Source organism: Hoeflea sp. CAU 1731 (genome assembly GCF_039888615.1).
Taxonomy (GTDB): domain Bacteria; phylum Pseudomonadota; class Alphaproteobacteria; order Rhizobiales; family Rhizobiaceae; genus Flavimaribacter.
This window is the reverse complement of record NZ_JBDQQS010000019.1, coordinates 1-55,688: the sequence shown is the minus strand read 5'-3', so window position 1 is coordinate 55,688 and position 55,688 is coordinate 1. Positions and strand designations below refer to the sequence as shown.

Sequence of the window (55,688 nt, the reverse complement as noted above, 5' to 3'; positions counted from 1 at the left end):
GGAATTCCAATCTTCTCTCCCACAAACGCGGAATTGATTTCCCGCCGCCGCCGGACCATCTATTGGATTAACTGTTGATTCGCCTTTGGAGCCCGCCAGATGAGCAATACGACCGATAGGAAAATTCAAAAGACGGACAATGAATGGCGTGAAATACTCACGCCTGAACAGTACCGCGTCACCCGCAAGCATGGAACGGAGCGCGCCTTCACCGGTCCGAACTGGGACAACAAGGACACCGGCGTCTACGCCTGCGTTTGCTGCGGCAAGCCGCTGTTCAGTTCGGAAACGAAATACGAGTCCGGCACCGGCTGGCCGAGCTATTATGAGCCGATCACTCCGGACGCCGTCACCGAACACAAGGACCGGTCGCTTTTCATGACGCGGACCGAAGTCCGCTGCGCCGACTGCGACGCGCATCTGGGCCACGTCTTTCCCGACGGACCGGAGCCGACGGGCCTGAGATACTGCATGAACGGCACGGCGATGACATTCGACAAGAAGGATAGCTGAGACGTCCTGCGCCGCCTCAGCGGCGCGGAGGAAGTCCTCACATCGGCGCGATATATTTCCCGTAGACCCAGCCGTTCTGCCAGTCGCCGGTATTGGTCGGATCGTGCCAGACCTCGCACCAGGTGTAGCGCACCATCTGCCGCTGTTTCCAGTGCGGCAGGCCAGTGATGTTCCTAAGGTCGACGCCGTTCATGCACTTTCCGGTCATCGACAGCGGCGCGCCGTTCGGATAGCCGGCGCGGATCGCCGATTTGTTCGAGGGCCAGGCCCTGACGTTGAGAATGTCGTCCCAGGCGACGTCGCTGACTCGCCATGCGACGAAGGCGTTGGCGTATGCCTGGCCCAGCATGGCCGGAACCGAGACAATGAGGACGACGACAGCAATTCTGAACCTGTTCATGGGAACTCCCCCTTGATTGATCGATGCGGCTGATACTACATCCGCCCCCTGAACCGACATTGAAGCCGGCGTTCATCGCCTGTTTATCTTCCGCCTCGTCCCATTTTGATTAGCCTATCGGGACGACATCAATCCAGTTGTTTCGAAAGGACAGCCCATGTTCAAGAACCTGCCAGAGGCGCCCGTGGCCGCAAAGAAGCCCGTGACCGACGAGCGGCATGGCATTTCGCGGACCGACGACTACGCCTGGCTGAGGGCCGACAACTGGCAGCAGGTCTTTCAGGATCCGTCTGTGCTCGATCCGGAAATCAGAACCTGGCTGGAGGCTGAAAACGAATACCAGAAGGCCGCCATGGCGGATACGGACGCGCTGCAGAAGACCCTCTTCGCGGAGATGAAGGGCCGCATCAAGGAAGATGATTCTTCGGTGCCGGCGCCGGACGGGCCCTACGCCTATGGCAGCCTCTTCGTCACCGGCGGCGAACAACCCCATTTCTTTCGCACGCCGCGCGATGGCGGCGATCGCGACATAATGCTCGACGGCGACGCCGAGGCAAAAGGCAGCGACTATTTCCGCCTCTCCGGCGCGTCGCATTCGCCCGACCATGCGCGCATCATCTGGGGCTATGACGACAAGGGTTCGGAATATTACACGCTCAAGGTTCGTGAACTGTCCGACAAGCGCGACCGCGAAGACCGCATCGAGAACACCGGCGGCGGCGGCGCATGGACGCCGGACAGCCAGGCCTTCTTCTACACCAGGCTCGACGACAACCACCGCCCGTCGAAGATCTTCTATCACGAACTCGGCAAGCCGCAGGCGGAAGACCGGCTGATTTTCGAGGAAAAGGACGCCGGCTTCTTCATGAGCGTCGGCGGCAGCAAGCTGGACGATTTCATCTTCATCAACATCCACGATCACGAGACGTCTGAATATCACATCATTCCGGCGGGCGATCCGATGGCCGAGCCGAAACTGGTCGCCGCCCGCGAAACCGGCGTCGAGTACGACATGCACGAGGGCGGCGACGTCTTCTACATCCTGACCAACGCCGACGGCGCGAAGGACTTCAAGATCGTCGAGGCGCCGATCGACAACCCCGGTCGCGAAAACTGGAGCGACGTCGTCCCCCATACGCCCGGATCGCTGATCCTCGGCCATGGCGTCTACAGGGATTTTCTGGTCTGGCTCGTGCGCTGCGAAGGCCTGCCGCGCATCATGATCCGCAACCGGACGACCGGCGAGGAACACGCGATCGCCTTCGACGAGGAGGCCTATTCCCTCGGTCTGCAGGGATCGATGGAATACGACACCGAAATCATCCGCTTCTCCTATTCGTCTATGACAACGCCGAGCCAACAGTACGACTACAACATGCGCACCCACGAGCGCACCCTGCTGAAGACGCAGGAAGTGCCGTCCGGCCACGACAAGGACGACTACGTGACGCGGCGCGTCATGGCGCCCTCGCATGACCGGGCGGCGGTGCCCGTCAGCCTGCTCTACCACAAGGACACGAAGCTGGACGGCTCGGCGCCCTGCCTTCTCTACGGCTACGGCTCCTACGGCATGACGATCCCGGCGAGTTTCAACACCAATTGCCTGTCGTTGGTCGATCGCGGCTTCGTCTACGCCATCGCCCATATTCGCGGCGGCAAGGACAAGGGCTTCGCCTGGTACGAGGACGGCAGGCGCCAGCACAAGAAGAACACGTTCCTCGATTTCATCGCCGTCGCGGAACATCTGGTCAGCGACGGCTTCACCTCGCCGGAGCGCATCGTCGCGGAAGGCGGTTCGGCCGGCGGCATGCTCATGGGCGCGGTCGCCAATATGGCGCCGGACCGGTTCGGCGCGATCATCGCCGCCGTTCCTTTCGTCGACGTGCTCAACACCATGCTCGACGACACGTTGCCGCTGACCCCGCCCGAGTGGCCGGAATGGGGCAATCCGATCGCATCTAAAGAGGACTACGAATACATTGCCTCCTATTCACCCTACGACAATGTGAGAGCCGCCGCCTACCCGCCAATCCTGGCGCTTGCCGGCCTCACTGATCCGCGCGTCACCTACTGGGAGCCGGCGAAATGGGTGGCCAGGCTGCGCGACATGAAACAGAGCGATGCGCCGGTGCTCCTGAAGACCAATATGGGCGCCGGCCACGGCGGCGCGTCCGGCCGGTTCCAGCGTCTTGAGGAAATCGCCTTCGAATACGCCTTCGCCCTCAAAGTGAACGGTCTATCCACCTGAAAGGTCTGGACCGCAGCCTTTTCAGGCGATAACAAGAGCGCAGTTGTCAAGTTAAGGAACAAGTGCTCATGAATACACCGGAAACTGCAAGGAAGGGTCGGCGCACGCGCATCGGCGAAGTTGCGCGCGCAACCCGCCTGACGCCGAACATGCATCGCGTCACCCTCACTGGCGCCGATCTTGAGGATTTTCCGCCCGGCCAGGAGAGCGCCCATATCAAGTTCATTCTGCCAGATACCGGACAGAGCCGCGACGATTTCGAGGCGATGCTGGACGACGGCCGAAGCAAGGAACTGCGCCGCCGCACCTACACGGTGCGCCATCACCGGCCGGACGTGAACGAACTGGACGTCGATTTCGTGGTCCATGAGGGCGGCGGACCGGCCTGCGACTGGGCGCTGGCGGCAAAACCCGGCGCCTTCATCGGCATTGGCGGGCCAGGGCCGAAAAAAGCGCCCAACGTGGTCGCCGACTGGTACGCTTTCGGCGCCGACATGTCAGCGATCCCGGCGGCCGCCGCCTGTCTGGAGGAATTGCCGGCCGACGCCGTCGGCCACGCCTTCTTCGAGTTATTGAGCGAAGACGACCGGCAGGAGGTGAACGCCCCGGCGGGAATCGAGATCCACTGGCACGTCCATTCCGACGTGCATACGCCCAGCATGAAGCAGCTTGAGTTCTTACAGTCGCTCGACTGGTCGAAAGGCAAGGCCGGCGTCTTTGTCGCCGGTGAAGGCAACTGCATCCTGGCTTTGCGCAAATATCTGCGCGAGGACCTCGGCCTCGACAAGCGCGAAATGTATCTCAGTTCCTACTGGGTCATCGGCCTCGCCGAAGACGAACACCAGATCGCCAAGCGCGCCTTCGCGGCGTAATTGTCTCAGCGCTGAGCATCGCCCCGGCAGGGCGATGCCTGAAACGCTTCTTCAATAGTCGATCGACGCTTCGAGGCCGAACACCGCCGCATCCGGAATCCCGCCGCCATTCGGTCTGAACACATACTGGAAGTCCGGCGTAATGTAGGTCGACGGCGAGACCTGGAACCGGTGATTGATTTCCAGAACGGTCTCGACGCTTTGCCCGGGCAGGTTCTCGCTGAACGCTCCGACATAAAGCGCGACGGCTGTGACATCGTTGTCGCGTCCGTCAAACAATCCGGTGTAGTAAGCCCCGCCATAGATGCTGAAGGGCAGCGTGTTGATCTGCTGGTCGGGCGCAACGACCACCGTCGCCCAGGCCGTCAGCCCCTGGTTTCCGTCGCCCCCTGCTTCGCGGTAAAGCATCTGCTCGGCGATGGCGTAGAACCCGTAATTGCCCGTCTTCGTACGCGTCGAATCCGAAAGATACGCATAGTCGCTGCTGTCATAAACGCCGCCGAGCACATAGCGGCCCGGCAGCCAGCTTGAAGAACTGTTCTGATTGGTCGAAAGGCCGATCTGGGCGAGATACAGCACACCGTCCTGCGGGTTGAACCGGAAGTCCACGCCGTGCATGTCGTCGTCCTGAACGGAAGGATCGGCGTTATAGGCGCCGGCCAGAACGGTTACAGCGTCCGTCTGCGCCAGCTTTACCCGCGCGCCCCACTGGGTGTACGGAGGCGTCGTGAAGGACAGAAAATTCGCAAGTATGCCCGTCGGATTGCCGTTCACCGCGCCGCTGACATAATAGCCGTAGCTGTCGGCTGCGGCGAAATCGTCGCCGGCGGCGAGCCGCCCTACGGCGATCTGCAGCCTGTCATGGAGCAGGGACTGTTCGAAATACAGCTGGTCGAGACGGGCGGCGGCGCCGGCGAAAACCTCCGCAACGCCGAAGATGTTGCCGATCGCGTCGCCCGACAGATCGTGTCCCTGTTGTATCGAGGCGCCTGCGTAAAGCGTCAACCCCTTGATGTCGAAGAGTTTCTCGAAGTCGAAGACGACCGATCCATACAAGCCCGATGTATAGGCGGTTTCCTGGCTCATCCCGCCGGTCGGGTTGCCAAGCAAATCGCCGGTGTAATTCAGCGACCATGTGACGCCCTGATCCTCGAGCCGCGTTCTCGCGCCGCCCCAGTCTCCGGTCGCCGTCTCCCACTCGAACCAGCCTGGCGCAGTCGGCTGGGCGTCCTGAGCGACTGCAGTATCGCAAAAACAAGCTGCAATGACGCCGACGATCAATCGCATTCCGATAGTCCCGGCCGCTGATTGCGTGAACATGTCGGCGTTCCTCGCCCTTTTATGGATTATAAAAATAGTCTGAAAAAACTCGCAATCACGGCAGACTAGTTTTTACGATTATGCTGGTCAATATTTCCGAAACTGCAGCCCGTCGCGGGCTTCGGCGGCGTTCTCCACAAAGGGATGAGCAGGGTCTGCGCGCCCATGTCGAGACGCCGCTTGATGAGAACCTTGTCGTTCCACGCCTTTGCAGCCCGATTGCGATCAGGCGCTCGCCCGACAACAGGCGATTCCTGAAGTCATTCACCGGCGCCGAAAAGCCGATTCCTCACACGAACTGGACTGCGACGGAGCCGAGCGGTCCGAAATCGGCGTGCAGCGTGTCGCCCTTGTTCGCCCAGACCGGTCGGGTAAAGGAGCCCGAAAGCATCAGGTGTCCGGGCTCGAGCGTCGTACCGAAAGGTCCAAGCTTGTTCGCGAGCCAGGCGATCGCCATCGCCGGATGTCCGAGCACGCCCGCGGCAATGCCCGTCTCCTCGATTTCCGAATTGCGGTAGAAGATGGCGCCGACCCAGCGCAGGTCCACGTCCTCCGGACGCACCGGACGGCCGCCGAGAACGATGCCGGCCGCAGCGCCGTTGTCGGCCACCGTGTCGAAGATCTTGCGCGGCTCGGTCAACCGCGCGTCGATGATCTCAATGGACGGCACGACCCACTCGGTCGCCCGCATCACGTCGACAAGGCCGACGCCCGGCCCTTGCAGCGGCTCCTTCAGAATGAAGGTCAACTCCGGTTCGACGCGAGGCACGCAAAAGGTCTCGAACGCAACCTTCGCGCCATCGTTCAAGACGAGGTCATCAAACAGATAGCCGTAATCAGGCTCGTCGATCTTGGAGGACGCCTGCATCGCCTTGGATGTGAGACCAATCTTGTGACCAACGATCTTGCGTCCCTGACGCACCCGTTCCTGAGCCACGCCGGAGGATATCGCATAGGAATCCTCGATTTCGATGTCGGGAAACATTTCCGATGGGCGTCGTCCCTGCACCTTGGTGCGATGACTTTCCAGGAGAGAGGCGATCGCCTCCGCGCGCTGTTCTTCACTTAGCATTCTGACCTCGGAATTTGATGCGGACATTTCTAAGTTTGGAATAGAACTCCACTGGAATGTCTGCAAGCCCGGTTTATGGATACGAGTTCCCGACAATCAGTTGGACGGTTGCGCGCGGCTCAGCATCACTGTCGCGAACAGGATCAGCGCTCCGCCGACAATCGCTGTCCAGCCGGGAACCACGCGGTAAAGCGCGAAATCGAACAAGGCGGCGAACACCAGCGCCGAATAAAACGCCGGAATGACCAGGCTCGCCTCGCCGCGCTTCATCGCCTGTATGAACAGAGCCTGCCCGCACACCATCACGACGCCAAGACACGCCAGCAGCGTCCACTGCCATTGCGAAGGCCAGATCCAGACGAAACTTGCGACGGTCAGCGACACGACCGCGCCAATCGAATTGTTGATGAGGAGGATGCGCAGCGGTGGTTCGCGGTCGCTCAGCCGTTTGATGAATATGGCTTCGAGCCCCAGAAAACCGGCTGCCGCCAGGGCGAAGAGCCCGGCGGACCGGAACGCCTCCGTACCCGGTCTGAGGATCAGGACCGCGCCGGCCACGGCCAGCAGCGCGGCGATGATCTTTCGTCTTCCCAGATGTTCGCCGAGAAGCAACACGGCGAGACCCATGGTCACCAGGGGATTGAGGAAACTTATGGCGGTCGCTTCGGCGACGGGCATCCGCGCCACTGCCGCGAACATCGCGGTCACGCCCAGCCATCCACAGAGCGATCGCGCCATGTGCCAGTCCCAGCGCGTGTTTTCGAAAGTCGGGCGCATCGTCGGCCTGGCCAGAAGGATCAGACATATGGCCGAGAGACCGAACAAAAAGCGTCCGGCGCTTATCTGGAAAGGATGAAGGCCCGCGTCGCCGCCGTCGATTCCAAGCGCCTTGGCGAAAAGCGACGTCGCCGCCACAAGCGCCGCCGCGCCGGTCATCAACGGGATCGCCCAGCGGATCCGCGCGGTTTGCTTCGCCAATTCCATTTCCATCTTCCGCGCCTGTCGCGCCTGACTCGGCACGGGGCGTGAATCAGTCACCGTATGGCGCGCTATCTGCTCAGCTCAATGGCGCGTTTTGTCAATAGCCGTTGGGATGCCCGGGAATGGCCTTGAGGTAGGCGGCGACCGCTTCGCGGTCGGAAGCCGGCAGTTCGGCGAAATTCTTTTGCACAGCCACCATGGAGCCGCCGACGGAATCGAAGTCCGGCGTGAACCCGCTTTCCAGATAGTAGGCTATGTCAGCGGCGCTCCACGACGAAACGCCGCCGTCCGGCGTTATGTTGGGAATGACGCCCGGACCGTCGGGGTTCGGGGCGCCGGAAAGCCAGGCGGCGCGTTTCGGTCCGCCGATCATGTTCCGCGGCGTGTGGCATTCGCCGCAATGGCCCGGCCCCTCGACGAGATACTGGCCGCGCGCAACCTGTTCGTCGGCGCCGGCCAGATCGACCGCCGGCGCATCGTTGAGATAGAGCATTTTCCACAGACCCAGGCCGCGACGGATGTTGAAGGGAAACGGAAGGTCGTGCCCGGGCGAAGCCTCGCTGCTGGCGGGCAAGGTCTGCATATAGGCGAACAGGTCGTTCAGGTCCGCCATCGTCATGCGCGTGTAGGACGTGTAGGGAAAGGACGGATAGAGGTGCTCGCCGTCCGCGCCGACGCCGGCTTTCATCGCATTCGCGAAATCGGCGAAGCTCCAGCCGCCGATCCCCGCGTTCGGATCGCTGGAAATGTTCGGCGCATGGAAAACGCCGAAATCGCTTTCGATCGCAAGCCCGCCGCTCAATATCAGCTTGTCGTCGCCTTCGGCGCCCGGCGCCGCGTGGCATGACGTGCAGCCGCCGGCGAGAAACACCTGCCGACCCCGTTCCGTGTCGGGGTCGGAAAGACCGTCGAAGGCCGATTGCGGGAGCGGTTGCGGGGCGCTCAGAAACCAGAGGATGACGGCCGCAACGACCGCCATCACGATCAGGCTTCCGATAATTCTGCGCATGCAATCTCCCGAATCAATTCAGCGCGTAATCAGCTGTTCTTCAAGCGATAGGTCTCATGGCACGAAGCACAGTTCTGGCCAACCATACCCAATTTCGCGCCAAGGTCACTGGCGTCGTCGCCAACGCTGTCTGCAGCGGCGGCTGCATCCGCCTTCAGCTTTGCAACCCGGGCGTCGAAATCATCGCGGTTGGTCCAGATGTCAGGATGCGCTTCGGTCTCGAATCCCGTTTCAGACCCTTCCGGGAATTGCTGGCCGAATGTCTCGATTGATTCGGATATTGTCGTAAAGGCCTGCCGCGCGGCGTCGGCGTCATATTCCGCCTCCCCCTTGGCCATCTTGGCGAGCGAACCCATGGCGCCCCCAATCTGTTTCATCGTCATCTGCCGTTCTTCCTGCGGTTCCGCGGCATAGGCGACCGTTGCGGCGGTCATCGATACGGCTAGGATAAGAGCAATCCCTGGCTTCATGTCGCACTCCTTCTTGGCGATTAGAATTATTACAATATCGCCAGTTATCGCCAAGGAAACTCACACTTTTTTGATGAGCCGAAATAAACATCGGGAAATCGGCTCGAAAATCGTCGACGAGCCGTCAAAAGGGCGCCTCCTGCATCTTTCGGGGACAGTATGGAAATTGATCGAAACACCGATTGAACACGACCGTCGTCATGTATAGGTAGTGAATCGTCAAAAGAAACTGGACTTCTACATGCTCGACAACAGCCGGCGCCAGCCAATTCATTCCGAAAACACCCACGCGGGAACGGACAAGCTTGAAATTGGCGAATGGTACGATGTGTACGATTGGTCGCTGAAGCTCGCGCCGCCGAAGATCGGTCCTTGGGTCACCGAATGCCACTCGATGACGAAGACGCTCGAAGCCAGCTACGAGGGCGACGTCAAGGTCGACCTGCTGTCCGAGCGCCTCGACGAGACGCTGCCGTCCGAACGAAAGATACTGGGCGAGAATGTCGAAGAAGGACGGATCAGAGAAGTCATTCTGAAAATACGGGATCTGCCGGTGCTGACCGCCCGCACCGTCATACCGGTCGAAACCTTCGACGAGATGCAGAAGACCTTCGTCGAACTCGGCACAAGGCCGCTCGGCAACGTGCTGTTCGAACTCAAGGACGTTCGCCGCCGGACGGCGGAGATCGCCGCGCTCGATTTCGACTACCCGCTGCTCGCCTCCGTCCGTGAAAGATGCAATTTCAGCGAGTCCGACATTCCGTTCTGGGGACGGCGCAACCTGTTCTCGCTGAGCGGCCTGCCGCTGCTCCTGACCGAAATCTTCCTGCCGCCGTCCTTTGCCGAAGGCGCCGACATTCCCGATCCCGTCATTAGGGAAGAATTCCGCCGCCCGATCCCTCTGCAGCGGGATTGATACAAGCGGCTCACCCCTGCCCCTGAGACGGCCTGCGAGCCGCCCTCCATTCGCCCGCGCCTCAGCGCGGGCGGGATTTTGCGTGACCGTCAATCGCCATTCGCCCACGCGACAGCGTCTGCGCCGGCCGGCAACGGGCTTGGGCAATCGGGATCGGTCGCCGCGCGCCAGATAGCTTCCGCGACATCCTGAGGTTCGGTCGCCGGACCCTCGGGCGCCGCGCGCATGCGGGTTAAAATGCCCTTGGCGAAATCCGCATAAGGTTCGGGAAAACCGCCTTCGTCCTTCATGCGCGCCTGGGCTGTTTGTGAAAAGCGCGTCGTCATGGCGCGCCCGGGCAAAACGGCGCAGGCGCGGATATTGAAAGCAGCCAGTTCGATAGCAACCGATTCCGTGAAGGCGTTGATAGCCGCCTTGCTGGCTGTGTAAATCGAAAGCAGCGGCAAGGGTCTGAGCGTCACGCTCGACGAGACGTTGACGATGACGCCTGAATTTTTTTCCCGGAACTGTGGCAGGACCGCCTGCATCATGGCCATCACACCGAAGGTATTTGTCTCGAATATCTCCCGGATGGCGGCGAGAGGCGTGCCTTCAAGCGCATTCAGCCAGCCAATCCCGGCGTTGTTGACGAGAACGTCGATCTCGCCCGCTTCAGCCACTGCGTTCGCTATGCTTTCACCGTCGGTGACATCAAGCTGGAGCAACCGCAATCCGTCCGCCGCTGGAAGGACGGCGGGATCGGGCTTGCGCATCGTGGCGACGACATTCCATCCCCGATCGAGAAAATGACACGCGGTCTCCAGGCCGAATCCCGAGGAGCAGCCCGTAATCATGACAGTATTCATTGTGTGACCCTTTCACTGGACAACGATAACACTCCGGAATATGGACACTCGTTACCGGACTTTCTATAATGAATAGTCCATGTATTATTAGAATTAATCCTGATGCCTGATCCTCTTGCCGATATCATCACAATGCTTCAACCGCATGCGCCGGCCTCCAAGCTGGTCCACGCTTCGGGACGATGGCGGGTGCGCCGCACCGAAGTAAGGCAAGTCTATTACTGCATGATGCTCGCGGGGTCGGCGCGTCTTGCCGTAGAACACAAAGCGCCGGTCATTCTGGAAGCAGGCGATTTCGCGCTGGTTCCCGCAGCGTTCAATTTCGAGATGTCGAGCATCGAACCTCCGGTTGAGGGCGAGCAGTCGGTTCGGGTCCGTCAGGCCGACGGCAGTTTCCGTGTCGGATCTTCAACGGGAGCGGCGGACACGGAGACCCTTGTCGGCCATTGCGTGTTCGGTTCTCCGGACGCGGCTCTCCTGGTCTCTCTCCTGCCGGATCTCGTTGTCGTGCGGGGCGAAGACCGGCTTGCGATGCTGACCAGGCTCGTGGCGAACGAAGTCCATTCGCAAAGGTCTGCGCGCGATGTGGTGCTTGAACATCTGCTTCAGGTGCTTTTGATCGAGGCGCTGCGGTCCTCTCCGGACACGACGGCCGCGCCCGGTCTGCTCCGGGGGCTTGCGGACGAGCGACTGGCGCCAGCGCTGAGAATGATGCACGCGACGCCGGACCGGAACTGGACCATTGCGGAACTGTCGCGGGAGGCGGGTCTCAGCCGCTCTGCGTTCTTCGCGCGTTTCAGCAAGCACGTGGGCGCGTCGCCGATGGACTATCTGCTCTCCTGGCGAATGACGATGGCCAAGCAGCTGCTTCGTAACGGCCAAAAGAGCGTTTCGGAGGTCGCCGCTCAAATCGGCTATGGCTCGGCGAGCGCCTTCAGCTTCGCCTTTTCACGTCAGGTCGGCCAACCTCCCGGTCATTACGCAAAGTCCGGGGAAGCTCCACCCGCCTCGTAATTCCCTTCACCGCCCGAAGCCGGAAGCAAACAATTACAGCATGTCTTCAATTTGCTTCGCAAGCGGTCCGGTATCCCCGTTAAAACTTCGTATCATTGCGGCCAAAAACGGGGCGGGTTGAAGCATATCTTCGTTTAGGTCATATCCAGCGTTGCGAGCCAGCAACGTCAGGAAAACAAGTTGAACGCGCCCGTTGCCCTCTCGAAAAGGATGAATGGCGTTGATTTCCGATAAGAACCATGCCGCGTTTTTGGCAAACCTGCTTTTTGCGCCAGCTTCGGCAAAGTGGTTACGCACGGCAAGATGAGCGAACAAATCATTGGCCTGCGCTTCGATGTGCTCAGGATAGCAGAACCAGTTCTGCCCTTTGCCGGTTCTTATGGTTCGGATTTCACCGGCCCAGTCAAAAACATCCTGAAAGAAGTGATGATGGATGGCTCGATAGTGTTGGAAATCAAGAACTCCATACGGCAGCTCTTCCTCAGCCCGTGAGGCGAACATCAGATTTTCAAATTGCTCGAGATCTTCCTGAACTGTGATCCCGGCCTTGTTTTTAAGCACTTGCGTGCCCGGATAACAGAGCGGATCGTCGAGTAAGTTGTATCGGACCACCGTTAGCTTTTCTTGTAAGCCATTGTAATTGCAGCGCGATAGGCGTCGCCGCTCTGTCCGCCTGAAGCGGCTTTCTTGGCAATCCTATGGGCGCTTTGGCTGGTTTCTATACCTTCCACAGCGGCAAACTTGACAGCTTTCTGCAAGCCGATTGCTTTCGTCAGAGTATTGACTTTGACAGAGGACTGATACGTTTTTTGCTTTTCAGACATGTCCCCACTCTATCATGTTTCCGGCAGAGCTACATATGTGTTTGAGCTCAAATCCCCTCACCGCCCGAAGCCGGACGCATAGGGCAGCCAGGTCGCAAGTCCCGGAATGATGATCAGCAGCGCCAGGCCGGCGAGCATCAGGAACACATACGGATAGGTTCCGCGCACGATCTCGCCGAGCGAAGCGTCGGTGATCCCCTTCAGCACGAACAGGTTCATGCCCACCGGCGGCGTGATCAGCGCCAGTTCCAGGTTGATCATCAACAGCACCCCGTACCAGATGAGGTCGATGTCGAAGGCGACCATGGTCGGCAGCAGGATCGGCGTGGTGATCAGAATGATGGCGATGGTCTCGAAAAACATGCCCATGATGAAGATCACGGCCATGACGGCGAGAATGAAGCCAAGCGGTCCGAGCCCCATATGCGTCACCGCCTCCGTCACCCCGACCGGCAGCCGGATGATGGTGATGGCGTGGCCGAACATCGCGGCGCCCGCGATGATCATGAACATCATCACCGAGGTGCGCATTGAGCGCCAGGCGCAGTCGACAAGGTCCCACATGCCGAAATTGCGGTAGGCGAACACGGCTACCAGCAGCGCATAGAGCACACCGACGGCGGCGGCTTCGGTGGCCGTGAAGATCCCGAGATAGATGCCGCCCAGCACCACCGGCGGCGTCATTACGGCCCAGAAGGAGCGGCCAAGCGCTCTCGCGACCTTCGGCCAGCCCACCCATTGCGGCGTTCCTTCGTGCTTCTGCGCACCGGCGCGCGCCAGGCAATAGAGCGAGAAGATCAGCGCCAGCAGCAGTCCGGGAATGATGCCGGCCAGGAACAGCGCCCCGATCGAAACCTCGGAGACGATGGCGTAGAGGATCATTGGGCCGGACGGCGGAATGAGAATGCCAAGCGTGCCGCCGGCCGCCACCACGCCCAGCGCATCGCGCTCGGGATAGCCGAACCGCTTCATCTGCGGAATGGCGCTCGATCCGATGGAGAGCGCCGTCGCGACGGACGAGCCTGAAATCGCAGCGAAGATGGTGCAGGAGAGCACTGTCGCAATGCCGAGACCGCCGCGGACATGGCCGATCACGGCGTTCGCCATGTCGTAGAGATCGTCGATCACCTTCGTCCGCACCATGATCTGCGCCATGAACACGAACAGCGGGATTGTCGCCAGAACCGGCTTGTCGAGCGCCGCGAACACCGTGTCGGCGACGCTCGACACGCTGCCCTCGAATATCAGCAGGATCGCCGTCGCCGCGAGGCCCAGCGCCGCGAACACCGGAATACCGGTGACGAGCAGGACGATCAGCCCTGCGAAAACCAGCGCCATCGTCATGGGGCGGTCCGCCGCAAAGCGAGGTCGCCAAGCCGCGCCAGCGCCATCAGCGCCAGCAGGACGGAGCCGACCAGCAGCGGCGTCTGCGGTATCCAGCTCGGTATCGGAAAATTGCCGGTCGTGTAGGAACCGAACGAGCGCGCGAAGGCGATCGCTTCCCAGGCGCTGACGGCGATCACCACGGCGACGGCGAATACCGCGAGATCGAACAGCGCCCGCAACAGGATCGCGCCGCGCCCCTTGACCCGCGAAGACACGATGTCCATCGCGATGTGGTCGTTTTGCCGGTAGGCTTCGGCCGCGCCGCAGAGGATCATGGCGATCAGGAGCCAGCCGGTCGTCTCGTCGCCCCACAACAGTGGCCGGCCGAAGAAATAGCGCTGCGCCACGGCGTAGATGACCACCGCGAAGACGACAAGCAACAGGGCCGCGCTCACGGCCCCGAAAATCCGCACGACGAGACTCGTCGCGCGCAGGAAGAGCGGGGCGCTGTCGTCGGCCCCGCTATCCCCCTTGCTGATCATTGATTGATCTGGCCGATGAGATCCAGCAGCTTCTGGCTGTCGGGATCGTTGGCGACAAAGGTTTCCTCGTAGGCCGGGCGCATGATCGCTTCCAGCGCGGCGATTTCCTCGTCTGACGCGATATGCACGTTGACGCCCTTCTCGCGCAGTTCTTCGGGCGCAGCCGCGCCGGCCGCCTCTGACGCCTCGATGGCCCAGAGCGCCGCCTTCTTGCCGGCTTCGTCCACCGCCGCCTTCTGGCTGTCGGTGAGACCGTCATACCAGCCCGGGTTCACGTAGCCGTGGAAGTAGACCGAGATCACCGGCAGGACGTTGAAATTGTCCTGCACCTCGTAATACTTCCGGGACACGGCGGCGGCGACGTCGGTCAGACCACCGTCGATGACACCGGTCGCCAGCGACTGGTAGACTTCCGAGCCCGGCATCGACACGGGCGCTGCGCCCAGCGCTTCCAGCGAAGCGTTGAAGGCGGGATCAAGCCCGCGGATCTTCATGCCCTCGAAATCTTCCGGCGCCACCAGCAGCTTGCCCTTGGACGTGAACACCGAGGTGTTGGTGGTGAACAGCCAGACGACGTTGCGCACGCCCTTGTCCAGAAGCTTGTCGGACAGGAAGCCGGCTGCTTCGGAATCCGGCCAGGCGCGCCACAGATCAAGATCGCCAAAGGCGAACGGCGTTGTCGTCACGCCCATGATCGGCAGGGTCTTGCCCCACTGAAAATTCACGGAGAAGGCGCAGTCGATGTCGCCCTTGGCGGTCGACACGATGTTTTCCTTGGCGCCGACAAGGCTGTTTGCGCCAAAGATCTGCACGTCGATTTCGCCGTTCGACGCGGTTTCGATTTCCTCGGCCCAGCGGTCGATCACCTTGGCGATGTGGTGGCCGGGCGGCAGCTGGTGGCTGCAGCGCATCGTCTGCTCCGCGGCGTTGCCGGCGCCGGCGATTGCAAGCGACAGGCCTGCGGTCGCAAGTGCGAGTTTGAATCCGTTCATGGTTTCCTCCCTTTTGGATCAAGAATTCCGCCAGCGAACGCCGGGTGGAACCCCGGCGCGCGCAAGGTGGCCGTACAAAGGCTCTCCGGGCATCTCGGCCTCCGCGATGGCGCGTACGCCCGAAAGCGCTTCTATGTCAATTCCGGTCGCCAGGCCTTTGGTTTCACACAGGAAAACGAGATCCTCGAAGACCACGTTTCCGGTCGCTCCAGGCGCAAAGGGACAGCCGCCGAGCCCTCCCAGAGACCCGTCCAGAATGCGCGCGCCTGCGTCGAGCGCAGCGGACGCATTGGCGATGCCCATGCCGCGCGTGTCATGCAGATGCACGCTGTAGGGTCTGTCGCCGCAAACCCGCGCCACGGCCCTGCACATCCGTTCGACTTGCAAGGGCCCGGCGAAACCGACCGTGTCCGCGACGCCCACCAGATCGGCGCCGGCCTCGAGACACCGCTCGACCAGCCGCAACACCTCGTCCGGCGCCACTTCGCCGGCAATCGAGCAGCCGAAGGCCATCGATATGCCGACATTGACGATCCTGCCTTCCATGTGCGCGCGTCCGGCGGCCAGCCGCACGAGGTCGATCGCGCTCTCGCGCGAGCGGTTCATATTCGCCCGGCTATGTTCTTCGGTGGCCGAGACGACGCACACCAGTTCGTCCACCTTGGTCGCGATCGCGTCCTCGACGCCGCGCTCGTTCATTGTCAGCGCAGCCGAACTCGCGCCCTCCAGCGCGGCGACGCAATCGATGAGGTTCCTGACATCGGCAAATTGCGGCATTCGGGCCGCCGGCAGAAACGAGCCGACCTCGAAATGGCGAACGCCGGCGCGATATTCCTCGTCGATCCAGGCCGCCTTCGCCTCCGTCGAGGGAAAATGCTTCACCAGTTGCAGCCCGTCGCGCAGGCCCACTTCACGCAGCGACACCTGGTCGGGCGGATAGATGCGCCTCGCCCCGCTCACGCCGCCGCTTCCTTCTTGCCTTGCGCTGCCGCCACTTCTTCGCTGGTCAGCCCCAGTTCGGACAGCACCGCCTCCGTGTCCCGTCCGATTCCCGGCAGATCCGGATTGTCCGGCCCCGGCAGCTTGCCGTCGACCTCATATGGCAGGGCCGGCGCGCGGAACCTCTGCCCCTCGGGCATCGTGGTGGTCAGCAGCCCGCCCGGCCGGTTGACATGCGGATCGTCAAACATTTCGGCCGGCCGGTTGATCGGCGAAAACGGCAATCCCGCCTCCTCGAAAGCCTTCACCAGGTCGTCGTAGCGGCGGCCGGCGATGGCTTCGGCGAAAATCGGCAGCGTCCACGAGCGGTTGTCGATCTGGTCCATGCGCGACTGCAGGCGCGGATCGTCCAGCAGACGTTCCAGCCCGAGGATCCGGCACAGCTTCTGCCACTGGTGTTCGGTCACCGCGCCGACGAAGAGCTGGCGTCCGTGATCGGTGTCGAAGATGTCATAGACGGGCCAGCTGAAATCGCGCTCGGGCATCGGCGGCGCCTCCCTGCCCTCGAGGTCGTACTGCACCATGTGCTGGGCGACGAGCAGCAGCGAATTCTCGAACAGCCCAATGCGGATCGCATGCCCCTCCCCGTCCTTCTGCCGCTGCATCAGCGCGCCCAGCACCGACAGCGCGCCGAACAGCCCGGCCATGATGTCGTTGGCCGACGATCCGATCCGCAGCGGCCGTCCGGTCGGGCCGGTCATGTAGGCGAGACCCGTCATCATCTGCACGACCTCGTCCAGCGCCGTGCGGTCCTGGTACGGCCCGTGCAGGAAGCCCTTGCAGGAGGCGATGATCAGCTTCGGATATTTCGCCCGCAGCATGTCGGGCGCAAAGCCCATTTTCTGAAGCGAGACGTCGCGAAAGTTCTCGACGAACACATCCGCCGTCGCCAGCAGCTTGTCGAGCGCCGCGCGTCCGGCCTCCGTCGAAAGATCGAGCGCGATCGATTTCTTTCCGCGGTTGAAGGTTGGAAAGAAGCCTCGGCCCATGCCGGTCAGGCTGCGGGTCTTGTCGCCCTCCGGCGGCTCGACCTTGATCACTTCTGCGCCGAGAAAGGCCAGGAACATGCCGCAGGACGGCCCCATGATCATGTGGCTCATCTCGACGACGCGGATGCCTTCAAGCGGTTCTTCCGATCGGTCCATTGTCCTGCTCCCGGGGCTCGGTCAACGGCGTAGCATTGATCGCCGGTTTGAAAAATTATAAAGAATTGAAGTTTGCTTTCGAAAATATAGAAATCATGAACTCGAAACAGCTCTACTACTTCGCGACCATATATGAATCGGGAACGATGTCGAAAGCCTCGATCGAGCTCAATGTCGCGGTTTCGGCGTTAAGCCATCACCTGTCCAATCTCGAAGCGGAGCTGGACACGCGCCTGTTCGATCGCAAGTCGCGCGGCCTGCGTCCAACGGCGTCCGGAGAGCGGCTTTACGATCACGCCCGCGGCATTCTGCGCGCGATCGACGCCGCTCGGGAAGACCTGCGGATCAGCGGCCGCGAAGTGGCCGGCGACGTCGCCATCGGCATGGCGCATTCGGGCGTCAAGGCGATCGGCGTGCCGTTGATCGAACGGATGCTCTCCGAACATCCGAAGTTGAGATTGTCGATCTCGGAAAGCCTGTCGGGCGCGACGCTCAACCACCTCTTGTCGACGGAGGTGGATCTGGCGCTCATTTACAATCCGCCCTCCGATACGCGGCTGCGAACCTGGCCGGTGCTGGAGGAGAGCATGGTCTGCGTCGGCAAGCGCGCGATCATCGGCGATACGGACGCCCCGATCCGCTTTCGCGAAATGCTGGAGCTGCCGGTCATCATGCTGCGGCATGGCATTTTCGCGCGGGCGCAACTCGACGACGCGGTCCTGCTGAAGCAGCTCGAGGCGCGCGCGCGTCTGCAGATGAATTCGGTCTACGCGATAGCGGGCGCCATCCGCGCCGGTCTCGGCTGCGTCATCGGCACCCGCCTCTTCATGGGCGACCTGATCGCCGAAGACGACATCCACGCCCGGCCGATCGTGGAGCCGGAGCTCAAACGCACCCTCTATGTCTGCGAACTCACCCAACGCCGCGCCAGCTTCGCCATCGAAACGGTGCGCGACACGGTCATCGAGATGATCCACGCATCGATCCGGAATGGCGTCTGGGAGGCCGAGGCGATCGGGGAGTGATGGGAATGCCCGCCTGCATCCTTGACCAAATCCACGATCCCATCAGTCGAACTGACTGAACTCGCGAAATCTGCGGTTCTCCAGTTCCTGGCTAGCTACCTTGTTCCATTTTAAATGTTGGCGGTTCTTCTTTTTCAGCCAGCCGTCGTGGAGTCGAACAGGGGTTCGAATCCCGCCCACATCATCCGCATGCCGTCGAAGGGCATCTGTGACATATCCATATCGCCCATTTCGGCTTCCATCGCTTTGGAGGCCTTGTCGCAGGTGGCGCGATCGGGCCAGGCCACCCAACTGAACACCGCCACCTCGCCCTCTTCGGCCTTGGTCGCGCGGTAGAAGTCCGTGACCTTTCCCCGTGGCACGTCTTCTCCCCAGCCTTCGACCATGCCGGCGGCGCCGTGCTTTTCAAATATTGTCCAGCCCTCGTCGGCCATTTCGGCGTAAGGCGCCTTGTTGCTTTCCGGAACAGCCAGCAGAAAACCCTGGTAGTATCCCGCAGCAGCGCGCGTTCCGCCCTCGTAGACCGGTGCAAACCCGCCAAATATTATGCGACTGCCGTCAAAAGGCATCTCCGGCAATTCTTTCATTGCCGGATCATCCTGCATCTTTTGCCAGGAGGCGTCGGCCGTCGCCTTGTCGGGCCATTCGATCCAGGAAAAAACGATCGTTTCGCCGTCTGTGGCGTCTACCGCGCGATAAAAGTCGGTAACCTTCCCTTTGGGCACATCCGCGCCCCAGGTCTCGACCATCCGGCTGGCGCCGTAAGATTCGAACAGCGGCCAGACGGCTGCGACATGCTCTGCGTATTCGCCTTTGTTGGCGGTCGGTACGGCCGCAACCGCGCCTGTGATGTAAGACATGTAATATTCCTTCCCATGGATCTCGGAGCAGGCGATTTCCGCTTGCGAATTCAGCTTGCCAGAGATAGTATGAAAAAACAACTGACAGTATGTTAATATGATTAAACACGCAAAAGACACGCGCATCCGATATGATGAAGGTTGTCTTGCGGCCCATGCGCTCAACCTGATCGGGGACCGCTGGGCGCTGCTGGTGGCGCGCGAACTGATGTTTGCGCCCAAACGCTTCCAGATGATCCGGGCCGGGCTGCCGGGCGTCACCGCGAGCGTGCTCGCCGGTCGTCTGGCGCAACTCGTGCAGGCGGGAGTAATCGATCACGATGAACGGCTCGGCATCTATGCCCTGACCGAGGCCGGGCGCGGCTTGCTTCCCGTTCTCGAAGCGCTCTGCCGCTGGGCGTTGACCGTGCCCGGTCACGATCCCACGCGTTTCATCAGTCCCTCGGCCTTGATGATTTCGATGGGGGTCAACCTCGTGCGCGACCGCGCACAGGGGCGTGAGACGCTGGCCGGGTTCGACCTCGGTGACGAGGCGTTCGAGATGCGATTGGCCGGAGACAGGCTGCAAACAGCTTCGGTCCGCACGCCCGATGCACCCTTCGTGCTTCACGGCAATGGAACAGCGCTGGCCAAGGCGGTCTATGGCGCCATTCCCCTGCCCACACTGGTCGCGCAAGGCGTGGTCGACGCCGACGGCGATATCGCCGCCGCCCAAGATTTCCTGTCGCTGTTCACTCTGCAGCCGCAGGCCTAACCACGGCAGAGCGGCTCTTTCCCGCGCCACACCTCTATCAGTTGAGATTACCCCGAGAGCGGATCCATACGTGCGAATTGAGCATCATCGAAATGATCCGGCACGGTGTCTGGGAGGCAACACCTCCAGGCTGCACCGGTCCACCTGCGCCAGCACCTCGCCGAAACCGAAGCGGGGACGCCAGCCGAGCCCTTCCCGGACGCGCGCCGACTGATAGACCCGGTCGATGGCGCACGGCAGGCTCCATCCCCTTCGACCGAATTCTGCAGCAAGGTCTGGCGCTATTCGTCTGATCACGGAAGCAGCATCCGTTGAAAGAGCTTCGCAGTCATCCATTGCAAAGGGACTCTCAGCCGACACGACGTAGCGCTGGAAGGGCTCTCCCGCATTCGACAGGGCCGCGACATGGGCATCCGCGACGTCGCGAATATCGACGCCGCGATGCAGACGGTATGCCGCCATGACGTCGCCCGGCTCGGGAAAGCTGCGCGACATGCGCAATACGCGTACATCAAGGTCCGTACCGGCCATGCGTTCCAGAATGCGTTCGGCTTCGAGCTTTGTGCGGTGGTAGATGCTCCTGGGCCGTGGGGGCGTGTCCTCGTCTATCCATGTACATGAGCCCGGAGAGACGGCGTATCCGTACAGCGCCGTCGTACTTGTGAAGACCAGCCGCTTGACGCCGGCTCCGATAGCCGTTTCGGCAACGAGGCGGGTTCCCTCCACATTGATGCGCCGAAACTCTTCGTCCGGAAGCAGCCCGACATGAGGCGCATGGAGGGCGGCGGTGTGAATGACGGCATCTGAGCTCTTGAATACAGAGCGCAACAACGAACTGTCCACAAAATCGCCGACACGGTGAGTGGTCGAAAATTGCGAGCGGTCGATTCCGATAACATCGTGCTTGCCGGCCAAAGCGCTGAAGACGGCGCGGCCAACTCGTCCGGAACTGCCGGTAAGAACGATCCGCATCAGTCTCCCTTCAAAGCGGTTGTCGCAACACCCTGTTTATCTGTTATTTGCGATTGCGCAGAATATGTCGTTTCGCGGCCGTTGCAACTGCCTGCCAGCTTTTCGCCGGAAGGGAGGGAGGATCACTGGCTGGGTGCAGACGATGCAGGGCAGGACGCCGGTCCGGGATACTCGACGAAAGCCGGACATTCCCGCCGGTGCTGCCGGTGGACCGAGGCTGAACGGTACAGCCGTCGGGATGGGAAATCGTTCGAATGTCGCATAGTATCGCGCCATGGATACACCGATTGACACGCAGGCGACCGCCCTTCGAACCGCGATCGACTCGCTGATGCGCCGCTTCAAGATCGCCGAACAGGAAGTGGTCGGAGAGATTCCGCTAAAGCAGACCTTCGATTTGTTAAGTGAGCGGACCGAGGTTGTCTGTGAAGCCAAGGGTCATTACGGTCAGAAATAGTCCCGGTTTGACCATTTCCCCTTTTGGATCGTAGCCAGCGTTGCGCGCCAGGATAACAGAATTGTGGCACGGTTTTCTCAAGATCGGAGAGGAAATTAACGCGGTTTGTAAATCGCGCGCCCGGCCGCCGTGAGATAAACACATGAAATCCCAATACCTGAAGCGATTCCTTTTCCTTCTCGACAATCGAGCAGTCCTCTTTGAGAGCTTCATCGGATAACTGGGTAGGTTCGCTTCTCATCCGGAGCACGCAGGGTCGAACCAAAGATAATGCAAGCGAAAGCCGAAGACATAGAATTTGGGTGCGGGCTGAAGCCTGAATTCAAGGTTCTTTCCCGCTGATGTTCGTTTGAACTGAATTTCGAACTTCAGCGTGCAGAGAGCGTCAAGTCGGCTCAAGCCATTTCGCCCAGACATCGCTGACATGAATGGTAGACAGTAAATAAAAAGAGCTTTATGGGTGCAATGTTAGTAGGGGAACAAAGTATAATGAGATATTCGTCAATTACAGCGCGAATCTGTGCAACGTTCTTATTTGGTTTCACCACTTTGCTAGTTGGGAGCAACATTGCTCAAGCCCGGCAATGCATCGAAATGATTGTTATTTTCCAGGGGGCACTGCCAGGCGCAAAAGCAAACGTCGATGTCGAATGGTTCAAGACGGAAGACGTTACGTTCCAGGTCGACCATGCCGCCAGGAAAGTGGATGTCACGGCCTCCAAAGCGCCGTTCAGAACGGATGCGGCTCGCGATAGCAATCTGTTCTGCAATCCAAACGCCGATAGCTCTGCGGTGGCGCTTGTAAGAGCAAGAGACTCCGGGACGGTCGATAAGATCAAGAAAGTTGCAACCGCCGGATCGATCGCGACGCTGTCGACAGTCTGCCCGCTCTGCGGGATCGCCGCGGCTTCCGTGGCGCCAATATCGCAGCCGGTAGGGAATGCCGGAACGTCGAGTGATTCTGTATTTGAAGTGCGCGCCGAGGAGGACTGGATTTATATTGGGATTCCGAGCGACGCCTATGTGACCACCGTGCTGTTGGTAGATTCCGGGATATTCGGCGTCGAAATCAACGTTCTGAAGAGCAAGGACGCCACAATACCGGCGGCTATCGCTTATTCGGGCTGTGATTTCACTGGCAGTGAAGCACATTTGCAGATTGGGCCGGTCGACGACACGAGCCTGAAGAACCTCGGTGTCTCAAACGATTCGATGTCGTCCATATCGGTGTCGCCGGGATACTCGGTTAACTTGTTCAAAGATGCTCACTTTCAAGGACAATCCAAGAAGGTGACCGGACAGCAGAATTGCTTCGACAGCCAATGGAACGATCAGGTCTCTTCGGTCATGGTATTGCCCGGTGGCTGACGCCGAAACGCCCCGGCCGATGCCGGGCCGGTAGTCTGGGCCAGTATGTGGCCAAGTCAGGGTCGCGCTTCAACCATCGACTGAATCGTGATGGATGAAGCCGACTACACGGGGAGCACGAAAGAGATGCGTCGTTTCGCCAGACTTGCCGCGTTGACATTTGGTGTTCCTGCCTTTTTACCGGCTGCCTTCTGGCCCGTTGCAACTCTGGCGACCGACAATGTCGTTGATTATGTTTGCGATGGCGGCGCACAAATGCTGGTGCGTTATCACATTGATGACGACGCGGCGTCCTTTTCACACGACGGTCTGCCCGAGGTCAGACTGGAGCAGGTGGTTTCGGGATCAGGAATTCGCTACACCAACGGCTATTTCACGCTGTCATCCAAGGCGGACCTTGCCTTGCTGGAGTGGGATGGCACACGCATTTCATGCATCTCAGTGTCCGCGCCCGACATGGCTTGGCACTCCGGGCCGGGTGAGGACGCCAACCCGCCCACAATCGGAGCAAGCGTACTGGAGACCGACAATTCGATGGTCGATGGCGCTTGCCCCGGCGGCCGACCGAACTTGACCTTTGGCGCGGCGGTGGGCGGCAAGATCGAGGGTGCGCCGCTCGACATCGAATTCTTTGCCGAAGATTTCAGGCGCAGCTACAGCGGCGTTGTTTCGGGAACTCGGCTGGAGCAAGGCGTTGGAGGAGTGGCGATCGAAGTGCCAGCGGATGATCCCCTGTGGGGAGCACTCAAGAGAAGGCGGGAGATCGCCTACCGGGCCGGCGGCCACAGAGTAACGCTGCCGCTTAAGGGCAGCGCCAGCGCTATCAGCGAATTCATCAATGAGTGCGAGGCCTTGGCCGAAGTGAGAGAGAGGGTCGGTAGTCCAGCCCCGACCGAGCCGGCAGCGGAGAGCTTCGATCCTCTATGGACGACTTGCGAGACACTGGCCGCACCGCACACGGAACTGCCCGAACGGCCGGTGGCGGTAAAGTTCGTTAACGCAACGGATGCACACAGGGGCGTGGTTGTGATCGGAGCCAACGGACAGCCGGAACAGCGGGCCAATCTCGCGTCAGGACAGAGCTTTGCGGCGGAGAGCTTCTTCAACCAATTGTGGATGTTCACCGACGGGCCCGGCAACTGCCTCGAAATGTACAGAGCTCGACCCGGGGTAGACCTGTTCAGGATTACGGCACAGAATGGCTATTTCGGCCCAGAGTGAAAGCCAGATGTATTCGTTGCCAACAACTCTGCAGCCGTGGTCTCGGAACCTGCCGGTGGAGGGGCTCCTACCGGGTCCCGGTTGCCAAGGCAGCGTCCCGGCCTTCCGCTCTCTACTCTCCGTCGCGCATCACGCCGCACCTCTCCCCCTGGAGACTGGATTCTGATCCTGGAAAAACGGAAGCGAATACGGCAGGTTGCTATCGGGGAGGAAATGCGGGCGAAAACATATCGCATGCTCCGCACGCTTCTGCTCTCGATGTGGCCCCTCGACTAACGCAATGGGCGATTGGTATGGAACGCATCCTGTTGACCTGAAGTTGTCCCATCATTCTTGCGGTGTGAATAGGCTGCAGACATGTCCGACTGCCTTCCAAAGGTCTTCATATGTTCGAGCTTTCGCCTTTCTGAGCAGTGTCTTCAGCTTTTGGAAGGCCTTCTCGATGGGGTTCTGGTCCGGCGAGTAACAAGGCACGAACAATTCCACAGCGCCGCGAGCGTGCTCGCCGGTCGTCTGGCGCAACTCGTGCAGGCGGGAGTGATCGATCACGATGAACGGCTCGGCATCTATGCCCTGACCGAGGCCGGGCGCGGCTTTCTTCCCGTTCTCGAAGCGCTCTGCCGCTGGGCGTTGACCGTGCCCGGTCACGATCCAACGCGTTTCATCAGTCCCTCGGCCTTGATGATTTCGATGGGGGTCAACCTCGTGCGCGACCGCGCACAGGGGCGTGAGACGCTGGCCGGGTTCGACCTCGGTGACGAGGCGTTCGAGATGCGATTGGCCGGAGACAGGCTGCAAACAGCTTCGGTCCGCACGCCCGATGCACCCTTCGTGCTTCACGGCAATGGAACAGCGCTGGCCAAGGCGGTCTATGGCGCCATTCCCCTGCCCACACTGGTCGCGCAAGGCGTGGTCGACGCCGACGGCGATATCGCCGCCGCCCAAGATTTCCTGTCACTGTTCACTCTGCAGCCGCAGGCTTGACCAAGGAAGAGCGGCTCTTTTCCGCGCGGCATGGTCACCGAGATGATTCGCCCATCGATCCGCCGAGGCGTCTTTGAGGCCGAGGCGATCGGGAGTGATCGACAGCCAAATGCGCTTCTTTTACGACTGCGACTTTACAGCGCGCCCAACTGCAACAGCCCGTTTCCACCGGTGGTCGGCATGGTGATCGCGAGCTTGTTGGAAAAGGCAGACGCCGCCGCCCTGAGCGCGTCCGCCATTCCGGGCAACCGGTTCGTCATCGAGTCTGATGCAAAGCAGGCTATTGTTATCGCGGCGATGGTTTCCTTGCGCGCGATTGCGACCACCGGCGCGGAAAGTTCAAGAATCGCATTGGTTTCGGCGTTGGACGCGCTCGCGTATCCGCCACCGCGGCACTGTGAAACCATGTTATCAAGCTGTGCAAGCATATCGGGGGTGGGCTGCTGCGCCAGTCTCTCCAACACGTCCCTGCGCTGTTGCGATGTTGGCAGATCGGCCAGAAAGCACGCGCCCGCGGCCGAACCGCCAAGCGCAGTACGATAGCCTACCTGGACGCTCAAACCATAGTAGTGCGGAGCATTGGCGTTGGCGATCACAAGCAGATCGCTTCCGTCCAGCACGCTCAGATGGTTGGAAAGTCCGGTTTTGCCGGCAAGCTCTTCCAGATAGGGCTTGGCTGCTTCCGACAGACGGCTGTTTATCGAACGTTCGGCGCCGAGCGTGGAGATACGATCGGTGAGAGAGTAGATGTCGCCCTCGCTTCGGCTGATGTAGCCGCGTTCCTCCAGAACGATCATCATGCGGAAGATCTCGCTCTTCGACCGGCCTATGCCGGCGGCCAGTTGCGAGAGGGTCGGACGGCTATCGGTCAACGAAAGGTATTCGAGGATGTCGAGCCCTTTTTCCAGAGCCGGAGCGGAGTATTTCTGAAGTTTCGATTTCCGATCCGACACTGTATCAATCCGATATTTCCGAGCGGCTCAAAAGTTTACAGGGGCACACCATGCCCCTGTATTCATTTTTTTCACTTCCAAAGGAATATTCAGCCTGATTATCTCAGCCCGTTTTTCTTCAGAATATCCTCGGCGTTTTCAGGGGTGATCGCCTCGGTTCCCATGACGACCTTCTTTTCCACCTCTTCACCCTGAAGGTGCTTCAACGCCTGGCGCAATCCTTCCGCGCCGGGCGTTGGATAAAGGAAGGTCGCGGCCAGTTCGCCGTTTGCAACCCAGGTCACGCCCTCATCCGGCAATCCGTCCACGCCGATGAAGATGATGTCCTTTTCGCGTCCCGCGTCCTTTGCCGCAAGATAGGCGCCATAGGCCATGGGATCATTGTGACCGTATACCATGGTGATATCTTCGTAGTTGCGCAGGGCGGTGGACATGATGTCGTAGGCCTGGTCCTGCTTCCAGTCGCCGGACTGGCGATCGAGCAGGAACTTTACGCCCTCCTCGCCGTCGAATGCGGCATGAAACGGATCGGAGCGGTCAAACGTCGCCTGAACCCCGAGTCCGCCATAGATTTCGACGATATTGCCCTTGGCGTTGCCCTTTCCGCCAAGCAATTCGAGCGCATATTTGCCGGCGGCTTCGCCGATCAGGACATTGTCGCCGCCGACCCACTGCACGAACTTGTCGGTATCGACGTTGCGATCGAGAACGAAAACCGGAATACCGGCCTCGGTCGCCTGTTCCACGACACCGGTAAGCCCGGCCGACTCCTTCGGAGAAATGAGAATTGCATCCACTTCCTGACGGATGAAATTCTCGACGTCGGCGACCTGCTTTTCGGTGCGGTCATTGGCGTCGGAGATCAGCAACTCCACATTGGGATGAAGGTCGGCTTCCGCGCGCAGATCCTTGTTGAACTGCACACGCCACGGCTCGACGGTTGTCACCTGGGAAAAGCCGATCACGTACTTGTCATCCGCGGCGTAAGCGTCCGCATTCAGGGCGCCAGCCACCAGCGCCGCAGCGCAGGCGGCAAATATACCCTTGCCAAATTGTCTTCTTTTCATCATGTCCTCCTTGTTCAAAGTGCAGCTACGCTGCGTTTGGATGGCTCTGTCCCTGGATCCTCCAAGATGTGGGGTCAGAGCCTTTTTCGCCAGAAAAGGCCCTCCTTCACTGCTGCGAAAAATTCTTCCAGCCGGCCTTCCTGAAGAAGCACGGCGGCGACGATGATTAAACCCTTGAGTATAAGCTGGGTGTTGCTGTCGATATTGTTCAACTGCAGAATATTGCTGAGGAAGCCGAAAATCAGGACGCCGACGAACGTCCCCAGGATCGCGCCCCGCCCGCCCATCAGGCTTGTGCCTCCGATCACGACCGCCGCGATCGCGTCGAGTTCCAGCCCCAGGCCTGCATCCGGCTTGCCTTGTCGGAATTGCGCCACGTAGAGAATGCCGGCAAGCGCGGAAAGCGCGCCGGCAATGGCATAGGTGGATATCTTGATGCGGGCGACGTCGATTCCCGCCAGTCGAGAGGCCTCCTCATTGCCGCCAATGGCAAGCAGATAGCTGCCGAAGGTGGTGAACCGGGTCAGAAAGAAAGCCAGGGCCAGCACGACAAGGAACACGACGCCCGGCACCGGCAGCACGCCCCAGATCAGCATGCGCAGCACCTCGAAATGCTCCGTCGCATTGCTGCCGGTATAGACCGGGTGAACGGCCGTGTCCTGCCCCGCGACAACCCGGGCAAGGCCAAGCGCCCCGACCATCATCGCCAGCGTAACGATGAAGGGCTGCAAGCGGCCATGGACGATCAGCGAACCGTTTATCGCGCCCATTACTGCGCCGACGCATGGGACCGCCAGAAGCACCGCCAGCACGCCGAACTTGCTGTCCACCTGACTTGCCAGCCACCACATGGCGACGCCGCCACAAACCAGTGCGATTAAGAGCTTCACCGATCTTTCGGAACCGCTGGCGGACATCTCCGCGCCGACGCCCTGCGCACTGCGGCGCATGAAACCGATAAAGAAAAACAGACAGACGAAGACGACCGTCCCCGTTGCGGGAACCGCAAACATGCTCGCGGCTGTCCAGCCTTCCTGAGTCAACAGCATCGCGCAAATGACCGTGCCAAGCGCCAGCACGGACCCGACGGAAAGATCGATTCCCGCCAGAAAGATCACCATTGTCATGCCGACGGCCACAATCCCGGTTACGGAAACCTGACGCAGGACATCGGTCAGGTTGCCGATCGACAAGAATATATTGTTGCCCTTGGATGTCAGCGGCGAAGTCAGGGCTCCGAATACGAGCAGGATGATCAGACCCCAGTAGAGTTTGGTACGGTTAAGTAAGGTCAGCAGCGGCGAATTGAGATCTGCCGTTGTGGCTTGGGATCGGGACATTTTGTCAGTTGTCGCCATTTTACCTCTTCCCCCGAACATCGCTGTCAAATCTGCATCGCAAGATTCTTGATTGCTTCCACGGACATCTCCTGCCTGGACAGTTCACCCGCCATGGCTCCCTCCGTAAGAACGATAACGCGATCGCAGACGGCTAGAAATTCGGGGATCTCGGAACTCGCGAAGAGGACCGACATGCCCGAATCGGCAGCTTCGCCAATCAGTCGATAGATCTCGTCTTTCGCTCCGATATCGATACCGCGGGTCGGCTCGTCCAGAAGCAGGATCCGCGGCTCGGTCGCCAGCCACTTGCCGAGAACCACTTTCTGCTGATTGCCGCCGCTCAGGCGCTCCACGACGTGTTCTGGTCCGCGCGCAATGATGCGCAGTCTGTCGATCGCCGTAACCGCCTCGGTCTGCTCCATCGAGGGCGACAGAAGTCCGAAACGCGTTTTGCTGGAGAGCAGCGGCAAGACCACATTGTCGCGAATGTTGCGTTTCAGCAGCAGGCCATTGCCCTTGCGGTCTTCGGTTATCAGCGCCAGCCCTTCACGCAGCCCGTCGGCAGGCGTGGAGGGATGAAGGCGCCTTCCGTGAATTTCAATGTCGCCTGCATAGGAACCGCCGCGCGCGCCGTACAAGGTTTCGAGCAGTTCGGTTCGCCCGGCGCCGAGCAAGCCGCCGATTCCGAGCACCTCGCCCTTGCGCAATTCAAAACCGATATTGTCGAGGACCTTGTGTCCCTTGTCTATTGCGGTCAGTCCGGAAACCCGCATGACGGTCTCGTCACCGGCTGGCTTCGCCCGGTTGACCGGATTGATTTCGACCGAACGCCCGACCATCATCTCTATGAGATCGTCCGACGTGGTTGAGGAAACCATTTTGGTCCCAATCATGTTTCCGTCACGCAAGACCGTTACGCGGTCCGAGATCTCGAATACCTCATCCATGCGATGAGAAATGTAGATGACTGCAACACCCTGGAAGGCGAGATCGCGAACGACTTCCATAAGGATGTCTGTTTCGGTTTGCGAAAGCGCCGACGTCGGCTCGTCCATTATAAGCAGCCGCGCATCCATGAGCAGCGCACGCGCGATCTCGACAAGCTGCTGCTCGCCAACGCGCAGGTTCTTGACGGGTGTATCGATATCCAGCTTGAAGCCGAACTGCAGCAGCGCCTCCCTGGCTTTCTCGCGCAGTTCCTTTCGATTGATCAGTAGCCCCCGAATCTTCGGCTCGTGACCCAGCATGACGTTTTCGGCCACAGTCATTTCCGGCACCAGGCTCAACTCCTGGTGCATGATGACGATGCCACAGTTTTCGGCTTCTCTGGGCGAATCGAAGCTGACTTCCCGTCCATCCAGAAACAGTTTGCCGATTGTGGGTTCCTGCACGCCGCTGATGATCTTGACGAGGGTGCTCTTGCCGGCGCCGTTCTCTCCCATCAGGGCATGAATTTCTCCGCCGACAATGCTGAGATCGACGCCACGCAATACAGTGTGACCGGAAAAGCTCATCTCGATATTCTGGAGACGTAACTCTACCTTGCTTTCAGCGGGGTTCGCCTCCTCGCTTGTTTTGGTCTGCGCCATGATCCCTCCCAAGATCCAAGCCGCTCAAGCACTAGGCGTTTCATATACAAAACGGTTTTGTATGTAAATATACTATTTTGCCTGGAAGCGTCGGTCGCGATGTCCGGGCAGCCGATTACCAAGGCGTTTCAGGTGCATGACTGTTGGAGTAGAAAATGCGAATTGCGCTATAAAATCATTGGCGCGTGGCTTAATACTCACTGATGGATTCAACTCAAGACAGCCGCGCGTCAGCGCTTCGAACCGCGATCGACTCGCTGATGCGCCGCTTCAAGATCGCCGAACAGGAAGCGCCGGACGGCAAACCGCTCAACCAGATCGACACTCAGGCGATGCTGTACATATCCGCCCACCCCGGATGCGGCCCCACCGATATTGCGCGCCACCTGAACGTGGCGCCAACCACGATTTCCTCCGTCACAGACCGTCTCGCCGGTCGCAATTTCCTGAAACGGGACCGACCGGACGAAAATCGCAGAGCGATCGCTCTTGGCCTGACGGATGCGGGACGGGCCTATGTGGCCGATCTCATCGCCATTCAGACGCATCATTGCAAATTGATGCTGGAGCAGCTTCCACCGGACGATCAGGACCTCTTCGTCTCCCTTATTACCAAAATCGCACAAAACGACAATTGAATAATACGATATTCGTATTATATGAATTCTCATGTCAAACGCATGAAGAGGACATATCATGTCGACAGTGCATGTCATCACTGGAGCGACCTCCGGCCTGGGGCTCGACGTCGCGCGGCGACTGGCGAAAATCACCGACGACCGGATCATCGCCGGCGCGCGCAATCCGGCGACAGCCAGAGCGTTGAGAGACGCCGTTCCGGCCGGGCGGCTGGATGTGCTGGATCTCGACACCGCATCGCCAAAGCGGGTAAGCGCTTTCGCGACCGCCGTGAAAGAGCGACTCGGCGGTCGCGGGATATCCTCGCTGTGTTGTATTGCCGGGCTGCAAATTCTCGGGACCCAAAGACACACGGCTGACGGGATCGACGAAACCTTCGCCACGAACGTGATGGGCCACCTGCAGCTTGTCGACGCGTTAAGCGACAGCCTTGCCCGAAACGCGGTCGTCGTCACCACCGGCAGCGGAACGCATGATCCGGACAACAGGCTTGCCAGCCGCGCTGGATTCGCGGGCGCGGATTACGCCTCTGCAAGCGCTGCGGCGTCTGGCGAGAACACCCGGCCGGACCGCGACTAAGCGCAATGCGCACTTGACCGCTACGCTACGTCGAAGCTCTGCGCCATCTACCATGCAGCCGCAGCTTCCACGGAGCCGGCCTTCAACGACGCCCGCATCTATTGCTTCGATCCGGGCCTGATGCCGGGAACCGCGCTCGCTCGGGAGCGCAACGCGTTCGTCCGGTTTGTCTGGAAACGGCTCATGCCGGTGTTGTCGGGCTTCATCGATGGCGTGAGTTCGCCCGAACGGTCGGCGTGCTTCCTGGTCGACGAGTTGATCCTCGGGCAAAGTGGTCATGCGTCCGGCGACTATATCGAATTCACCGGGAAGCCGGCGCCCGCAAGCCGTCAGGCGCGAGACAAGGAAGCCGCAAGGCGCTTCCTTGCTGAAACGAGAGCTTTGGTTCCGGGCTGAGTGGTGGCCTGAAACACGAACAGCGTTTCACCCGGCTCAACTGCTTCAACTGGTCGACTTCGCGCTGATTCTTGTCGAGCAGCGCCTTCTGATCCTCGTCGTTTTCAATCGCAACGACCGGAACAACATATAGTGCGCCAAGATAGCCGACGACCTGGTTCCGCGTCCGGTTTGACTTGATAATCTCTTCGGCCTTCTGGTTGCGTGCGTCCAGGTCGACTTCCCGTTTGGCGATTTGCGCACAGTTGAGAGTGCGCCGGAAAGCCGGCGAGCGTCTGTTGCGAGGCGTTGACGGAACCGTAATCGGGCGGCAGGTCCGGCGCCGAGCGCGTGCATCCGCCTGTCAGGACTGCAAGCGCGATCAGGCAAAAACTAGTTGACGAAAGGGACCGCACGACCCTTGCCCTCCAGCACGCCCCAGCTGTTCAGTCCGATGCCGACCGTGCCGTAACGCACGAGAATGACCGCGTCCGCGCCCATTTGCGCAGCTTTCTTGCGTAGCTGCTCCTGCACCTGCGCCTCGGTCGGATCCGCGTTGAGGATCGTTGTCTTCCTTACAGTCGCCGTCACGTCGCCAAGAACCTCGTACTTGCGATTGGTGATGTCGTCCTCGGCGACGATGACCGACTGAACGTCCTTCGGCTTCTATCGCACCGCGATTGCGGTTGTCTTGTCGACGGAAGAGGTGGACCAGTTGCTGCAACCGCTGAGTACAATGAACGCGGCGAGCAGAACGCCTGTCGAAATGCGCATAAAACCTCTTGTGAAAAATCGTATCGGCGGCGGTGTCTTGATCTGTGCAGTTACAGCGCCCGCGCCGAATCAACCGTCAATAGAAGTCATACATCGCGGCGTCGGCGTCTGCACAGCGTCCCGAAAAGCAAAAGAGCCCCGGCGTCGCCGCCGGGGCTCTGATCATCTCTCGTAAAAAGCGTCCCTGCCGGTCAGGCGGTCGCTTTTTCGTAGCACTCCAGCACGTAATCCCAGTTGATGAGATTGTCGATGAAGGCTTCGAGATACTTCGGACGCGCGTTGCGGTAGTCGATGTAGTAGGAGTGCTCCCACACGTCGACGCCCAGGATCGGGGTCGCGCCGTGAACCAGCGGGTTTTCACCGTTTGGCGTCTTCATGATTTCGAGCTTGCCGTTCTTCACGGCAATCCAGGCCCAGCCGGATCCGAACTGCGTGGCGCCGGCGCTGGCGAAATCAGCCTTGAACTTGTCGTAGCCGCCGAGGTCGGAATCGACCGCCGAGGCGAGTTTGCCCGGCAGGGAGGATCCGCCGCCGCCCTTCTTCATCCATTTCCAGAAATGAATGTGGTTGTAGTGCTGCGCCGCATTGTTGAAGAGGCCCTGGTTGGAGCCGTAGGATTTCTTGACAATCTCCTCGACCGAGAGGTCGCTCATTCCGGCTTCATCGGCAAGCTTGTTGCCATTGTCGACATAGGCCTTGTGGTGCTTGTCGTGATGATACTCCAGCGTTTCGCGCGACATGAACGGGGCGAGCGCCTCGTAGTCGTAGGGAAGGTCCGGAAGTTCAAAAGCCATTTTGCTCTCCTTTGCGGGCTGTTTCGTATGATTTGGTCTGGAACATATGCGCGAGGCGATCAGACGGCAAGCGCTCCCGGAGGATTAATCGATCGCCCGCCGAATAGTTCCGGCCGGTTTCAGATTTTCTCGCCGCTGTGGGCCCAGTCCCAGTAGAGTTCGCGCGCCTTGCGAGCCACGGGTCCGGCCTGCATTTCGCGGTCCTCAAGCTTGATCACGGGCACGACCTTGGAATGGTTGCCGGTTGAAAACACCTCGTCCGCGTCCATGAAATCGCTGACCTTCAGGGATTTCTCCACCACCTTCAGGCCGGCGTCGGCAAGCAGCGCGATGGTCCGCGCCCGGGTGATGCCCGAAAGAAACGTGCCGTTCGGCACAGGCGTCATGACGACGCCGTCCTTGACCATGAATACGTTGGAGCTGGCGGTCTCAGCCACGTTGCCGAGCATGTCCATCACCAGCGCATTGTCGTAGCCGCGCCGTCGCGCATCCATGATCGCGCGTCCGTTGTTGGGGTAAAGGCAACCGCTCTTTGCGTTGGTCGGCATGGTCTCCAGCGACGGCCGCCGGAAGGGCGACACAGTCAGAGAGAAGCCTTGAGATGGAATCATCGGCGATTCATAAAGGCACAGGCAGAAGCGCGTCGAGTCCGGATCGGCCGGCACCGACATATAGGCGCCGTGCTCGGCCCAGTACATCGGCCTGACGTAGACGGCGGTCTCTCCGTCGAACTTCTTCAGGCCGTCGCGGGCCAAGCCCAGGATCGCCTCTGCGCTCATCGTCGGCTTCAGGCCCAAGGCCTCGGCGGACGCGTTCACCCGGGCGCAATGCAAGTCGAGATCGGGCGCGACGTGCTCGAACCAGCGCGCGCCGTCAAACACCGAACTGCCCAGCCACATGGCGTGCGAGCGCGGCCCGATCAGCGGCACGTTGCCCTCGTGCCAGTCTCCGTCGACATAGGTCCAGGTTTGCGATTGCGCCTCGGTCAACACGGTCATCAGTTGTTTCCTCCAATTGCCCGTCTTTTTCTTCTCTTTGCACCAGATTGAAGCAGCGGGGCAAGGTTTATCCGCCGCGGCCTTCCTGCGCCGACCCTTGACCTTGACCGCGCAACGGCACAATGTGCCGCCGAAAAAGGTAACGACTGTCATGCCTGCAACGCAACCCTACGCGGCCTATGTCTTCGACGCCTACGGCACCCTGTTCGACGTGCACGCCGCGGTGCGCCGACACGCATCCGATATCGGGCCGGACGGCCCGCGCCTGTCGGAAATCTGGCGCAACAAGCAGCTTGAATATTCCTGGGTGCGCTCGCTCATGGGCGCCTACCAGGATTTCTGGGCGCTGACAGAACAGGCGCTCGACTATGCGCTCGCGGCCACGCCGTCCGTCGACAAGGCGCATCGGCAAGACCTGCTCGACGCCTACTGGAAGCTCGATTGCTACGCCGAGGTGCCGCAGGTTCTCAAAGGCCTGAAGGCGCGCGGCGCAAAGCTCGCAATCCTGTCCAACGGCTCGAAGGCGATGCTTGAATCGGCGGTGAAGAACGCCCTTCTGGACGATATCCTCGACGACGTCTTCTCGGTCGAGGACGTTAAGGTCTTCAAGACAGCGCCCTCCGTCTACGAACTCGTCGCCACCGGCTATCGCCTCTATCCGGACGCGATCTCCTTCCAGTCGTCGAACCGCTGGGACATCGCCGGCGCCCGCAAGTTCGGATTCCGCACGGTCTGGATCAACCGCGCCGGCAATCCGGACGAATATCTCGACTTTACGCCGAACGCCGTGCTGCCGGACCTCACCAGACTTTAGGCGGGAATTGGCCATGGACAGATCGGACATCGAACGCGCCGTCGCCTCTCACTACGGCCGCAGCGGGCTCGCCGGCAAAATCCTCAAGACGCTTGGCCTGCAAGACGCAGCTCCCGGCTCGGTTCCGATCGAAGCGCTGTTTCCGGTCGATCAGCTCCATCATGGCGGCGTCGACCTGACCGAGAAAATGGCCAGCGCCGCCGGCGTCCGCGCCGGCATGAAGGTGCTCGACGCCGGCAGCGGAATCGGCGGCTCGGCGCGCTTTCTGGCTGGCCGTTTCGACTGCGACGTGGACGCCCTGGACTTGAGCCCGGACTATGTCCGGACGGCGGAAGAGCTCGACCGGATCGTCGGTCTGCCGCAGAAGATCCGCAATCGCGCCGGCTCGGTGCTCGATCTGCCGTTCGAAGCCAACTCGTTCGACATGGTCTGGAGCCAGAACGTTACGATGAACGTGGCCGACAAGCAGAAGATGTTCTCCGAAGCGTTTCGGGTTCTGCGGTCGAAAGGAGTCTACGTTCTCACACATATCGGGGGAAAATCGGACGGCGCGATCGACTATCCCCTTCCCTGGGCCACAACCGACGCGACCAGCTTCATCACCTCCCCGTCCGAGTTTGTCCAGACGCTGTCAGACGCCGGTTTCCAGGACGTCCAGGATCACGCGAAAGACGCGCCGCCCCCAGCCCCGCCGTCGCCGGCCGCGGAAGGCGAACCGGACGACTCGCTTGCGATGGGCGATCAGATGTCGCTGAGGCGCGCCAATTTGCGCCGCGCGGCCTCGGCCAGGCTCCTTGTCCCCATGCTGGTGACGGCCGTCAAACCCTGAGCCTCAAGCAAGGCTACCCCGGACCGGGCTAATCGAACGTCACGGAAACCTCCGGATTCCCCGTCAGCCCCTCATAGGTCACGGTCGCCGTCAATCCGGCCTTCGGAACCAGCAGCGGACCGATGGAGCCGACGCTGATCAGGTCTCCCTTCTCGAAGATCGCCCCGCTCTTGCGCAGCCAGAGCACGGCGTTGAGCGGATGGCCGAGCACCGCGGCGCCCGGCGCCCGCGACAGCTCCTCTCCATCCTGATTTTCGACCGACACCGTCATGTCGGCAAGCGATGCAAAGAATTCCTGCGTTTGCTCGACATCGATCGGATCGCCCAGCACGCCCAGACGCGCGCCGACATTGATCGCGGTGATCACCGCGCCGTTCAGCGATTTCGGATTGTCGACCACGAGGTCCGGCAGTTCGATGAAGGGATAGACAGCGGCGAGATGCTTCATCACATCTTCGGGGGTTGCGGCCTTGTTGATCTCGTCATCGGCGACCGAGACGATCAGATCGGCCTCGAAACGCGGCAGCGCGCCGAAATCGGCGGACACAGTCACGCCGTTTTCCAGCATCATGTCCTTCATAAGCGTGCCGCGCACCGGCTCGTCGACATTGAACGCCTCCTGCGCCGGCTTGCTCGTCAGGCCAGCCTTGTAACCAACCGGTTTGCCCCAGCTTTCCGATAATATGGCGACCAGCTTCTCCTGGGTGCAGATCGCGTCATTGACAGTGGCGACGTCCGGCGCCGGCGCCGGTTCTTTCGCCAGAATTTTTGCCGCGAGCGCTTCAACAGCCTCATCCGTCGCGCAGGCCGCATACGCCTGGGGCGACGCAAGCGCCGCAACGATCACCGCAGCGCTGAACCACATCCGTCTCGTGTTCCTCACCATGCTCTTTTTCCTCCTCAGGCGCTGGAAAATTTCCGCTCAACCACGCCTGGCTGCAATCGCCCGTTTTGGCGCAATCGCACGCCAGCGCCGCTCGATCAGACCGGCGATATCATCGACGCCGGCGTTGTCGAGACGCGCCAGCACAATAGCATAATCCTGGTAATGCGGTTCCCAAAAGAAGATGTCGGGCGCAGATTCCGACAGCATCTCACGCTCTTCCGAGTGAACGCCCGGCAGCACGATGCTGTTGTCCTTCCAGCGCAGCCGCGCCAGCATTTTTTTGCCGACTTTCAAAGACAGCTCGCCGTAGGAGGTCGATTGCACGACCTCGGGAAGCGTCAAAGCAAATGCGACGACGTCGTCCCAGGTCATCGACGTTCCCTTCCCTGCGGGCTCTACCGGCCCTTCTTCAAACTCCCGAGAATGCCGCGCGCCAGAGCCCGGCCGAGGCTTGTGGCCGCCGACCGCGCCACCGACTTGATAATGGCTTCGGTCGTCGACTGGCGCTGGTAGCGTGAACGTGTCGAACGGCTGCGCGTCGAGGTCTGCTTGCGGCCGCGATCGTCGTAATCGTCCTCGTCGCCGAAGCCAGGCAGCGTCCAGCGCCGGCTTTCCTCTATTCTGCGGCTCTCTTCCTCCTCGCGGCGGCGCTGCTCGTCTTCCTTGCGGGCCGCGCTTTCGGCGCGTTTCGCAAGGATCTCGAAGGCCGAATCCCGGTCGACGTCCTTGTCGTACTGGCCGGCGACGGGGCTCACGGCCATCACGTCGCGGCGTTCGGCCTCGGTGATCGGTCCGAGCCTGGAGGACGGCGGCCGGATCAGCGTGCGCTCGACCATGGAGGGAATACCCTTCTCGGCGAGCGTCGAGACCAGCGCCTCGCCGACGCCAAGCTGCGTGATCGCCTCGAAGCAGTCGAAGTCCGGATTGGGTCGGAAGGTTTCGGCCGCCACCTTCACGGCCTTCTGCTCGCGCGGCGTATAGGCGCGCAGCGCGTGCTGAATGCGATTGCCAAGCTGGGAAAGCACGGTTTCCGGCACGTCCAGCGGGTTTTGCGTCACGAAATAAACACCCACGCCCTTGGAACGGATCAACCGCACCACCTGTTCAACACGATTGACCAGCACTTTCGGCGCCTCGTCGAAGAGCAGATGCGCCTCGTCGAAGAAGAAGACCAGCCGGGGCTTGTCCGGATCGCCCACCTCGGGCAGTTCCTCGAACAGTTCCGACAGCAGCCAGAGCAGGAAGGTCGCGTAGAGGCGAGGATTCATCATCAGCCGGTCGGCGGCCAGCACGCTTATCGCGCCGCGGCCGTCCGGAGTCGTGCGCATGATATCGCTGATCGCCAGCGCCGGTTCGCCGAAGAAATGCTCCGCCCCCTGCTGCTCCAGCACCAGCAGATCGCGCTGGATCGCGCCGATCGACTGCTTCGACACGTTGCCGAACATGCCGCTGAGCTCGGAGGCGTTCTCCGACATGTAGGTGAGCAGCGCCTGCAGGTCCTTCAGGTCGAGCAGCGCCATGCCGTTCTCGTCGGCGATCTTGAAGGCGATGTTGAGCACGCCCTCCTGCGCGTCGGTCGAATCCATCAGCCGCGCAAGCAGCAGCGGCCCCATTTCGGCGAGCGTCGTGCGGACGCGATGGCCCTTTTCGCCGAACAGGTCCCAGAAGATCACCGGGAACTCCTGGAACTCGTAAGGGTCGAGACCGATCGTCTCGGCGCGTTTAGCCAGGAAATCCTTCGGCTCGCCCGCGGCCGCGATGCCCGACAGGTCGCCCTTCACGTCGGCGCAAAACACCGGCACCCCGGCGCTTGAAAAGCTTTCGGCCAGGATCTGCAGCGTCACCGTCTTGCCGGTTCCGGTCGCCCCGGTCACCAGCCCGTGCCGGTTGGCGTATCCGAGATCGAGATACTCGCCCTTGTTGATGGAATCGTCCGGCTTTCTGCTCGTGCCGATGAAAAGCTTTCCGTCCTGAAGCATTGCGCGCTCGCACCCCCGTATTGTTCGTCCGTTTTCTTATAGGGATACTGGCGGCGCGGAACAATCGCGGAGTGGACGCATGGACGGCGACTGTATGGCTTCTATGTCACAGCCTGTTCCGGACAACAGCGAGACAGCTTGATGTCGGACAGAGCGGACAGGCCCGCGATGCTTGCGACTACTGAAAGAAAGACATACAGACCGATTGGCCCGAAATGCACAATCGAAATGCCGGCAAGCACAGGACCGGCGAACGCGCCGAAATTGTATGCGATAAGCCCGGCGCTTGTCGCCTGAATTGTCCGGGCTTCATCGGACACGTCCACGATGCGGCTTAGGCCGAACGCATACATTGGAACCATCGCCCCTCCAACAGTCGCGCCGCCGACGCACACAAGCCACATTGGAGGCGCATCCACCGCTATCAATGCAGAGCAGGCAGCCAACGCGGCAAGGGCGCAACACAAGGCCACCGGCATCCGCGTGAAGCGATCAGCAAGCGCGCCGAGTGGAATTTCGCTGACCGCAGGCGCGATGAGGACGAAACTGACGAAAAATGCGACAGCGTCCAGAGGCAACCCGATCCCGGTCGCGTAGATCGCACTCAACCCGTAGAAGCTGGCGTTTGCAATCCCGCCGCACGCCGCAACCAGGATTGCCGCCGGAAAACACCGGGTGATCTCGAAAAGACCGCTGAATCGATAGATTGTCCGCCGGCCGCCCGCCGGTTCTGTGGTCAACAGGGCAGGCGCCACTGATGCGACATAGGCCAGCGCAATGATGACAAGGCTTGCATTGGTCGAAGCCAAAACCAGGAGGAACGGGCCAAGAGCCGTCGCCGCCAACCTGACCGTCTCATAGACGGCGAACAGCTTTCCACGTGAACGCCGGTCGGCGAGCGCCTGAAACCAGCCATCGACAACCACGTAATACGCGCCGAGAGAGAAGCCCCCGACAAATCGGAGCACCAACCAGAAAAACTGGTTATCGGTTAAAGTCAGCGCATAGGTGGCGACCGCCGCAAGAAAAGCGCTTGCCGCAAAGCCCGCGCGAAAACCGACCCTGCTGAGCACTTTGCCGAAGGTCAGCGCCGCAATGAGTGACCCGCTATAGTAAAGGGTTGTGATCAGGCCAACAAAGGCGGCTTCGCTTCCCATGTCCTGCAGGCGAAGCGCGATGATCGGAAACAGAGCGCCAGTCGCCAGCCCGAACATCGGCACGGCGCACAGAAGCGACTTCGATTGGCCAAGCGCAATTCCAAAACTCACGGTGCGTACTCCCTGCTGCGGCGTCCGTTTCTATTTCTTTCGCGTAACGGCAGCACGACACCCGCCAGCAATGTTGTTATCTGAGGCGGACATTCGAATTCTTGTGACCTGCTTCTGCTCCGTCTGAATAGCGACTATCCCTGGTTCCAGGAATGCAGTTCCCAAGCAAGGCATGGTTCAACCAGACGGGAGCCCTTGCCCATGTCCTCTACAGCGCCAGTGACGGTACCTTTCAATTCCGGCGCGCCAGTGTCGGGTTCGATTGACGACGGCGCGATCGAAAGACTGGAAGAACCGTTTTCTTTGAAAATCCACCGTGTCTGCAGGAATTGTGGGGCGGAGCTGGTGCTTCGTCCGATTTCTCATGCCGATACGGTCTTTCACACTCTCATTGCGGAACCGGCGCGCATCTCCGGAGTTCACCAAGGCCCGAGATCGCGGCTTGAATTCTGCTATCGCCCGGCTTTGTCCACGATTACAAACACAGGTTCGAATGAATGTACGGCAATGACGCAGCCCTGAAATTGACTGACGCATGGAGCCGCCTGACCACTGCTTATATGAGCTTGGCGCTCGCTTCTCAGGAAGTCGTCTGGCGAAGAAGCATCAAACTGGCGAACGGCTCACTGACGCCGGTGGAATTTACCAGAATGTTCTTTGAAAAACCCTCGGCGTTCGCAAAGGCGGCGGAGCGGGTGGCGACAGCCGCTGCAGCCCGAAAAGGCCCTGTGTATGTCGCGGAGGCGCTGGTCGGGCCAATCGGCGCCGAGGCAAAAAGGAACGCAAGACGGCTCAGGCGCAACTAACCGGGGTGTCAAATCCGCGTCTGCCCCACCAGCGCATGTGGCGACTGGCGCCTCGGCAACTTATTTTTTTCCGCTCGAAGGCGTTCATTCAGGAAATCAACCTCGGAACGGCTACCGCAAGAACCTCAGTATCCGGAACAGATTGAGGATCTGCATCAAGGATGCGGCGACGTAAGTAAAGGCCGCCGCTTTCAGCACCGACCGCGCCGCCGGTATGTCATGCTTGCCCAGATAGCCGCCCTGTTCGAGGATCGGCAGGGCGCGTTTGAAGCTGGCGTCGAGTTCGACAGGCAGCGTCACCAGGTGCGCCAACACCCTGACCAGCCCCATCAGGACAACCGCGGCCGCGCCAAACAACAGGAGCCGGGGCGTGGCGACAGCGCTGCCCAGCACGGAAAGCGCCACCATGCCCAGCGAACCGAGCTGATCCGTGAACGCTGCAGTCCTGACGGTGGATTCGCGCCATTTCAGCGGACCATATCCGTCGCGATCCTGAATGGCGTGGCCAACCTCGTGCGCCGCGACAGCCACCGCCGTGATGGAGCGCCCGTCGAAATTCTGCTGCGTCAGCCGAACCGTTTTCGCAGCCGGATCGTAGTGATCCCCGGCGTCCGTGTATTCGACCGGGACCTCCTTGAGATCGTGAAAATCGAGCAGATGCCGGGCAAGCTCCCCGCCGGTTCCCGGGAAATCGTCGCGATCGCCACGGTGCCGGGCCATCACGACGTGAACCCACAAAACCGGCCCGAAAATCAGCAACAGGATTGCGGCGACGCCGATCAGAATCATGCTGTGCTCTCTCCCGGTTGATCTTCCTGCAATATATAGGTCCTTTTTTCGCCGAATCAGCCTCCGCCTTCGTGAAACAACCCATTGTCACGTCTGGCAAAGTTCGGCTTCAGAGATAGCCGTTCCGTCCATGCAGCATTTTTGATCCAATCCGCCATCTATTCCGGCGCGTCGAATGACGCAGCAAGCCCAAAGCGGGCACATCGGACGTTTTGTGACATGAGCTGCTTCTGGAATCCATGATAGTGGGACAATCATGCATGCATATTCGAGCAGGGATCGAAAATTCCTGCAGATTGAAAGATTGCAATTTCAATGATGATTAAAAAATCCACGGTTACGATCCGGCTTCGAAGCAAAATTTCTTAAATATTACAATCAGGTATAAACACATGAAAACCCTGACGAGAATAATTGTCGCATATCTTTTTTCTTCTATCATTGCAGGCGGACTATTTTTTCATTGTCTGCAAATTCATTCAAAATCCATATGAATCTGCCAATTTTCGAGCGAATTTATACGGTATTGTCGGTCAGCATAATGATCGGAGCAATTGCTGCTTTTTATGCTGCGATACCTTCATTTATAGTCATATTTGTTGCCGAGCGCAGGCGCTGGAACGGCATTGCCGAACACCTGGCCATCGGCTCCCTCATCGGCATGACTTGCGTCGGCGTCGTCTCGGGATTCGATGCGGATTTCTTCGGACGCGGGGGGCTCCTGTCCGCTTTCAGCGGATGCGTTGGCGGAGCTGTCTACTGGCTTCTGTCAGGTCGGAAGGCCGGGACTTTTCAGACATGAAAAGGTTCGCGCTAGCCTGAAAATTCGATCTGACGCGTGGAGCGTCGCATTTACCGATGCTGGTCGATCAGGATCTGGTTTCCGTCGGGATCCGTGAGCATCAGACTTGCTGGCCCTGTGGAATCTTCGTCCGCCTCGCTCGACAACGCGACGCCCTGCCGCTTCAGTTCACGCTGAATGTCACGCACATCGTCAAATGGGTCGATTTCGGCGCCGTCCTGGTCCCATCCCGGATTGAACGTGAGAATATTGCGCTCGAACATGCCTTGAAACAAACCGATGACATGTGGTCCATTCCTCAAAATCAGCCAGTTTTCCTGCTCGACGCCACCAGCGACTTCAAAGCCAAGGTTCCCATAGAATGCTTTGGATTTGGCAAGGTCTTTCACCGCAAGGCTTACCGAAAATGATCCGAGATTCATTCTTCACCACACCTTTGCCGTTAAACTTGCTCCGGACGCAGCCTATGATAAACGTCAGGCTATTACAAACGGCTGCGTTCCGCGCATGTCTCCATCCAAACCAACGACCAACCGTCTGCGTCAATATTCGCCTGTCACCCATGCGGCAATTTAGATCGTTTCGAAAAGCGCGCCTTTCATAGTACAGTGCAGCCCCGCATAAAATCCTTTTCGCGCCTACCGGCGTCACGTCGTCCAATCGAGCCCATGTCCCAATCCGCAGAATCGCAATCGCGCCGTCCCATATTACAGCCTAAAATCCTGACCACGATCAGAGAGTACAGTTGGCCGCTCTTTTGGAGCGATCTGCTCGCCGGCGCCACCGTCGCCATGGTGGCGCTGCCTCTCAGCCTCGCGATCGCGATCGCCTCCGGCGCCGATCCCGTGAAGGGTCTGGTAACGGCCGTCGTCGGCGGCTTCTTCATCTCGGCTCTCGGCGGCAGCCGCGTTCAGATCGGCGGACCGACGGGCGCCTTCATCGTCGTCGTTTTTGGCGTGATCGCCGAGCATGGCTATGACGGGCTGGTGATCGCCACCGCCATGGCCGGCGCGCTGCTGGTGATCGCGGGTTATCTGAGGATCGGCAACCTTATCGCCTTCGTCCCCGATGCGGTGGTCAACGGTTTCACCATCGGCATCGCTCTCATCATAGCGACCAGCCAGCTCCAGGATTTCTTGGGCCTTTCGGTGGAAAACGTTCCGGCTGACTTCCTGGAGAAACTTCCCGTTCTGTGGGAAGCGCGCGCCACAGTCACGCTGTCGGCGATCCTGATCGCCGTTCTCACCATGGCGCTGATCGTCATCCTCAGGAAACGCTATCCGCGGTTTCCGGGCATCCTGCTGGCCGTCGCCGTCGGTTCGGGGCTGGCGGCCGCCCTGTCGCTGCCCGTCGATACGATCGCATCGCGCTTCGGCGCATTGCCAAGCGAATTTCCGATGCCGCGCCTGCCCGACCTGTCGCCCGAAAGGCTCATCGAACTATTTCCATCAGCCGTCGTCATCGCCTTTCTCGCGGGTGTCGAGTCGCTTCTTTCAGCCATGGTCGCCGACCGCATGATTGATGGAAAGCACAGGCCAAATGCAGAAATCGTGGGCCAGGGCATCGCCAATCTCGCCTCGTCGCTTTTCGGGGGAATGCCGGCGACGGGCGCCATCGCCCGCACCGCCACCAATGTGAAGGCGGGCGGCAAGACACCGGTGGCCGGCCTTTCGCACGCTGTCATCATCCTGCTGTTTATGCTGTTTGCGGCGCCGCTTGCCGGATATCTGGCGCTGCCGGCGCTCGCCGCTCTGCTGATGCTCACAGCCTGGAACATGAGCGAACCGCACAACTGGCCGACTTACGCGAAACTGCGACTGTCGGATCGTGTTCTTCTGATCCTTACTCTGGTATTGACCGTCGTGGTCGACCTGACCGTCGCCATCGGCGTCGGCGTGTCCATCGGCCTGGCGCTCAGGCTCGCCAGACGCAGGCCACCGCAGGACTGGCACTTGCCGGACAGGTGATCAGTCGCAGGCAAACGTTGCATCAGGCGTTCCGCGTTTTTATGATCGGCCCGAGGGAGAGTCGAGACGCGCCCATTCTGGCGCGTCGGCAGTCGGTGAGGATGTATGGACTATCGGGAAATAGAAAACACCGCGTTTGCGCCAGCCGATGAGGCAACCTGGCGCAAGCTTGCCGAAAAGGCCCTGAAAGGCGCGGACTTCGAGGCCACGCTCGTCTCCCGCAGCGATGACGGCGTCGCCTATGGCCCGATCTACACGCAATCCGCCTCGCCGGCGTTCCTGCATCGGATCGACGCCGACAATCCCTGGTCGGTCTGCCAGCGCGTCGACGATCCGGACGCCGCGCGCGCCGCCGGCCAGCTCGCCGAAGATCTGCAAAACGGCGCCGACAGCCTGACAGTCTGCCTGGAAGGCGCCCCCTCGGCGCATGGCTTCGGCGCATCCGCCGATATTGCCGATCGACTTTCCTATCACAAGCCCCGCGCGATCTGGCTCGATCCCGGCGCCGATTTCGACGCCGCAGCGACGTTTTCCAATATCGAAGGCGCCACGCTTTGCGGAGGGCTGGATCCTTGGAGCGTCGCCGCGCGTTTCGGCGTCGATCAGGCCGATCCTTCGGCTCTCGCTCCCGCGGCCCGCAGCCTCGGCGGCGTTGCGCTGAAAGCGGACGGCCGCGTCGTGCACAACGCCGGCGGCGCGGAAGGCCAGGAACTCGCCTTCATTCTCGCGAGCATGGCCGAAAATCTCCGCCTGCTCGAAAAGGCCGACGTCGCCCCGAAAGACGTCTTCGCCATGACCGCGCTCTACGCATCGGTAGATCAGGACCAGTTCCTGTCGACCGCCAAGCTGCGGGCGCTGCGCCAGCTCGCCGCCGCCATGCAGAAGGCCTGCGCCGTCGCGCCGGTCTCCATGCCGATCCATGCGGAAACCTCGTTGCGCATGCTCACCCGCCAGGACGCCGAAACGGGCATCCTTCGCAACACGATCGCGGCCTTCGCAGCCGGCATCGGCGGCGCCGACGCGGTCACCGTCCTGCCGCACAGCTGGTCGGCCGGCCTGCCGGACGCGGCCGCGCGACGGCTTGCCCGCAACACCCAGACAGTGCTGATCGAGGAAAGCCGCCTCGACCACGTGCTGGACCCGATGGCGGGCGCCGGCGGCGTCGAATATCTGACCGCCGAACTCGCCGCACTCGCCTGGCGCCTGTTTCAGGAGATCGAGGCCGAAGGCGGCCTGCTGGCGAGCCTGACGAGCGGCGCCTTCCAGAGCCGCGTGCATGCAGCGCGCGCCGCCCGGTTCCAGCGGATCGAGAAAGGCGAGCGCCCGATCATCGGCACGACGCTCTATCCGCCGACGACGGAGCGTCCGCTCGACGTATACGAAAAGGCCCCCGCCCACGCATTGCCGGCCATGGATGCGAAGACGCTTGCGCCCGCGCCGCTTTACCTCGCCGCAGAAGGAGAAGCCGCATGAGCACGCTTCCCGAATTCAGCACTATCGACTGGGCGCCGGAAGCCGGCCAGCCCGCGCCCGCCGGCAACGGCGCCAAGTGGGAGACGCCGGAAGGCATCGACGTCAAGCAGCATTACACAGCCAGTGACCTCTCAGGCCTCAGGCACCTCGACACCTGGCCGGGTCTCGCGCCCTATATCCGCGGCCCCTATCCGACCATGTACGTCCAGAAACCCTGGACGATCCGCCAATATGCAGGCTTTTCGACAGCCGAGGAATCCAACGCCTTCTACCGCCGCAATCTTGCGGCCGGCCAGAAGGGCCTCTCCGTCGCCTTCGACCTCGCCACCCATCGCGGCTACGATTCCGATCATCCGCGCGTCGCCGGCGACGTCGGCATGGCGGGCGTGGCGATCGACTCCATCCTCGACATGCGCCAGCTGTTCGACGGCATTCCGCTCGACGAGATGAGCGTGTCGATGACCATGAACGGCGCCGTTTTGCCGGTGCTTGCGCTCTATATCGTGGCGGCCGAGGAACAGGGCGTTCCCCAGGAAAAGCTGTCCGGGACCATCCAGAACGACATCCTCAAGGAGTTCATGGTCCGCAATACCTATATCTATCCGCCGCGCCCCTCGATGCGCATCATTTCGGACATCTTCGCCTACACGTCGAAGCATATGCCGAAATACAATTCGATCTCGATTTCCGGCTATCATATCCAGGAAGCCGGCGCGACGGCCGATCTGGAGCTCGCCTACACCATCGCCGACGGTATCGAATACGCCCGCGCGGGCGTCGCCGCCGGCCTCGACATCGACACCTTCGCGCCGCGGCTTTCCTTCTTCTGGGCCAACGGCATGAACTTCTTCATGGAAGTCGCCAAGATGCGTGCCGGCCGGTTGATCTGGGCGGCGCTCATGAAGAAGAACTTCGATCCGAAGGACGTCCGCTCGCTGTCGCTGCGCACCCATTGCCAGACGTCCGGCTGGTCGCTGACGGCGCAGGATCCGATGAACAACGTCATGCGCACCATGATCGAGGCGATGGCGGCGACGCAGGGCCACACCCAGTCGCTCCACACCAACGCCTTCGACGAGGCGCTGGCGCTGCCGACGGACCATTCCGCCCGCATCGCCCGCAACACCCAGCTTGTCCTGCAGCACGAATCCGGGACCACCCGCATCATCGACCCCTGGGGCGGATCGCACTATGTCGAGCGCCTGACCCATGATCTGGCGGCGCGCGCGCTGTCCCACATCGAGGAAGTAGAAGCGCTCGGCGGCATGGCCCGCGCCATCGAGGAAGGCATTCCGAAGCTGCGCATCGAGGAAGCCGCCGCCCGCACCCAGGCGCGCATTGACAGCGGCCAGCAGACCGTCGTCGGCGTCAACCGGTTCCGTCCGGAGGAAGACGGCGAGGTCGACGTGCTCAAGGTCGACAACGCCCAGGTGCGCGCAAGGCAGCTCTCCAAGCTGCAGGAGCTGAAAGGCACGCGCGACGTCGGAGCCGTGGAATCCGCGCTCGCCAGCCTGACGAAGGCCGCCGAAAGCGGCGAAGGCAACTTGCTCGCCTTCGCGATCGAAGCCGCCCGCCACAAGGCGACCGTCGGCGAGATCTCGCTGGCCCTGGAAAAATCCTATGGCCGCCACACCGCCGATATCCGCACGATTTCCGGCGTCTACCGCACCGAGATCGGCAATTCCGACGCCGCCTTCAACCGCGCCGTCGCCAAGGTCGAGCACTTTACCAAAATTCGCGGCCGCAAGCCGCGCATTCTCGTCGCCAAGATGGGCCAGGACGGCCATGACCGCGGCCAGAAGGTCATCGCCACCGCATTCGCAGATCTCGGCTTCGACGTCATCGTCGGCGCCATGTTCCAGACGCCGGAAGAGGTCGCCAGACTGGCGGTCGACGAGGACGCGGACATCGTCGGCGCCTCCTCTCTCGCCGCCGGCCACCTGACCCTGGTTCCGGAACTACGCGAAGCGCTGGACCGCGGCGGCGTCAAAACGCTGATTGCAGTCGGCGGCGTCATCCCGCCGCAGGATTTCGACGCCCTGCGCCGCGCGGGCGCCGACGCCATCTTCCCGCCCGGCACGGTGATCGCCGAAGCAGCGGTAGAACTGATCGACAGCCTGGAGGCCGAAGACAAGGCGGCGTAATCCGATTACGGCGCGCCAAAGACCCAAGGAAATTCAGCAAAGCATCTGTCACCGCGCAGACGCGCGGTGGCTGGATGCCGGCTCGTTGGCCGGCATGAGGGAGGTATAAAAGGTCGACAAAAAAGCAACATCTGCACAATGCACTGCATTGGAGATGCGCCTCACCACCTCCCCCCCCTCTCCTCATCCCGGGCTTTGACCCGGGATCCAGCAGCCCCGCGTCGGCGGCGCGAAATATGGATGACGCGGCAAAACAGCCAGTACGGATAATTGCGACGGGAACCGTTTCCTGTAAGGTCCCGCCATGATTGATTCCGCCGCCGCCCCTGCAAGCAGACGCACGCCGGTCATCGCCGGCGCCGTCGGAAGCATCGTGGAATGGTACGATTTCGCCATTTACGGTTTCTTCGCGGCGTCGATCGGCAAGCTGTTCTTCCCGTCCGATGTTCCGCTCGCCTCGCTTCTCAGCGCTTTTGCCGTGTTTGCCGTCGGATACGCGGCGCGCCCGGTCGGCAGCCTGCTCTTTGGCTATCTCGGCGACAGGATCGGCCGGCGCCGGGCGCTGATGATTTCGATCGTCGCCATGGGCGCGAGCACCACCGCCGTCGCTGTGGTGCCGACCTACGCCCAGATCGGCGTCGCGGCGCCTGTGATCCTGATTGCACTCAGAATTTTGCAGGGACTGTCGGTTGGCGGCGAATTTACCGGCGCCAGCGTCTATGTCGCCGAGCACGCTCCGCCGGAGCGTCGCGGCTTCCTTGCCTCCTTCGTCGAATTCGGCGTTGTCGGCGGTTTCATGCTGGGTTCGGCCGTCGGCGCCATGACCGCCGCGGTTCTGGGCGAAGCCGGCGTTTCCACCTGGGGATGGCGCATTCCGTTCCTCTTCGGCGGCGTGCTCACACTGATCGTGCTGGCGCTGCGGCGGAACATGCCGGAAAGTTTCGCCGGCTCGACCGCCGAGGAACTCTCCGTCTCGCCGCTCATCGAGGTTTTCCGCAATCACTGGCGTGAGATGCTGCACATCACGGCGCTCGTCGCCTATAGCGGGCCGATGTTCTATATCGTGTGGGTCTATGCCGCATCCTATCTCGAGCAGACGCTGCATTTCTCCACCGTCGTGACACTGGACATCTATCTCGTCTCGCTGGCGATGATCGGCGTGACGGTGCCGATCTCCGGCCATCTGAGCGACCGGTACGGTCGTCGACCCTTCTTCCTGGCCGTCGGAATCGCCGGCCTCGTGCTGACATGGCCACTGTTCTATTTGCTCCACCAGCCCTCGGTGACCCAGGTGCTCGTCGCCCAGTTGGGTTTCGCGATCCTGTTCGGCACCATTTACGGAATGGTGCCCGCGACCATTGCCGAACTCCTGCCGACCCGGGTCCGCTGCTCCGGCGCCGCGATCGGCTACAATGCCTGCCTTGGCCTCATTGCCGGAACCGCGCCGCTACTTTCGACCTGGCTGGTCGCGAGCACCGGCGATGTCCTTGCGCCGGCCTGGTATCTGATCTTTCTTGCCGGCGTCCATCTGATCGGCTGGGCGTTCCTGAAGGAAAAGGCCGGCCAGCCGCTGTCCTGACGGCAGCGCCGGACCAGGCCGGGTTTGACCTGAGGCAGCGGGACATTTTCGGTATTTTCGGCGGGCCTGATCCGGTTACAGCCCATCTACAGCCCAAGGAAATTCAGCAAAGCATCTCTCACCGCGCAGACGCGCGGTGGCTGGATGCCGGCTCGTTGGCCGGCATGAGGGAGGTATAAAAGGTCGAGATAAGACAGCGACGGCACAATGCGCTGCCTTGGAGATGCGCCACCGCCTCCCCCCAGTTCCTCATCCCGGGCTCCGACCCGGGATCCAGCAGCGCCGCGTCGGCGGCGCGAGAAATGGGCGGAGTTGAAAATGAATCCAGAGAACATGCTTCGGCGAACCCTTTGAAGCCTGTCCGGCAAGATGACAAACCTCTGCCGTGAAGAACCGCGTAGCCGCCGGCAGATTTCCATTTCGTCCATCTCCGAATCAACGCCAAATAACTATATGATTTCATTTTTCTTTTCTCGCCGTTTCGGCGAGTTTTGAACTTTCCAAAGAGACAAGGCCAATCGTCCCGGGCGTCAGGAAACGGGCAACCGATAGCCGCGCCCGTACACCTCTCATCTCATCCCGGCGTTGTTCACGATCCGGTTCATACACACCCTCCAAAGCACAGCAGGCTTGACAAGCCGGTTTCTTGTGCAAGTCTTGCGCTACCTTCGATGGCGGCTTCGGCTTCGGTCGGGAGCGACGGCCTGATGAAGGTTCTTTGGGAGGAGAGACTCTTTGGGAGGAGAGACTTATGCGAACTTCGCTTAAACTCGGCGCCGCCACTGCGCTGACGCTGTTGATTACTGCATCCGCAGCCTATGCGGAAAACGTCAAGATCGCCTATATAGATCCGCTTTCCGGACCGTTCGCGGCAACCGGAACCAATGGCCTGCATCAATACGAATTCGCCGCCGAGAAACTTGTCAACGAAGAGGGCGGAGTACTCGGAGGAATGAACTTCGAGATCGTCGCCTTCGACAACAAGATCAGTCCGAAGGAGTCGCTGATTCAACTGCAGGTCGCCATCGACCAGGGCATCCGCTACATCGTCCAGGGCAATTCGTCCGGCGTCGCCAACGCGCTGACCGACGCCATCGACAAGCACAACAAACGCAATCCGGACAACCGGGTGCTTTTTCTGAATTACTCGGCCGTCGATCCGGCGCTGACCAATGACAAGTGCAATTTCTGGCACTTCCGTTTCGACGCCCACGCCGACATCAAGATGGATGCGCTGACCGATGTGATCGCGGAAAACGAGGACATCAAGAAGGTCTATATCATCGGTCAGGACTATTCGTTCGGCAAGGCGGTCGCCGCCGCCGCAGTGTCGTATATCGGTGAAAAACGCCCCGACATCGAAATCGTCGGCAACGAGTTGCATCCGATCGGCAAGGTGAAGGACTTCACCCCCTACGCCCGCAAGATCATGTCGTCGGAAGCCGACGCGGTGATCACCGGCAACTGGGGCGCCGACATGCTCGGACTCGGAAAGTCGATCATCGAAAACGGTTTCGACGGCCCGATCTACACCTACTACGCAGCAGCCGACGGCATAACCGCAGCCTTCGGTGAAAGCGGCAAGGGCACGCTCAAGCTGGTCGCCGAGGGCGGCGACAATCCGCCGGACAAGGACAAGGCGGAGGAATACATCCGCGCCTTCAAGGAGAAATATCCGGACGGAAACCTGAGCCAGTCCCGGATCACCAATGTGGTCGAGATGCTCGCACAGGCGATCAACGAGGCAGGAACGGCCGATGACGTCGTGGCCGTCGCAAACAAGCTCGAGGGCATGAAGTTCTCCGACGGTCTGTGGAGCGGCGAACTTTACATGCGTCCGCAGGATCACCAGCTGATCCAGGACGTCCATATTTACGAACACACGGACGTGGAAGCTCCCTTCGATTTTGACAATTCGGGTTTCGGCCTGAAAATCGAGGACACCATCACCAACGCGTCCGCCGACATCGATACGACCTGCGAGATGGAGCGTCCGTAGCAATTCCGGCAAAAGGTGGTTGACCGGGCAGGCCCTGCGCCGCGCCCGGCCAATCTGAAGACTTGCCGTCCGGAATCCCTTGCGAGACCGGGCGGCGTCTGAAGACCCCACCGGATGGGAGGCCTCGTGGAACTCATCTTCGTCAACCTCATCGACGGGTTGGTGACAGGGCTGCTGCTGTTCATGCTGTCGGCCGGCCTGACATTGATCTTTTCGATGATGGGCGTCCTCAACTTCGCCCATGCGAGCTTTTACATGCTGGGCGCCTATTTCGGTTACCAGATAAGCCAGTACACCGGTTTCTGGATCGGCCTGGTGCTTGCGCCCCTCATCGTCGGCGTCGCGGGCGCAGGCGTGGAGCGCTACGGCCTCAGGCGCGTTCACCAGTACGGCCATGTGCCCGAACTGATCTTTACCTTCGGGCTCGCCCTGCTGATCGAGGAGATCGTCCAGTTCATCTGGGGCAAGAACCAGATGTCTTACGGGATACCGGAGGCACTCCAATTCACGGCATTCTCGATCGCCGGCAATTCCATCCCCGCCTACAAGGTCTTCATGATCTTCATTTCCATCGCGATCTTTCTCGGCCTTTTGTATGTGCTGACGCGGACGCGGATCGGGATGATCATCCAGGCAGCGCTCAGCTATCCAAAAACCGTCGAGGCGCTCGGCCACAACGTGCCGCTGGTCTTCATGGGCGTCTTCGGCGCGGGAACCGCGCTTGCCGGCGTCGCCGGCGTGATCGCAGGTCCTGTTCTCGGCACCTTTCCCGGCATGGCGTTCGTGCTCGGATCGATCATTTTCGTGACGATCGTCATCGGCGGCCTCGGCAGCCTGTGGGGCGCGCTCATCGCATCGCTCCTGATCGGCTGGATAACCACGTTCGCGAAATCCTACAATCTCGAGATGGCCGACCTTCTCACAGCTCTCGGCTTCGAAAAGCCTGAACCGATCTGGGACAGCGCCTGGCGCGACCTTTGGACGGTGACGTCGCCGCAGATCGCCGACATCCTTCCCTATATGCTGATGGTCCTGATCCTGATTTTCAGACCGCGCGGCCTGTTCGGAAAGCGTGACGTATGACGGACGATATTACAACGGATCCTTCCCGGCCCAGCGAGCGCATGCGCGCGGGAAGCATGGTGATCGGCAAGCTGCCCTGGATCCTGGCGGCGCTGTTTCTCATCATCCTGCCGGTGATCTTTCCCGCGAACTCCGCCATCACCATCATGAACCAGATGTCGATCACGATGGTGTTTGCGCTGGCCTACAACATGCTTCTGGGGCAAGGCGGAATGCTCAGCTTCGGACATGCGGTCTATATGGGCGTCGGCGGGTTCGCATGCGTGCACCTGATGAATGTCGCGGGTTTCTTCGACTATCTGCCGCTGCCGTTCCTGCCGCTGTTCGGCGGTCTTGGCGGAATGGCGCTGGCCATCGCCGTGGGCAGCTTCTCGACCCGCCGCGCCGGCACGATCTTCGCCATGATCTCGCTCGGCATCGGCGAGCTTGTCGCGGCCTGTTCGGTGATCATCGTCGTCTTCTTCGGCGGCGAGGAAGGCGTGTCGGCGGACCGCACGGTGGGCATGCCGTTCTTCGGCGTCGAGTTTCTCTACCAGCGGGAAGTCTACTACCTGATCGCCTTCTGGCTGCTGCTCTCCGCCATCCTGATGTACCTTTTCTCGCGCACGCCGATGGGGCGCATGGCCAACGCCGTGCGCGACAATCCCGAGCGGGCAGAGTTCCTGGGCTATTCGTCGCGCTGGGTGCGCTTTTACAGCTTCGTGGTGTCCGGCTTTTTCGCCGGAGTCGCAGGCGGACTGTTCGCGATCAACTACGAGATCCTGACGGAGGAGAACCTCAATCTCACCACGTCGGGAACCATCCTGCTGGTCACCTTCCTTGGCGGCGTCGGACATTTCTTCGGACCGGTCATCGGCACCGTGGTCTTCACCCTCGTCCAGACTGTGCTCAGTCTCGAAACCGAATTGTGGGGTTTCTACGCCGGACTGCTGTTCCTGGCGACCGTGATGTTCTTCCCAGGCGGCATCGCCGGCCTGATCATGATGCACGAACCGGCGATACGGCTCGGCAGGGCAAGCCGCCTGATTGCACCCTATCTCAGATGCTTTGTCCCCGCTTTCTTTGCCGTGCTGGGTGTTGCAGCCCTCATCGAGATGGTCTTCCACGTGCGCCACGCATCCGTGGGCGACGAGGAAATGAGTCTCTACTGGATGACGTTCGACAGTCACGCCCTGGCGCCCTGGGTCGTCGTGATCGCGGTCACGGCTGTGGCGCTGGCGTTGACCAAACGGACTGCGCCGGCATTGCGGGTTGCCTGGCACGACGCCAACACACCGGAAGGAGGTGCGGCATGACGGCGCCTGCGCTCGAACTGGAAGGCGTGACGAAGAGTTTCGGCAAGATCGAAATCATTCGTGGCGTCGACCTCAGCATCGCGGAGGGCGAGCGTCACGCCATCATCGGACCGAACGGCGCCGGCAAGTCCACCCTGTTCAATCTGATCACCGGCCGCTTCGCCATCACCTCCGGCCGCATCCGGCTGCACGGCGCGGATCTGAGAGGCAAGGCGCCCTACCAGATCAATCGCATGGGTCTCAGCCGGTCGTTCCAGATCACCAACATTTTCGCGAAGATGACGGTGTTCGAGAATATCCGCTGCGCGCTCCTGTGGCCGCAGGGCTACGGATACTCGTTCTGGAACCTCGTGCACAACCAGCCTTCGCTGACCGAGGGGGCCGAGGAGATCCTCGAACAGATCAACCTGACCGGCCGTCGCGACACCATGGCCGGCCTTTTGTCCTATGCTGAACAGCGCGCGCTCGAAATCGGCATCACGATCGCCGGCGGCGCGGACGTGATCATGCTTGACGAGCCGACGGCGGGGATGAGCCATTCGGAAACCGACTACATCGTCGAACTGATCCGCAAGGTGACCGAGGGCCGCACGCTGGTCGTGGTCGAACACGACATGGGCGTCGTCTTCGGCCTGGCCGACAGGATCAGCGTGCTCGTTTACGGCGAGATCATCGCGACCGACGTTCCGGAAGAGGTCCGCGGCAGTCCGAAGGTCCAGGAAGCCTATCTCGGAACCGCCCTGGAGGCCGAACACTGATGTTGAGCGTCACAGACATGCACGCCTATTACGGCAAGTCGCACATCCTGCAGGGCATCAACATGGAGATCGCGCAAGGCGAGATCGTCGCCCTGCTCGGGCGCAACGGCGTTGGTCGCTCCACGACCTGCAAGGCGATCATGGGCGAGGTCGAGCCGCACGGCTCGGTCAGGTTCAAGGGCGTCGAGATCGCCGGCTCCAAGGCCTATGAAGTAGCGAATATGGGCATCGGCTACGTGCCGGAAAACCGGGATATCTTTCCGGGACTCACCACGCGGCAGAACCTCAGCCTGGGGCTGAAGTTTCGCCAGAAGGACGGCGCCGGACGCTGGTCCATGGAAAACCTGTTCGACATGTTCGAGAACCTGAAAACCCGGGCGGACGTCGAGGCAAGCGTGCTGTCGGGCGGCGAGCAGCAGATGCTCACGATCTGCCGCACCCTGATGGGCGATCCCGATCTGATCATGATCGACGAACCGACCGAAGGTTTGTCGCCGCAGATGGTCCAGCGCGTCGCCGAACTCATCAAGGAGATCGCACGGCGGGACGTGGCGATCCTCCTCGTCGAGCAGAAACTCGCCATCGCGCTCGACATCGCCCACCGGGTCTACGTCATGGGCCACGGCGAAGTGGTGTTCGAAGGCACCCCCGCCGACCTCCGCCAGCGCGAGGACATCCGCAACGAATGGCTCGCCGTCTGAGGCGCGTTTTCGGGAGTGTGAATTCCGACGGCGTGTGGAGCTTCAGTGTCTGCTGTGGTTCCCGGGAGGGTGATCTGGGCTGCGGGGGCAGCCGACCGCATTGAGCCGATTTTGATGAAAAAGGCTTAGTTGATTTAGCTTCTGGTGGCTTGCCGCACAGCATCGGGTTCGGTTGTCACGCTGGCTGCGGGATCAGCTTTGCGAGCTTGCGAAGATTTTGGGCTGTTGCGGCGAGGTGGAATTCGTCTTTCGCTCCGTTGGGTCCCCGAAGACGCAAGC

At 60.8% G+C, this 55,688-nt stretch carries 56 protein-coding genes; 26 read left to right on the top strand and 30 right to left on the bottom strand.

Annotation, left to right across the window (positions count from 1 at the left end; translation table 11 throughout):
• Positions 1 to 99: 99 nt before the first annotated feature.
• A complete protein-coding gene (msrB, locus tag AAFN47_RS23640; protein ID WP_499811735.1) occupies positions 100 to 513 on the top strand; it encodes a peptide-methionine (R)-S-oxide reductase MsrB in 414 nt (137 codons plus the stop codon).
• A gap of 37 nt (positions 514 to 550) precedes the next feature.
• Here msrB and AAFN47_RS23635 read toward each other — a convergent pair whose 3' ends face one another.
• Entirely contained in the window at positions 551 to 913 is a 363-nt protein-coding gene (locus tag AAFN47_RS23635; protein ID WP_499811734.1) for an SH3 domain-containing protein, read from the bottom strand.
• A gap of 157 nt (positions 914 to 1,070) precedes the next feature.
• On the opposite strand from AAFN47_RS23635, the gene AAFN47_RS23630 reads away from it, so the two are divergent.
• Together AAFN47_RS23630 and AAFN47_RS23625 are read left to right on the top strand one after the other, a co-directional pair.
• Positions 1,071 to 3,161, top strand: coding sequence for a S9 family peptidase (locus tag AAFN47_RS23630; protein ID WP_499811733.1), 2,091 nt, complete (start codon positions 1,071 to 1,073; stop codon positions 3,159 to 3,161).
• A gap of 68 nt (positions 3,162 to 3,229) precedes the next feature.
• Positions 3,230 to 4,033 carry a siderophore-interacting protein gene (locus AAFN47_RS23625; protein ID WP_499811732.1) on the top strand — a complete coding sequence of 268 codons (804 nt, stop codon included), beginning with the start codon at positions 3,230 to 3,232 and terminating at the stop codon, positions 4,031 to 4,033.
• A gap of 51 nt (positions 4,034 to 4,084) precedes the next feature.
• Here AAFN47_RS23625 and AAFN47_RS23620 read toward each other — a convergent pair whose 3' ends face one another.
• From AAFN47_RS23620 to AAFN47_RS23600, 5 genes are all read right to left on the bottom strand, one after another.
• Complete coding sequence (locus tag AAFN47_RS23620; protein WP_499811731.1) at positions 4,085 to 5,353, bottom strand: carbohydrate porin; 1,269 nt, start codon at positions 5,351 to 5,353, stop codon at positions 4,085 to 4,087.
• 289 nt (positions 5,354 to 5,642) lie between these two features.
• A complete protein-coding gene (locus AAFN47_RS23615; RefSeq protein ID WP_499811730.1) occupies positions 5,643 to 6,425 on the bottom strand; it encodes a fumarylacetoacetate hydrolase family protein in 783 nt (260 codons plus the stop codon).
• A 96-nt stretch (positions 6,426 to 6,521) separates the two neighbouring features.
• Positions 6,522 to 7,403 (bottom strand): DMT family transporter, encoded by an 882-nt coding sequence (locus tag AAFN47_RS23610; RefSeq protein WP_499811729.1) that lies wholly within the window; start codon positions 7,401 to 7,403, stop codon positions 6,522 to 6,524.
• A 100-nt stretch (positions 7,404 to 7,503) separates the two neighbouring features.
• On the bottom strand, positions 7,504 to 8,415 hold the full coding sequence (locus tag AAFN47_RS23605; RefSeq protein WP_499811728.1) for a cytochrome c: 912 nt from the start codon (positions 8,413 to 8,415) through the stop codon (positions 7,504 to 7,506).
• 29 nt (positions 8,416 to 8,444) lie between these two features.
• A complete protein-coding gene (locus tag AAFN47_RS23600; RefSeq protein WP_499811727.1) occupies positions 8,445 to 8,885 on the bottom strand; it encodes a c-type cytochrome in 441 nt (146 codons plus the stop codon).
• A gap of 241 nt (positions 8,886 to 9,126) precedes the next feature.
• Here AAFN47_RS23600 and AAFN47_RS23595 point away from each other — a divergent pair, with 241 nt between their 5' ends.
• On the top strand, positions 9,127 to 9,801 hold the full coding sequence (locus tag AAFN47_RS23595) for a chorismate--pyruvate lyase family protein (RefSeq protein ID WP_499811726.1): 675 nt from the start codon (positions 9,127 to 9,129) through the stop codon (positions 9,799 to 9,801).
• Between the two features lie 89 nt (positions 9,802 to 9,890).
• Here AAFN47_RS23595 and AAFN47_RS23590 read toward each other — a convergent pair whose 3' ends face one another.
• Positions 9,891 to 10,646 (bottom strand): SDR family oxidoreductase, encoded by a 756-nt coding sequence (locus AAFN47_RS23590; protein WP_499811725.1) that lies wholly within the window; start codon positions 10,644 to 10,646, stop codon positions 9,891 to 9,893.
• Between the two features lie 102 nt (positions 10,647 to 10,748).
• On the opposite strand from AAFN47_RS23590, the gene AAFN47_RS23585 reads away from it, so the two are divergent.
• Positions 10,749 to 11,660 (top strand): AraC family transcriptional regulator, encoded by a 912-nt coding sequence (locus tag AAFN47_RS23585; protein ID WP_499811724.1) that lies wholly within the window; start codon positions 10,749 to 10,751, stop codon positions 11,658 to 11,660.
• A gap of 33 nt (positions 11,661 to 11,693) precedes the next feature.
• Here AAFN47_RS23585 and AAFN47_RS23580 read toward each other — a convergent pair whose 3' ends face one another.
• Genes AAFN47_RS23580 through AAFN47_RS23550 form a run of 7 tightly spaced genes read right to left on the bottom strand, consistent with a single transcriptional unit; the run spans position 11,694 to position 17,488 of the window.
• Complete coding sequence (locus AAFN47_RS23580; RefSeq protein WP_499811723.1) at positions 11,694 to 12,272, bottom strand: Fic/DOC family protein; 579 nt, start codon at positions 12,270 to 12,272, stop codon at positions 11,694 to 11,696.
• 2 nt (positions 12,273 to 12,274) lie between these two features.
• Positions 12,275 to 12,484: a hypothetical protein gene (locus AAFN47_RS23575; RefSeq protein WP_499811722.1), complete on the bottom strand. Its 210-nt coding sequence runs from the start codon at positions 12,482 to 12,484 to the stop codon at positions 12,275 to 12,277.
• 57 nt (positions 12,485 to 12,541) lie between these two features.
• On the bottom strand, positions 12,542 to 13,828 hold the full coding sequence (locus tag AAFN47_RS23570; RefSeq protein WP_499811721.1) for a TRAP transporter large permease: 1,287 nt from the start codon (positions 13,826 to 13,828) through the stop codon (positions 12,542 to 12,544).
• Complete coding sequence (locus AAFN47_RS23565; protein ID WP_499811720.1) at positions 13,825 to 14,352, bottom strand: TRAP transporter small permease; 528 nt, start codon at positions 14,350 to 14,352, stop codon at positions 13,825 to 13,827. The genes AAFN47_RS23570 and AAFN47_RS23565 overlap by 4 nt, the downstream gene beginning before the upstream one ends.
• Entirely contained in the window at positions 14,349 to 15,344 is a 996-nt protein-coding gene (dctP, locus tag AAFN47_RS23560) for a TRAP transporter substrate-binding protein DctP (RefSeq protein WP_499811719.1), read from the bottom strand. The genes AAFN47_RS23565 and dctP overlap by 4 nt, the downstream gene beginning before the upstream one ends.
• 18 nt (positions 15,345 to 15,362) lie before the next feature.
• On the bottom strand, positions 15,363 to 16,304 hold the full coding sequence (locus AAFN47_RS23555; RefSeq protein ID WP_499811718.1) for a hydroxymethylglutaryl-CoA lyase: 942 nt from the start codon (positions 16,302 to 16,304) through the stop codon (positions 15,363 to 15,365).
• Positions 16,301 to 17,488, bottom strand: a complete 1,188-nt coding sequence (locus AAFN47_RS23550) for a CaiB/BaiF CoA transferase family protein (RefSeq protein WP_499811717.1) — start codon at positions 17,486 to 17,488, stop codon at positions 16,301 to 16,303. Before AAFN47_RS23550 ends, AAFN47_RS23555 begins: the two co-directional genes overlap by 4 nt.
• Positions 17,489 to 17,583: 95 nt before the next feature.
• On the opposite strand from AAFN47_RS23550, the gene AAFN47_RS23545 reads away from it, so the two are divergent.
• Positions 17,584 to 18,513: a LysR family transcriptional regulator gene (locus AAFN47_RS23545; protein WP_499811716.1), complete on the top strand. Its 930-nt coding sequence runs from the start codon at positions 17,584 to 17,586 to the stop codon at positions 18,511 to 18,513.
• Between the two features lie 134 nt (positions 18,514 to 18,647).
• Here the strand turns inward: AAFN47_RS23545 and AAFN47_RS23540 are convergent, their stop codons facing one another.
• Positions 18,648 to 19,373: a DUF1428 domain-containing protein gene (locus AAFN47_RS23540; RefSeq protein WP_499811715.1), complete on the bottom strand. Its 726-nt coding sequence runs from the start codon at positions 19,371 to 19,373 to the stop codon at positions 18,648 to 18,650.
• A gap of 97 nt (positions 19,374 to 19,470) precedes the next feature.
• Between AAFN47_RS23540 and AAFN47_RS23535 the strand changes: the two genes are divergently transcribed.
• Complete coding sequence (locus AAFN47_RS23535; RefSeq protein WP_499811714.1) at positions 19,471 to 20,127, top strand: winged helix-turn-helix transcriptional regulator; 657 nt, start codon at positions 19,471 to 19,473, stop codon at positions 20,125 to 20,127.
• An 84-nt stretch (positions 20,128 to 20,211) separates the two neighbouring features.
• On the opposite strand, the gene AAFN47_RS23530 is transcribed toward AAFN47_RS23535, so the two are convergent.
• Positions 20,212 to 21,099 (bottom strand): NAD-dependent epimerase/dehydratase family protein, encoded by an 888-nt coding sequence (locus AAFN47_RS23530; protein WP_499811713.1) that lies wholly within the window; start codon positions 21,097 to 21,099, stop codon positions 20,212 to 20,214.
• Between the two features lie 274 nt (positions 21,100 to 21,373).
• On the opposite strand from AAFN47_RS23530, the gene AAFN47_RS23525 reads away from it, so the two are divergent.
• The 3 genes from AAFN47_RS23525 to AAFN47_RS23515 all read left to right on the top strand — a co-directional run bounded on the left by AAFN47_RS23525 (position 21,374) and on the right by AAFN47_RS23515 (position 24,145).
• Positions 21,374 to 21,556 (top strand): hypothetical protein, encoded by a 183-nt coding sequence (locus AAFN47_RS23525; protein ID WP_499811712.1) that lies wholly within the window; start codon positions 21,374 to 21,376, stop codon positions 21,554 to 21,556.
• Between the two features lie 489 nt (positions 21,557 to 22,045).
• Positions 22,046 to 22,924 carry a hypothetical protein gene (locus tag AAFN47_RS23520; protein WP_499811711.1) on the top strand — a complete coding sequence of 293 codons (879 nt, stop codon included), beginning with the start codon at positions 22,046 to 22,048 and terminating at the stop codon, positions 22,922 to 22,924.
• A 90-nt stretch (positions 22,925 to 23,014) separates the two neighbouring features.
• Positions 23,015 to 24,145 (top strand): MliC family protein, encoded by a 1,131-nt coding sequence (locus AAFN47_RS23515; RefSeq protein WP_499811710.1) that lies wholly within the window; start codon positions 23,015 to 23,017, stop codon positions 24,143 to 24,145.
• A 327-nt stretch (positions 24,146 to 24,472) separates the two neighbouring features.
• On the opposite strand, the gene AAFN47_RS23510 is transcribed toward AAFN47_RS23515, so the two are convergent.
• Positions 24,473 to 24,694, bottom strand: coding sequence for a transposase (locus AAFN47_RS23510; RefSeq protein ID WP_499811709.1), 222 nt, complete (start codon positions 24,692 to 24,694; stop codon positions 24,473 to 24,475).
• Here AAFN47_RS23510 and AAFN47_RS23505 point away from each other — a divergent pair.
• Positions 24,683 to 25,129, top strand: coding sequence for a hypothetical protein (locus tag AAFN47_RS23505; protein WP_499811708.1), 447 nt, complete (start codon positions 24,683 to 24,685; stop codon positions 25,127 to 25,129). The genes AAFN47_RS23510 and AAFN47_RS23505 overlap by 12 nt on opposite strands.
• 134 nt (positions 25,130 to 25,263) lie before the next feature.
• Here the strand turns inward: AAFN47_RS23505 and AAFN47_RS23500 are convergent, their stop codons facing one another.
• The 4 genes from AAFN47_RS23500 to AAFN47_RS23485 form a co-directional block, all read right to left on the bottom strand.
• A complete protein-coding gene (locus AAFN47_RS23500) occupies positions 25,264 to 26,082 on the bottom strand; it encodes an IclR family transcriptional regulator (RefSeq protein WP_499811707.1) in 819 nt (272 codons plus the stop codon).
• 98 nt (positions 26,083 to 26,180) lie between these two features.
• Complete coding sequence (locus AAFN47_RS23495) at positions 26,181 to 27,149, bottom strand: substrate-binding domain-containing protein (protein WP_499811706.1); 969 nt, start codon at positions 27,147 to 27,149, stop codon at positions 26,181 to 26,183.
• 74 nt (positions 27,150 to 27,223) lie between these two features.
• Entirely contained in the window at positions 27,224 to 28,507 is a 1,284-nt protein-coding gene (locus AAFN47_RS23490; protein WP_499811705.1) for an ABC transporter permease, read from the bottom strand.
• A 26-nt stretch (positions 28,508 to 28,533) separates the two neighbouring features.
• Complete coding sequence (locus tag AAFN47_RS23485; protein ID WP_499811704.1) at positions 28,534 to 30,078, bottom strand: sugar ABC transporter ATP-binding protein; 1,545 nt, start codon at positions 30,076 to 30,078, stop codon at positions 28,534 to 28,536.
• Positions 30,079 to 30,281: 203 nt separating this feature from the next.
• On the opposite strand from AAFN47_RS23485, the gene AAFN47_RS23480 reads away from it, so the two are divergent.
• The 3 genes from AAFN47_RS23480 (at position 30,282) to AAFN47_RS23470 (ending at position 31,692) form a co-directional block, all read left to right on the top strand.
• Positions 30,282 to 30,716, top strand: a complete 435-nt coding sequence (locus AAFN47_RS23480; RefSeq protein WP_499811703.1) for a MarR family winged helix-turn-helix transcriptional regulator — start codon at positions 30,282 to 30,284, stop codon at positions 30,714 to 30,716.
• A gap of 58 nt (positions 30,717 to 30,774) precedes the next feature.
• Positions 30,775 to 31,296 carry an SDR family NAD(P)-dependent oxidoreductase gene (locus AAFN47_RS23475; RefSeq protein ID WP_499811702.1) on the top strand — a complete coding sequence of 174 codons (522 nt, stop codon included), beginning with the start codon at positions 30,775 to 30,777 and terminating at the stop codon, positions 31,294 to 31,296.
• A gap of 120 nt (positions 31,297 to 31,416) precedes the next feature.
• Positions 31,417 to 31,692: a hypothetical protein gene (locus tag AAFN47_RS23470; RefSeq protein WP_499811701.1), complete on the top strand. Its 276-nt coding sequence runs from the start codon at positions 31,417 to 31,419 to the stop codon at positions 31,690 to 31,692.
• Positions 31,693 to 32,064: 372 nt separating this feature from the next.
• Here the strand turns inward: AAFN47_RS23470 and AAFN47_RS23465 are convergent, their stop codons facing one another.
• The 3 genes from AAFN47_RS23465 to AAFN47_RS23455 form a co-directional block, all read right to left on the bottom strand.
• Positions 32,065 to 32,262, bottom strand: coding sequence for a hypothetical protein (locus tag AAFN47_RS23465; RefSeq protein ID WP_499811700.1), 198 nt, complete (start codon positions 32,260 to 32,262; stop codon positions 32,065 to 32,067).
• 374 nt (positions 32,263 to 32,636) lie between these two features.
• Positions 32,637 to 33,239 (bottom strand): superoxide dismutase, encoded by a 603-nt coding sequence (locus AAFN47_RS23460; protein ID WP_499811699.1) that lies wholly within the window; start codon positions 33,237 to 33,239, stop codon positions 32,637 to 32,639.
• Between the two features lie 119 nt (positions 33,240 to 33,358).
• Positions 33,359 to 34,237, bottom strand: coding sequence for a branched-chain amino acid aminotransferase (locus AAFN47_RS23455; RefSeq protein ID WP_499811698.1), 879 nt, complete (start codon positions 34,235 to 34,237; stop codon positions 33,359 to 33,361).
• Between the two features lie 151 nt (positions 34,238 to 34,388).
• Between AAFN47_RS23455 and AAFN47_RS23450 the strand changes: the two genes are divergently transcribed.
• Both AAFN47_RS23450 and AAFN47_RS23445 read left to right on the top strand, forming a co-directional pair.
• Positions 34,389 to 35,051 (top strand): haloacid dehalogenase type II, encoded by a 663-nt coding sequence (locus AAFN47_RS23450; RefSeq protein WP_499811697.1) that lies wholly within the window; start codon positions 34,389 to 34,391, stop codon positions 35,049 to 35,051.
• A gap of 13 nt (positions 35,052 to 35,064) precedes the next feature.
• Positions 35,065 to 35,880: a class I SAM-dependent methyltransferase gene (locus AAFN47_RS23445; RefSeq protein ID WP_499811696.1), complete on the top strand. Its 816-nt coding sequence runs from the start codon at positions 35,065 to 35,067 to the stop codon at positions 35,878 to 35,880.
• Between the two features lie 28 nt (positions 35,881 to 35,908).
• On the opposite strand, the gene AAFN47_RS23440 is transcribed toward AAFN47_RS23445, so the two are convergent.
• The 4 genes from AAFN47_RS23440 to AAFN47_RS23425 form a co-directional block, all read right to left on the bottom strand.
• Positions 35,909 to 36,766 (bottom strand): 2-keto-4-pentenoate hydratase, encoded by an 858-nt coding sequence (locus tag AAFN47_RS23440; RefSeq protein WP_499811695.1) that lies wholly within the window; start codon positions 36,764 to 36,766, stop codon positions 35,909 to 35,911.
• A 36-nt stretch (positions 36,767 to 36,802) separates the two neighbouring features.
• A complete protein-coding gene (locus AAFN47_RS23435; protein ID WP_499811694.1) occupies positions 36,803 to 37,138 on the bottom strand; it encodes an MmcQ/YjbR family DNA-binding protein in 336 nt (111 codons plus the stop codon).
• 23 nt (positions 37,139 to 37,161) lie between these two features.
• Entirely contained in the window at positions 37,162 to 38,745 is a 1,584-nt protein-coding gene (locus tag AAFN47_RS23430; RefSeq protein ID WP_499811693.1) for a helicase HerA-like C-terminal domain-containing protein, read from the bottom strand.
• Positions 38,746 to 38,846: 101 nt separating this feature from the next.
• The gene (locus tag AAFN47_RS23425) at positions 38,847 to 40,013 is read right to left on the bottom strand and encodes an MFS transporter (protein ID WP_499811692.1); all 1,167 of its coding nucleotides are present in this window, start codon (positions 40,011 to 40,013) and stop codon (positions 38,847 to 38,849) included.
• Between the two features lie 497 nt (positions 40,014 to 40,510).
• Here AAFN47_RS23425 and AAFN47_RS23420 point away from each other — a divergent pair, with 497 nt between their 5' ends.
• Positions 40,511 to 40,819: a hypothetical protein gene (locus tag AAFN47_RS23420; protein ID WP_499811691.1), complete on the top strand. Its 309-nt coding sequence runs from the start codon at positions 40,511 to 40,513 to the stop codon at positions 40,817 to 40,819.
• A 111-nt stretch (positions 40,820 to 40,930) separates the two neighbouring features.
• Here the strand turns inward: AAFN47_RS23420 and AAFN47_RS23415 are convergent, their stop codons facing one another.
• Together AAFN47_RS23415 and AAFN47_RS23410 are read right to left on the bottom strand one after the other, a co-directional pair.
• The gene (locus tag AAFN47_RS23415; RefSeq protein WP_499811690.1) at positions 40,931 to 41,608 is read right to left on the bottom strand and encodes a zinc metallopeptidase; all 678 of its coding nucleotides are present in this window, start codon (positions 41,606 to 41,608) and stop codon (positions 40,931 to 40,933) included.
• Between the two features lie 852 nt (positions 41,609 to 42,460).
• Positions 42,461 to 42,832, bottom strand: a complete 372-nt coding sequence (locus AAFN47_RS23410) for a VOC family protein (RefSeq protein WP_499811689.1) — start codon at positions 42,830 to 42,832, stop codon at positions 42,461 to 42,463.
• A 246-nt stretch (positions 42,833 to 43,078) separates the two neighbouring features.
• Between AAFN47_RS23410 and AAFN47_RS23405 the strand changes: the two genes are divergently transcribed.
• The 9 genes from AAFN47_RS23405 (at position 43,079) to AAFN47_RS23365 (ending at position 55,409) form a co-directional block, all read left to right on the top strand.
• Positions 43,079 to 44,377 (top strand): SulP family inorganic anion transporter, encoded by a 1,299-nt coding sequence (locus tag AAFN47_RS23405; RefSeq protein ID WP_499811688.1) that lies wholly within the window; start codon positions 43,079 to 43,081, stop codon positions 44,375 to 44,377.
• 105 nt (positions 44,378 to 44,482) lie between these two features.
• Positions 44,483 to 45,850, top strand: coding sequence for a methylmalonyl-CoA mutase family protein (locus AAFN47_RS23400; protein WP_499811687.1), 1,368 nt, complete (start codon positions 44,483 to 44,485; stop codon positions 45,848 to 45,850).
• Positions 45,847 to 47,994, top strand: a complete 2,148-nt coding sequence (gene scpA, locus AAFN47_RS23395) for a methylmalonyl-CoA mutase (protein ID WP_499811686.1) — start codon at positions 45,847 to 45,849, stop codon at positions 47,992 to 47,994. Before AAFN47_RS23400 ends, scpA begins: the two co-directional genes overlap by 4 nt.
• Before the next feature lie 304 nt (positions 47,995 to 48,298).
• On the top strand, positions 48,299 to 49,573 hold the full coding sequence (locus tag AAFN47_RS23390; protein ID WP_499811685.1) for an MFS transporter: 1,275 nt from the start codon (positions 48,299 to 48,301) through the stop codon (positions 49,571 to 49,573).
• A gap of 751 nt (positions 49,574 to 50,324) precedes the next feature.
• Complete coding sequence (locus AAFN47_RS23385; RefSeq protein ID WP_499811684.1) at positions 50,325 to 51,572, top strand: branched-chain amino acid ABC transporter substrate-binding protein; 1,248 nt, start codon at positions 50,325 to 50,327, stop codon at positions 51,570 to 51,572.
• 114 nt (positions 51,573 to 51,686) lie between these two features.
• The gene (locus AAFN47_RS23380; protein ID WP_499811683.1) at positions 51,687 to 52,655 is read left to right on the top strand and encodes a branched-chain amino acid ABC transporter permease; all 969 of its coding nucleotides are present in this window, start codon (positions 51,687 to 51,689) and stop codon (positions 52,653 to 52,655) included.
• Entirely contained in the window at positions 52,652 to 53,950 is a 1,299-nt protein-coding gene (locus tag AAFN47_RS23375; RefSeq protein ID WP_499811682.1) for a branched-chain amino acid ABC transporter permease, read from the top strand. The genes AAFN47_RS23380 and AAFN47_RS23375 overlap by 4 nt, the downstream gene beginning before the upstream one ends.
• Entirely contained in the window at positions 53,947 to 54,708 is a 762-nt protein-coding gene (locus AAFN47_RS23370) for an ABC transporter ATP-binding protein (protein ID WP_499811681.1), read from the top strand. Before AAFN47_RS23375 ends, AAFN47_RS23370 begins: the two co-directional genes overlap by 4 nt.
• Positions 54,708 to 55,409: an ABC transporter ATP-binding protein gene (locus tag AAFN47_RS23365; RefSeq protein ID WP_499811680.1), complete on the top strand. Its 702-nt coding sequence runs from the start codon at positions 54,708 to 54,710 to the stop codon at positions 55,407 to 55,409. The genes AAFN47_RS23370 and AAFN47_RS23365 overlap by 1 nt, the downstream gene beginning before the upstream one ends.
• Positions 55,410 to 55,688: the final 279 nt, after the last annotated feature.

Coding starts and splice junctions, on each gene's coding strand:
- AAFN47_RS23375 (WP_499811682.1), top strand. CDS start 52,652: ATGACGGACGATATTACAACGGATCCTTCCCGGCCCAGCGAGCGCATG.
- AAFN47_RS23635 (WP_499811734.1), bottom strand. CDS start 913: ATGAACAGGTTCAGAATTGCTGTCGTCGTCCTCATTGTCTCGGTTCCG.
- AAFN47_RS23390 (WP_499811685.1), top strand. CDS start 48,299: ATGATTGATTCCGCCGCCGCCCCTGCAAGCAGACGCACGCCGGTCATC.
- AAFN47_RS23370 (WP_499811681.1), top strand. CDS start 53,947: ATGACGGCGCCTGCGCTCGAACTGGAAGGCGTGACGAAGAGTTTCGGC.
- AAFN47_RS23475 (WP_499811702.1), top strand. CDS start 30,775: ATGTCGACAGTGCATGTCATCACTGGAGCGACCTCCGGCCTGGGGCTC.
- AAFN47_RS23595 (WP_499811726.1), top strand. CDS start 9,127: ATGCTCGACAACAGCCGGCGCCAGCCAATTCATTCCGAAAACACCCAC.
- AAFN47_RS23365 (WP_499811680.1), top strand. CDS start 54,708: ATGTTGAGCGTCACAGACATGCACGCCTATTACGGCAAGTCGCACATC.
- AAFN47_RS23480 (WP_499811703.1), top strand. CDS start 30,282: ATGGATTCAACTCAAGACAGCCGCGCGTCAGCGCTTCGAACCGCGATC.
- AAFN47_RS23380 (WP_499811683.1), top strand. CDS start 51,687: ATGGGAGGCCTCGTGGAACTCATCTTCGTCAACCTCATCGACGGGTTG.
- AAFN47_RS23460 (WP_499811699.1), bottom strand. CDS start 33,239: ATGGCTTTTGAACTTCCGGACCTTCCCTACGACTACGAGGCGCTCGCC.
- AAFN47_RS23625 (WP_499811732.1), top strand. CDS start 3,230: ATGAATACACCGGAAACTGCAAGGAAGGGTCGGCGCACGCGCATCGGC.
- AAFN47_RS23565 (WP_499811720.1), bottom strand. CDS start 14,352: ATGATCAGCAAGGGGGATAGCGGGGCCGACGACAGCGCCCCGCTCTTC.
- AAFN47_RS23540 (WP_499811715.1), bottom strand. CDS start 19,373: ATGTCTTACATCACAGGCGCGGTTGCGGCCGTACCGACCGCCAACAAA.
- AAFN47_RS23515 (WP_499811710.1), top strand. CDS start 23,015: ATGGATGAAGCCGACTACACGGGGAGCACGAAAGAGATGCGTCGTTTC.
- AAFN47_RS23385 (WP_499811684.1), top strand. CDS start 50,325: ATGCGAACTTCGCTTAAACTCGGCGCCGCCACTGCGCTGACGCTGTTG.
- dctP (WP_499811719.1), bottom strand. CDS start 15,344: ATGAACGGATTCAAACTCGCACTTGCGACCGCAGGCCTGTCGCTTGCA.
- AAFN47_RS23520 (WP_499811711.1), top strand. CDS start 22,046: ATGAGATATTCGTCAATTACAGCGCGAATCTGTGCAACGTTCTTATTT.
- AAFN47_RS23545 (WP_499811716.1), top strand. CDS start 17,584: ATGAACTCGAAACAGCTCTACTACTTCGCGACCATATATGAATCGGGA.
- AAFN47_RS23455 (WP_499811698.1), bottom strand. CDS start 34,237: ATGACCGTGTTGACCGAGGCGCAATCGCAAACCTGGACCTATGTCGAC.
- scpA (WP_499811686.1), top strand. CDS start 45,847: ATGAGCACGCTTCCCGAATTCAGCACTATCGACTGGGCGCCGGAAGCC.
- AAFN47_RS23490 (WP_499811705.1), bottom strand. CDS start 28,507: ATGGCGACAACTGACAAAATGTCCCGATCCCAAGCCACAACGGCAGAT.
- AAFN47_RS23400 (WP_499811687.1), top strand. CDS start 44,483: ATGGACTATCGGGAAATAGAAAACACCGCGTTTGCGCCAGCCGATGAG.
- AAFN47_RS23525 (WP_499811712.1), top strand. CDS start 21,374: ATGGATACACCGATTGACACGCAGGCGACCGCCCTTCGAACCGCGATC.
- AAFN47_RS23415 (WP_499811690.1), bottom strand. CDS start 41,608: ATGATTCTGATCGGCGTCGCCGCAATCCTGTTGCTGATTTTCGGGCCG.
- AAFN47_RS23420 (WP_499811691.1), top strand. CDS start 40,511: ATGTACGGCAATGACGCAGCCCTGAAATTGACTGACGCATGGAGCCGC.
- AAFN47_RS23590 (WP_499811725.1), bottom strand. CDS start 10,646: ATGAATACTGTCATGATTACGGGCTGCTCCTCGGGATTCGGCCTGGAG.
- AAFN47_RS23615 (WP_499811730.1), bottom strand. CDS start 6,425: ATGCTAAGTGAAGAACAGCGCGCGGAGGCGATCGCCTCTCTCCTGGAA.
- AAFN47_RS23450 (WP_499811697.1), top strand. CDS start 34,389: ATGCCTGCAACGCAACCCTACGCGGCCTATGTCTTCGACGCCTACGGC.
- AAFN47_RS23440 (WP_499811695.1), bottom strand. CDS start 36,766: ATGGTGAGGAACACGAGACGGATGTGGTTCAGCGCTGCGGTGATCGTT.
- AAFN47_RS23550 (WP_499811717.1), bottom strand. CDS start 17,488: ATGGACCGATCGGAAGAACCGCTTGAAGGCATCCGCGTCGTCGAGATG.
- msrB (WP_499811735.1), top strand. CDS start 100: ATGAGCAATACGACCGATAGGAAAATTCAAAAGACGGACAATGAATGG.
- AAFN47_RS23630 (WP_499811733.1), top strand. CDS start 1,071: ATGTTCAAGAACCTGCCAGAGGCGCCCGTGGCCGCAAAGAAGCCCGTG.
- AAFN47_RS23605 (WP_499811728.1), bottom strand. CDS start 8,415: ATGCGCAGAATTATCGGAAGCCTGATCGTGATGGCGGTCGTTGCGGCC.
- AAFN47_RS23600 (WP_499811727.1), bottom strand. CDS start 8,885: ATGAAGCCAGGGATTGCTCTTATCCTAGCCGTATCGATGACCGCCGCA.
- AAFN47_RS23535 (WP_499811714.1), top strand. CDS start 19,471: ATGATTAAACACGCAAAAGACACGCGCATCCGATATGATGAAGGTTGT.
- AAFN47_RS23495 (WP_499811706.1), bottom strand. CDS start 27,149: ATGAAAAGAAGACAATTTGGCAAGGGTATATTTGCCGCCTGCGCTGCG.
- AAFN47_RS23530 (WP_499811713.1), bottom strand. CDS start 21,099: ATGCGGATCGTTCTTACCGGCAGTTCCGGACGAGTTGGCCGCGCCGTC.
- AAFN47_RS23575 (WP_499811722.1), bottom strand. CDS start 12,484: ATGTCTGAAAAGCAAAAAACGTATCAGTCCTCTGTCAAAGTCAATACT.
- AAFN47_RS23435 (WP_499811694.1), bottom strand. CDS start 37,138: ATGACCTGGGACGACGTCGTCGCATTTGCTTTGACGCTTCCCGAGGTC.
- AAFN47_RS23410 (WP_499811689.1), bottom strand. CDS start 42,832: ATGAATCTCGGATCATTTTCGGTAAGCCTTGCGGTGAAAGACCTTGCC.
- AAFN47_RS23405 (WP_499811688.1), top strand. CDS start 43,079: ATGTCCCAATCCGCAGAATCGCAATCGCGCCGTCCCATATTACAGCCT.
- AAFN47_RS23445 (WP_499811696.1), top strand. CDS start 35,065: ATGGACAGATCGGACATCGAACGCGCCGTCGCCTCTCACTACGGCCGC.
- AAFN47_RS23570 (WP_499811721.1), bottom strand. CDS start 13,828: ATGACGATGGCGCTGGTTTTCGCAGGGCTGATCGTCCTGCTCGTCACC.
- AAFN47_RS23470 (WP_499811701.1), top strand. CDS start 31,417: ATGCCGGGAACCGCGCTCGCTCGGGAGCGCAACGCGTTCGTCCGGTTT.
- AAFN47_RS23620 (WP_499811731.1), bottom strand. CDS start 5,353: ATGTTCACGCAATCAGCGGCCGGGACTATCGGAATGCGATTGATCGTC.
- AAFN47_RS23585 (WP_499811724.1), top strand. CDS start 10,749: ATGCCTGATCCTCTTGCCGATATCATCACAATGCTTCAACCGCATGCG.
- AAFN47_RS23430 (WP_499811693.1), bottom strand. CDS start 38,745: ATGCTTCAGGACGGAAAGCTTTTCATCGGCACGAGCAGAAAGCCGGAC.
- AAFN47_RS23485 (WP_499811704.1), bottom strand. CDS start 30,078: ATGGCGCAGACCAAAACAAGCGAGGAGGCGAACCCCGCTGAAAGCAAG.